Consider the following 56,603-nt stretch of genomic DNA (forward strand, 5'->3'; position numbering starts at 1 on the left):
TCGCAGTGACCAGATGGCTGGGACTGTTTATCAAAAACACAGCACTCTGCAAACACGAAAGTGGACGTATAGGGTGTGACACCTGCCCGGTGCCGGAAGGTTAATTGATGGGGTTAGCGCAAGCGAAGCTCTTGATCGAAGCCCCGGTAAACGGCGGCCGTAACTATAACGGTCCTAAGGTAGCGAAATTCCTTGTCGGGTAAGTTCCGACCTGCACGAATGGTGTAACCATGGCCATGCTGTCTCCACCCGAGACTCAGTGAAATCGAATTCGCCGTGAAGATGCGGTGTACCCGCGGCTAGACGGAAAGACCCCGTGAACCTTTACTACAGCTTGGCACTGAACATTGAACCTACATGTGTAGGATAGGTGGGAGGCTTTGAAGGCGTGACGCCAGTTGCGCTGGAGCCGTCCTTGAAATACCACCCTTGTATGTTTGATGTTCTAACGCAGGGCCCTGAATCGGGCTCGCGGACAGTGCCTGGTGGGTAGTTTGACTGGGGCGGTCTCCTCCCAAAGAGTAACGGAGGAGCACGAAGGTTGGCTAATCCTGGTCGGACATCAGGAGGTTAGTGCAATGGCATAAGCCAGCTTAACTGCGAGACGGACAGGTCGAGCAGGTACGAAAGTAGGTCATAGTGATCCGGTGGTTCTGAATGGAAGGGCCATCGCTCAACGGATAAAAGGTACTCCGGGGATAACAGGCTGATACCGCCCAAGAGTTCATATCGACGGCGGTGTTTGGCACCTCGATGTCGGCTCATCACATCCTGGGGCTGAAGTCGGTCCCAAGGGTATGGCTGTTCGCCATTTAAAGTGGTACGCGAGCTGGGTTCAGAACGTCGTGAGACAGTTCGGTCCCTATCTGCCGTGGGCGTTGGATGATTGAAGGGAGTTGCTCCTAGTACGAGAGGACCGGAGTGAACGAACCTCTGGTGTTCGGGTTGTCACGCCAGTGGCACTGCCCGGTAGCTAAGTTCGGAATCGATAACCGCTGAAAGCATCTAAGCGGGAAGCGAGCCCTGAGATGAGTCATCCCTGACCCCTTGAGGGTCCTAAAGGGCCGTTGGAGACCACAACGTTGATAGGTGGGGTGTGTAAGCGCGGCGACGTGTTGAGCTAACCCATACTAATTACCCGTGAGGCTTAACCATACAACACCCAAGAAGTGTTCTGGGCCTTGTAGCAAATACCAAGCGAACTACTAACTAATTCAGTGATAGCGACAAGCCACGAGCAACATCGTTATTCACGTCAGCTTTCTCAGATTGAAGAATTTGCCTGGCGGCCATAGCGCCGTGGAACCACCTGATCCCATGCCGAACTCAGAAGTGAAACGCGGTAGCGCCGATGGTAGTGTGGCATTCGCCATGCGAGAGTAGGACACTGCCAGGCACCAATTAAACAACGCTGTGAGACATCACGACGTTGGCCGAGAGGATGACACCTCGTTGAAGCGGCAGACAATTTAGCGAAAAGCTAACCAGACAGCGGAGCGGTAGTTCAGTCGGTTAGAATACCGGCCTGTCACGCCGGGGGTCGCGGGTTCGAGTCCCGTCCGCTCCGCCACTAATTTGAAAGGCCTTCCCGACTGGGAAGGCCTTTTTGCTATGTGACGTTTTTAAGTCTTGTTTTTATCATCTTGGGCCAAAAAGCCCTCACTCCTTGCTATTTTGTCTCTAAATTCCGCCCTTTTCTGGTCGTTCCTCAACCATTTGCCGCTCTGCTATCGGTCAATACCGGCATCTGTCGGGGGCAGGGTGCTGGTGTGCTTCATGCTCTCCCCTCCTTCATCCGGACACCGCCCCGCTTGGATTAATGTGTGTGCCACAAACAAAGAGGCCTTCCCGTTGGGAAGGCCTCTTTTCTTTATCTATCAGTGATTGCCATCACTCGGTCGATTTATCAGGGCTTCTCTTTGTTGCCAATGCTCAGGCCAAGCTTGATGGAGAGGGCTGCCAGCAGCAGCAGCATCATGATCAGGGAGAAGAAGTTGCTGCCGAGCTCCGGGTATTGCACCTTGAGCAGCGCGGAGTGGCCGAAGGCACCGATAAAGAAGCAGAGCAGGGTGCAGACAGGGGTATTGCCCACCATGGGTTCATGGCGATAGTGCTGGAACAGCTGGTAGGCCGCCAGCCAGAGGGCAATCAGCGGGAAGAAGGAGAAAGGCACCACCGAGTTGGTCAGCACGGCCAGCGAGGCATCGCCACAGATGCCAATCAGCATCGCCATGGCGAGCGGTTTTTTCGGGATCATAAGCTGTTCAGGCATGTCGTTCTCCATCCTGTGGTCATGGGTGAGGTGCACGGCGCTTCTGGTTTTGTACCTCGGCGCCCATGGCGATCATCCGCAGTTGGCTAATGGTACGATCGGAGAGTGCCCGGCACTCTTCGCTGGTCATGTCGAGCGCATCGGCACCGGCACTGAATACGATGGTGACCATGGCTTCAGCCTGGATGTAGGCATCTTCCCGTGGCGCTTCAGTGGTGGCTTCCAGATAATCGGTCAGCTCGGCGATGAAGTGCTGGATCTCGCGCGCCACTGCCTGACGAAAGGCGGCCGAGGTGCCGGAGCGCTCCCGCAGCAGCAGCCGAAAGATATTGGGGTTGTTCTCGACGAACTCCATAAAGGTCTGCACCGAGGTGCTGATGACACTGCCGCCACCGGCAATGCGCTGACGTGCCTGGCGCATCAGTTGGCGCAGGGTAAGACCCCCTTCGTCAACCAGGGTCAGGCCTAGCTCTTCCATGTCGCGAAAGTGGCGATAGAAAGAGGTGGGGGCGATACCCGCTTCACGAGCGACTTCCCGCAGGCTGAGATTGGAGAAACTCCGGTTGGCACACAGTTGGCTGAATGCAGCATCGATCAATGTACGCCGGGTTTTTTCTTTTTGTTGAGCGCGAATACCCACAGAATCAGTCACCTTCAGCTTATCGAGGCCAAATGATAACCCGAAGGCGCCTCAGGATCAGGTTTGTATCCTACTTTTTTACCATTGACCCTGAGGAAATCGCCATGGAAAATGGTGAACAGCTGTTCGCTGAAAGGATGCAATGAGATGGCCAGACCCCCGATTATTTTGACCAATACCCTGCTGTTCTCCCTCTCCGGGATAGTGGCGCTGATTGTCGTGCCCTGGTACGGCATGAGCCACGGTTACGATCTCTGGCAGTGGGCCAGTTTCCTGTTGTTGTTCTGCCTGAGTGGTCTCTCCATCACCGCAGGCTATCACCGACTCTGGTCGCACAAGGCCTATAAGGCGCACCCCGCTTTGCAGTGGTTGTTTGCCATCGGCGGCGCGTTGGCGCTACAGAATTCGGCCCTGCACTGGTCGGCCGATCACCGCCGTCACCATCGCCATGTGGATGACAATGAAAAAGACCCCTACAGTGCGGGGCGCGGTTTCTGGTACTCCCACATCGGCTGGATGTTGCGGGAGCATCAGGGAGATCGCTATGGCGATTACAGCAATGTGCGGGATCTGCAGAACAACCCTGTGATCGCGTTTCAGCATCGTCACTATCTGGTGCTGGTGCTGGCGACCAATCTGGGTCTGCCGCTGCTGTTTGGTCTGTGGCACGGGGATCTGTTCGGCATGTTGCTGCTGGCGGGCGTGCTGCGGATGGTGATGACGCACCACACCACATTCTTCATCAACTCGCTGGCCCATATCTGGGGCAGTCAGCCCTATACCGACCGCAATACCGCCCGCGATAACGGCATCCTGGCCTTTTTCACCTTTGGCGAGGGGTACCACAACTTTCACCACCTGTTCGAGAATGACTACCGCAACGGCATTCACTGGTGGCAGTTCGACCCGACCAAGTGGTTGATCCGGCTTGCCTCCTGGTGTGGTCTGGCGGGGGATCTCAGATCCTCGCCGGAGGAGCGTATTGAGCAGGCTCGGCTGCAGATGCAGCTGAAGCGGGCGCAAGCCAGATTGCGCAAACAGGAGGATCGCGAACTGTGGCAGGCGCTGCTGCAGGAGGAGTACGACAAGCTGAGCCAGCAGCTGCAACACTACTACGCCAGTCGCAAACGGCTGCTGGAGCTGCGCAAGCGCAAGGCGTTGGCGCGCTATGACCGCCTCAAGCTGCAACTGGAGTACCGTGCCCTGCGGGATGGCTTCATCGCAGGCAAACGCAACTGGAGCCGCCTGCTGGCAGGCATTGCATGATGCCTTGCCGGTGTCAAACAGACTAAAAGAGAAGACCGCCAGCTGGCGGTCTTCTCTTTGGTATGCATGTTTGAACGGGCTAGTTGGTTTGGCTCTGCTGTTGCTGCAACTGATCCAGTGCCTGTTGCTCCTGCTGGCTGAGACCCAGCTGTTCGCAGGCCTGCTCAACGCTGATCCCCGGATGGCACATCATGATATCCAATAACGTGAGGGCTAGTTGGCTTGGCTCTGCTGTTGTTGCAATTGATCCAGTGCCTGTTGCTCCTGCTGGCTGAGACCCAGCTGTTCGCAGGCCTGCTCAAAGCTGATCCCCAGATGGCACATCATGATGTCGATGGCGGGCAGATAGTTTTTCATAGCTTCTTCCATGGTGATCCTCCAGACCCGTCACTTATGCCCTGAACCACTCGGGGCGGCAATTAGACTTTAGGCTTAGTCTGTCCATTTGATAAGCACCCCTGCCACTGAGGGAGGGAATTTGTTACCCTGCACCATGATAAAAACGGTTGCCGTATGACTGCGAGCAACAGGTGAGGAGCAGGGCATGTTATTGAGTTTCTTGATCATCGCTTCAGGTTGGTGGCACATCCGTGCTGCCTACGGTTCAGACAGCCGCCAGTTCTATATCAGCAAGCCGCTGACCATGCTGCTTATCATCGCGTTGGCGTTCGGCTATCAGAGTTATGACCACGACGGTTCTCACGCCTGGATCCTGCTCGGCCTCTGCCTCTCGCTGGCGGGCGATGTGCTGCTGATGCTGCCAAGCGATCGCTTCATTCAGGGGTTGGCGGCATTTCTTGTCGCGCATCTCTGCTATATCGTCGGCTTTGCCCAGGGGCCGCTGGTGCTCAATCTGTTGGATGGTTTGCTGCTGTTGCTGATCGCCGGCATGGTCTTTGGTCTGCTGTGGGGCAAGCTGGGGGAGATGCGGATCCCGGTCTTCTGCTACATGCTGGTGATCATCGGCATGGCCTGGGTGGCCGCCGGTGCCTGGCATGCTTCGCTCACCGCCGGTTCTGCCGCCGCTCTGGTGGGGGCGCTGATGTTCCTCTTCTCCGACAGCATGCTGGCGCTCGATCGCTTCCGCCGCCCCTTTCCCCACGCCCGCGCCTGGGTCATGAGCAGCTACTTCGCCGCGCAATTCCTGATTGCGGGATCGCTGGCGGGATAACGCCATCTGGTTGAGTGCGGGTAACAGATAACGAAAAACGGGCATTGGCCCGTTTTTCGTTTTATGCCCGGCGGTTTTTCACGCCTCTAACGGTTCGGCATCCGCTGCCCGCGGGGCGGGGGATTTGAGCAGCAGCATCAGGGCGCTGGCGATCAGCAGGAAGATCCCCATGATGTAGAACACCTGGTTGTAGGCCATGATGGCCGCTTCCCGGTTGATGGTATTGGCCAGCATGGCCCGCGCTTGCTGCTGGGCAATCTCGGGGCCTGAGCCCTGCGCCATCATGCTCTGGGCCAGCTGCAGTAGATAGCTCTGCCCCTCGATACTGCTGGCAGCCAGAGTGCTGCCAATTTGCAGCACATGGGTGCGGGTATTGTTGTCGAGCAGGGTCGCGATGATGGCGATACCGAATGCACCGCCGAGGTTGCGCAGCACGTTGAGCAGGGTCGAGGAGGAGGGGATCTCGTCGTGGCTCAGACTGGCGGTGGCGACCAGCGACAGCGGCACCATGATGAAGGGTTGTCCCAGCGCCCGAACGATGAGCGACTGGATCAGCTGCGGCCCGGCGTAGTCGGCACTCATGTTGACGTTCATAAAGCAGCTGACGGCGAAGATCAGGAAGCCGAAGCTCACCAGATAGCGCGGGTCTATCTTGTGGGTCAGTTTGGGCACCAGCGGCAGCACCAGCAGTTGCGGCAGTCCCATCCACATCAGTACCTCGCCGATTTCCAGCGCGTTGTAGTTGTGGATCTGGGTCATATAGAGCGGCAGCACATAGATAGAGCCCATCAGTGCCATGCCGAGGATCAGATAGGCGAAGCAGGCCAGTGCGAAGCGCGGGTTGTGCAGCAGCCGCAGATTGACCAGCGGGTGACGGCGGATCAGCTGGCTGATGACGAAGAACACTAGCGCTACCGCCGAAATGACCGCTAGTCGCACGATGAAGCTTGAGCCGAACCAGTCCTCCCGGTTGCCCTCCTCCAGTACCACCTCTAGCAAGCCGAGCCCGAGCGCCATGGTGACAATCCCGATGAGATCCACCCGCTTGATCACGGCCCAGTCCACCGGTTTTTTATCCAGCCCGTGGGCCAGCATGGCCATCACCAGCAAGCCTGGCGGCACGTTGAGATAGAAGATGTAGTGCCACGACATCTGCTCGGTGAGCCAACCGCCGAGGGTCGGGCCGATGGCGGGGGCGAAGGTGGCGCAGAGGCCAAACAGCGCCATGCCGGTGGCCCGCTTCTGTAGCGGCAACAGGGTAACGATGAGGGAGAAGGCCATCGGGATCAGCGCCCCGCCGGTGAAACCCTGCAGCGCCCGGAAGACGATCATGCTGGTGAGGTTCCAGCTGAACGAGCAGAGCACGGAGGCGACGATGAAGGCGCCGGTGGTCCACAGCAGGTAGCGGCGCACGCTCAGCCCCCGGCTCAACCAGCCGCTCAGGGGGATGGCGATCATCTCCGCCACCAGATAGGAGGTGGAGATCCAGGAGCTTTCGCTCAGAGTGGCCGATAGCGCCCCCTGAATATCCTTCAGGGAGGCATTGGTGATCTGGATATCGAGGATGGCCATGAAGGCGCCGATAAGCCCCCCCATGACCGCAATCCAGTTGCGACGTGGAATGGGTTCCATCAGTTGGCGGCAACCACGGGATCAGGCGTGCGGGTATCCACGATCACTTCGGTAGAGAGACCCGGCAACAGCTTGCCTGCCAGCAGGCCCGGCTCGGGGATGCGGATCTTGACCGGCACCCGCTGCACGATTTTGGTGAAGTTGCCGGTGGCATTCTCCGGCGGCAGCAGGGCGAACTTGGCACCGGTCGCCGGGGCCAGGCTGTCGATGATCCCCTCGACCGGTTGATCCGGATAGGCATCCAGCACCACTTCGACCTTCTGGCCCGGCTGCATATGGGCGAGCTGGGTCTCCTTGAAGTTGGCCTCGACCCACACCTGTTGCAGCGGCACCAGACTGGCGACCTGCATGCCGGACTGGACGTAGAGTCCTTCCCGCAGGCTGCGCTTGCCGATGATGCCGTCGGCAGGTGCCCGCAGTTCGGTGTAACCGAGCTCCAGCTTGGCCTGCTCCAGCTGTGCTTCGCTCAATGCCAGCTTGGCCAGGTTCTGCTTGCGCTCGGCATCCAGTACCAGCAGTCGTTCACGGGCCGCCTGCAGGGCGGCTTTGGCCTCCTGGGCTTGCGCCTGATTGACCTGCAGGCCGGCACGCACCTCGTCCAGACTGTCTTGCGAGCTGTAGTGACGCTGGTTGAGCTGGCTGATGCGGTTGACCTGCTGGCTGGCGCGCAGCTGCTCGGCATTGGCGGAGGCGACCTTGGCCTCGGCTTGCTGGATCAGGCTCAGCTGTTGGGTGCGGGTAGCTGCGAGATTTTCGGCCGTCGCCTGATTGAGATGCAGGTCGGCCTCAGCCTCGGCCACTTTGGTCTTGTATTCACGGTCATCGAGCCGGGCGATCAGCTGTCCCGCTTTGACCGGCTGGTTGTCGGTGACCAGCACTTCGCGGATATAGCCGGGCAGCTTGGAGCTGATCCCGGTCACTTCACTCTGCAGGTAGGCGTTGTCGGTGCTTTCAAAATAGCGGCCGTGAAGATACCAGTAACCGGCGAACAGCAGACCGAGCAGCGCCAATATCATGGCTGCCAGCAGGGGAATTTTTTTGTGTTGACTCATTTTTGTGATTCCTGAACTTAAGGGGCGCAGGCTAACACTGGTCAACTGTTTCGATTAGTATTGGTTCACGAGATATACAGTTTCACTGGTGCAACAATGGATCTCAATGCCGCGTTAATTCTGGTGCGAATCGTCGACAAAGGCTCGTTTACGGGAGCCGCTCGCGAGCTGGGGATGACCAAGGCGATGGTCAGCCGCCGCATCGCCGAGCTGGAACAGCGGCTCGGGGTGCGCCTGCTCTATCGCTCCACCCGTCAGCTCACCCTGACTGAGGAGGGGGAGAAGTACTACCTGCACTGCAGCAAGGCGGTCGATGCCCTGACCGAAGCCGAGCTGATGCTGAGCGCCAGCCAGCAGGAGGTGACCGGCATCCTCAAACTGGCGGTGCCCATCGAGACAGGGCAACTGGTGGTCGGGCGCTTGGTCGCCAAGTTTTTGCAGGCCTATCCTGCCCTGCAGGTGGAGCTGGAGCTGACCAACCGGGTGGTGGACCCCATCAGCGAAGGGCTGGATGCGGTGGTGCGGATTGGCGACATGAGCGACTCCAATCTGGCGGCGCGCCGGCTCTGGAGCACCGGACGGCTGCTCTGTGCCAGCCCGGACTATCTGGCGCGCAGTCCGGCCATCGCGCGGCCGGAGGATCTGGTCAATCACGAGCGGGTGACGGTGAGCAGCGGTTTTCTCGCCTCTCACTGGTGCTTCGAGCTGGATGGCAGAGAGGTGCTGGTTGACCCCCCATCCCGTTTTCGGGTCAATAATATTACCTGTGCCCGGGAGGCGGCAAAGGCGGGGCTGGGGTTGGCCTCGTTACCCGCTATGCTCTGTCAGGATGAGCTGGCCAGCGGCGAGCTGGTGATCCTGCTGCCAGAGTGGCAGCAGCCCAGGGTGCCCATCTACCTGCTGTTTCCGGAACGGCGGCTGATGCCACGCAAGTTGCGGGCATTCATCGATTTCATGATTGAGAACGGCGCCGAGTTTGGCATCGACAAGTTGTTGTAAGGGGGAGCTATGGATAACTGGATCAATCTCTATCGCGCCTCTCATACCCTGGAGGCACACGCCCTGAAAGGGGCGCTGGAGGCAGAAGGGGTGCTGGTGCGGCTCAATGGCGAGGGGCTGTCCGGCGCCCTTGGCGAACTGCCGGTCGACATGCTGCAGGTGACCCTGATGGTGCGGGCCGAGGATCGCAGCAAGGCAGGAAGAGTCATCGAGCGTTACCAGCAGCGTCAGGGTAACGGTTGGCTGTGCGGTCAGTGCGGGGAGGAGAACGGCGCCAACTTTGAGGTCTGCTGGCGCTGTCATCACGATCCCCACGACAGCTGAGTTTTCTTCCGCTAGCGCGGCGGGAACTCGATATCTTCCCCCGCGCTGGCATCGTGATAGATCGCCAGATCCAGCTCGTTTTCGCTGCGGGCGATCAGCACCGATACCAGAATATCCCCCGATACATTGACCGTGGTGCGCGCCATGTCGAGGATCCGGTCAATGCCAGCAATCAGTGCCACCCCTTCCAGCGGCAAGCCCACCGCAGTCAGTGTCAGGGTCAGCAGCATGAGCCCGGTGCCCGGGGTACCTGCGGTGCCGATACTGGCCAGGGTGGCGATGCTGATGATGGTCAGGTAATCGACCATGTGCAGGTCCACCCCGAATGCCTGAGCCACAAACAGCGCGGTGACTCCCTGATAGAGGGCCGTGCCATCCATGTTGATAGTGGCGCCGATGGGCAGCACCTTGGCGGTGATGGCGGGTGAGACCCCCAGCCGCTTCTCGGCGCAGGCCAGACTGATGGGCAGGGTAGAGCTGCTGGAGCTGCTGGTGAAAGCCACCGCCTGGGCATCGACGATGCTCTTGAAGTAGTGCAGTGGATTGAGCCGTGCCAGCAGGAGCAGCAGGGTGCTGTAGATCCCGAGTACATGCAGCAGGCAGCCTAGGTAGACGGCGCCGATCACCTTCAGCAGTGGCAGCAGCAGGTCTAGGCCGTACTTGCCGGTCATCCAGGCCATCAGGGCGCAGACACCGTAAGGGGCGAGCGCCATCACCATCTGGGTCAGCTTGAACATCCCCTCGGCCAGCGAGGTGAAGAAGAGGATGGCGGGGCGACCACGGCGGCCGCTGGCGTTGAGGGCCACCGCCAGCGCTACCGCAAAGACGATCACTTGCAGGATCTTGCCATCCACCATCGCCTGTACCGGGTTGCTCGGCACCAGATGGCTCAGCACGCTGGCCATGGTGGGTGGTTCCGACATGCCGATGCGCTCATAGGGGCCCATGTCGGCACCCATGCCGGGCTCCAGCAGCCAGCCCATCATCAGGCCGATGCAGATAGCGATGGCTGTCGAGCAGAAGTAGAGGCAGATCGCCTTGCTGCCAATGCGATCGAGGGCCTTGCCCTTGAGCAGCGAGGTGAGACCGGCGATGACCGAGCAGAAGATAAGGGGCACCATCAGCATCTGGATGGTGTTGACGAACAAGACGCCAAGGGGCTTGAGCAGCAGGGCCTGCTGTTCAAAACCGACGCCCAGACCAATCCCTGTCAGCATGCCGATCAGTGTCTTGAGCCAGAGGGGGCGGCGGGTCCAGATCTGCCAGGGCTTGAGAGCCTCTCCATGGAACAGCATGACGCCAATATCCTTATACATTGTCTGCGATGGCCAAAAAGGGGCGCCAGTGTAGCGATCCCTGACGCGGGTTGCCACATTATCGACAAAGCGGCGGCGGTGACCACTCCCCTGGCCAGGTAATGCGCAATTTATTGGCCTATATCAAGATCCCTCCGGGCGGGGCGATATTTAATTGGCATTAAATATGTTCATTATTGAGGTGAGAGATGTCGCAATCGGTTCATGGTCACGAAGTGATGGAGATGATGCTGGCGCAAGGGGGGCAATTTACCCGTGCCAGCCTGAAACAGGCGATGGCGGAGCGGTTCGGTGCCGAAGCCCGTTTTCATACCTGCAGTGCCAGCGAGATGGATGCAGAAGCGCTGATCGACTTCCTGGCCGCTCGTGGCAAATTTATCGACTCGGCAGAGGGCTTCCAGACCCATGCCGACAAGATCTGCAACCACGGTTAACCCCGCAGCGAGCGCATCTGGCGCTCGCTCAATTCTTCGCCCTTTGCTATATTTCGCCCCCTCTCTTTTCCCTATTCAGGGCGTAGCCCGGGCGTTGTATGGATACTTTTTCTGCCGCAGTCATGCTGTTTCTGATCATGGACCCGCTGGGCAACCTGCCGGTCTTCCTCTCTATCCTGCGTCATATCGATCCCAAGCGACGCCGCAAGGTGATGATCCGCGAGCTGCTCTTCTCGCTGGCCATCATGATGCTGTTCCTGTTTGTCGGTCAGCAGATCCTCGGCTTCCTCAATCTGCGGCAGGAAGCGGTCAGTATTGCGGGGGGCATCATCCTGTTCCTGATCGCCATCAAAATGATCTTCCCGAGTGAAGGAGGGGTGACCGGACTGGCGGCGGGCGAGGAGCCCTTCCTGGTGCCGATGGCGATCCCGATGATCGCCGGTCCTTCGATCCTTGCCTCTTTGATGCTGCTGGCCAATCAGGAGCCAGCCCGGATGGTGGACTGGTCGCTGGCGCTCTTTATGGCCTGGGCCGCCAGCGCGGTGATCCTGATGTTCTACGAGGTATTCAACAAGCTGCTGGGTGAGCGGGGACTCACTGCGGTGGAGCGGCTGATGGGCATGCTGCTGGTGATGATCTCGGTGCAGATGCTGCTTGATGGCGTACATCACTATCTGGCGGTGACCGGTCAGGGCTGACCGGTTTACATGCCGGAATGAATGAAACGGGGCTATGCAGAGCCCCGTTTTTTGTGCCGCCAAGAAGGTATGCCGTCACCCGAGTGTGGTCGCTGCGGGTTCCAGTTTGCTCATGATGAGGGAGAGCAGCAATTCCCGCAGCCAGCGGTGGCCCGGATCCTCGCTGTGACGCTGATGCCAGATCAGCAGATGGGAGATGCTGTCCAACCCGATGGGCAGCGGCAGTTGCAACAGCGGATAGACCTGGGTGGCGTGGCGGGCGTAGAGCTTGGAGAGCGTCACTATCATGTCGGAGTGCATCCCCATCCGCAGCGCCGCCTCGAAGGAGGGCACGGTCGCCTCGATACGTCGATAGAGATCCTGCTCCGCCAGCTTGTGATCCAGCATCCAGCGATCCCGCCCCTCGCAGTAAGTCTGCACATGGGGGTAGCTGAGGTAGTGATCCAGATTCCAGTTGGGCTCCCGCAGCGCGGGGTGGTGCTGCTGCACCAGACAAGTGAGATCATCGACCGCCAGCACCCGCTGGCAGATGCTGTCGGGCAGGGTGTCGAGCCGGTAATCGGAGCTGATGCAGTTCTCCCGCACCGCGAAGGCGATATCCACCTGTCCCTGACTCATCTCGGTCAGACTGTTTTCGGTCCACTCCTCATAGCGCAGGCGGATCCGTGGTGCCTGCCGCTTCAGCTCGCTCAGGTAGAGCGGCGCAAACAGGGTGAAGGCGCTGTCCATGCTGGCGATGACGAACTCCCGCTCGGAGCTGGCGGGGTCGAACTCGGGCGGCTGGATCAGGTTGTCCAGCGACAGCAGGATGGGTTGCAACTGCTGTTGCAGCGCAAGGGCGCGGCCGGTGGGTTCCAGCCCGTAGGCGGAGCGGATGAAGAGGGGATCGTTGAAGGTATCGCGCAGGCGGCCGAGGGCCTTGCTGACCGCAGACTGGCTCAGATGAAGGCGGCGTGCGGCCTTGCTGCCGTTGCGCTCTTCCAGCAGCACCTGCAGGATAATCAGCAAATTGAGGTCGATGCGACCCAGTTGTTCCAGCAGCATGATATGAATCCTCTTCAATTCTAAGATGAATTTATACCATTTGTTTTCATATCTTGGCGATCTTATCCTCGAATGGTCTCAGGTTCGCATGAACCACTGGTACAGGATGTAGCGGTTGAGGGGACATGTAGCACAATCAATATGGCGACCTCAGGGTCGCCCTATTTTTTGGCTATGATTTATTTGCTCACTTGCACCTGCCTTGATTTTGCCCAACAATCCCTGCGCTCTATTTTGATACAAGTAACAGATATCTCTTTGTGAGGGAGTATCCCTATGGGACTCGGTGGAATTCATATCTGGCATATGTTGATCCTCTTGCTGGTCGTTGTGCTGGTCTTCGGCAGCAAGCGTCTTGCCAGTGCAGGTGAGGATCTGGGGACCGCCATTAAAGATTTTCGCAAGGCGATGCGTGACGACGCAAATCATCCGAAATAAGCAGTAGGAGTAGAAAATGTCTGTAGACGAGAAAGTTGAACTGAACGAAACCTGTGACAGCTGCGGCTGTTTTGCCGAGATCGGCACCATCATCGGCGAAGGCGACGATGTGATGGATCTGGTGATTGAAGCCGCGGCCGAGGCGGATGCCCGCGCCAAGCTGGCTGCCTATGAAGCACTGGCCAAGCAGGTCACTGCCGAAGCTCAAGTGAGCAGCGAACTGACCCAGGGCGCCAACGGCGTAATCCTGAAAGCCCGCCTGCAATTCACCTGCACCGCCGAAAAACTGATTTTCGAAATGCGGGCCCGCTCTATCTGAGTGGTCTGATAACGCGGCAGGTTTGCCTGCCGTGTTGACCCTTCTGCTGTGGGTCGGCGTTCTATAGTTACTCTATCCCACAGACGTTTTTGCCCGGCGCGAGTCGGCCAACAGAAGGCGCAAACATCATGACGCAGCGATGGATCTCTGCCCCCAATCCCACCTTCTATCGTGATCCGTGCTGCCAACCCGCAGCAGGCGTGACGTTAGCGCAGGGGCAGCCATCGTGATGCGACGCTGGATCTGGGCTCTGCTGGCTCTTTGCTGTTTTCCCCTGCTGGCGGCTGAACTCAAGCCACTGCGTCTGCCCCAACCCGGGGACCTCGAAAGCATTCTGCAAAAACGCGAACTCAGGGCTCTGGTGGTCTATGAGCGCGGCTTCTATTTTCTCGATCGCGGCTCCCAGTACGGCATTCTGGTCAACCAGTTGCAAGGGTTCGAGCGCTGGCTGAACAAGACCTATCTCGCCAAGGAGAAGGTCAAGCTCAAGGTGGTCTACATCCCGGTGCGCCAGGACAAGCTGCTGGACTATCTGGCCGAGGGGCGCGGCGATCTGGTGGCGGCGACCATGACGGTGACCCCGACCCGGCGTGAACAGGTGGCCTTTTCCCGGCCGCTCATCTCCTCCATCGAGGAGTGGGTGGTGAGCCAGAACAGCCTGCCCGCCTTCAGCCGCATTACCCAGCTCTCCGGCAGACGGGTCTGGGTGCGTGCCAGCTCCAGCTACTACGAGAGTCTGCGCCAGCTCAACTGGCTGTTTCGCGAGCTGGGGCTGCCCCCCGTTTATATCGAAACGGTGCCCGAGTACCTGCAGGATGGCGATCTGCTGGAGATGGTGGCCGCCGGCATTATTCCCCTGACGGTGACCGACAGCTACAAGGGGCGGATCTGGCTGGGGGGGATGATCTCCGGCCTCAAGGCCCATAAGCTGATCCCCCTGCGCAGCAACGGCACCAGTGCCTGGGCGCTACGCAAGAACAGCCCCGAGCTGCTCAAGGCGGTCAACGGTTATCTGGCGAGCGTCAGCCGCAACAGCCTCTACAGCGACATGACCCTGCGCCGGTTGCTGGTTCACAGCGATCAGATGAGCAATATCCTGGCGCCGGACCCCATGGGGCGACTGGCGACCATTCGCAAGGTGCTGGAGAAGTACGCCAATCAATACGATCTCGACTGGCTGATGCTGGCGGCGCTCGGCTACAAGGAGTCCGGCCTCAATCCCAAGGTGCGTTCGCACAAGGGGGCTGTGGGCATCATGCAACTGCTGCCCAGTACGGGACGGGAGGTCGGCATCAACGGCGCCAGACTGACCACCCTTGAGGGCAATGTGGAAGCAGCCTGCCGCTACATGCGGTTGATCCTCGATACCTACTTCAATGATCCCGAGCTGGATCGGCTCAACCGCCACCTGTTTGCCCTCGCTGCCTACAACGCGGGGCCTAACCGGGTGCAGGCGCTGCGGGGCAAGGCAGAGAAGCTGGGGCTCGATCCCAACGTCTGGTTCGGCAACGTGGATCAGCTGGTGGCCAACGAGGTCGGACAGGGGCCGATCAACTATGTCGGCACCATCTACAAGTACTACGTGGCCTATCGTTTCAGCCTGCCCCAGATCGAGGGCAAGGCTGCCGCTATCGAAGCGGCTCAGCCCTGAGCCGGTTGACCGGCAGGGTTGCCTGCACGGTCGGCAATTGCCAGCCACCGTCCCTGTGTTGCAGGAACCAGTGGGCGGGGCCGGTAGCCGGGATGAGATCTGGCTGGCTGAGCTGGCCCAGATAGCGCAACATCGGGGTATCATGCAGTTCCATCAGCAACTCCTTTTGAATATGTGAAGAGGCTCGCCAGCGTTATGACACCCGGCCATGACAGCAGGATGACACCATGATCCCCGGATCCTTTGCCCTGATCGACGATCCCCGGCTGGCACTCAAGGTGCGCTGTCACTGGATCCGCCATGCCCGCGAACGGATCCAGGCGCAGTACTACAGCTGGGAGGAGGACAGCAGCGGCAAGCTGCTGCTGAGCGAGCTGCTCCACGCCGCCCGGCGTGGCGTCAAGGTGCAACTGCTGGTGGATGATCTCTATGCCGGTGACAACCGCTTTCTGGAGGTGGTGGCTCACTATCCGGGGATAGAGGTGCGGCTGTTCAACCCCTTCTGGCTGCGGGGCTGGCGCCCGCTGGCACTGTTGCTGGAGGGGTTGCTCAGCTTTCGCCGCATCAACCACCGGATGCACAACAAGCTGCTGCTGGTGGATGGCAAGCTGGCGCTGATCGGCGGGCGCAACATCGGCGATCGCTACTTCGGGCTGGATCTGCAGGCCCCCTTCGTGGATCTCGATCTCGCCTGTCAGGGGGGGCTGTGCCAGCAGATGGCGCAGGGGTTCGAGCAGTTCTGGCACAGCCGCTGGAGCCACCCCATCCGCCATCTGCTGCGCCGCGAGCTGCTGCCCGCCGAAATAGAAGTGGTCAACGACTTCCTGTTCACCATGGCGGATCCGGCGGTGGCCACGGTCTACGATCTGCCTGTAGCGCTGTTTGACGAGAGCGATGTGCCGCTGCAGTGGCATGAGGGGCGGGCCAAGGTGTGGTTCGACCGTCCCGGCAAGGGGCTGATCTCCCGCCCCTCCACCGCCCGTCAGCTGTGGCGCCAGCTGGCTGACAATCCTGGCTCGCTGGGGTTGGTGACCCCTTACCTCATCCTTACCCGCGGGTTTCGGCACCGTCTGGCGCGGCTGCGCCAGCAGGGGGTCGCCATCGACATTCTCACCAACTCGCTGGCCAGTACCGATGTGCCGCTGGTCTATGGCGCCTATCAGCGCTATCTCGGCTGGTTGCAGCGCCGCGGGATCCGGGTTGCCGAGTTTGACCACGGCCACGGCAGTCTGCATGCCAAGCTGATCTTGCTGGGGCAGGATCGTGCGCTGTTTGGCAGCCTCAACCTCGATCCCCGCTCGCTGTTTCTCAATACCGAGCTGATGCTGCATCTGCACTGCCCGCCGCTCTGCGAGGCGCTGCGAACGTGGCTGGCTCGCTGGCAGGAGCAGGCCGATGGATCGCCGCGTAAACCCGAGGGGTGGTCAAGGCGGCTGATCTCCCGCCTGAGCGACTGGTTGCCGCTGCGCCGCTGGCTGTGAGGCGGCCATTTTTTGTGCGAGATCTCGCAAAGCCTTGTAAGCCATTGCTGATGCCCTTTGCGGGTGAATAACCATGCATGAATCTATCTTGCTGTTTTATAACAATTTAGCGGTGATGATAAGGCTGTTTTTTGTACTTGAATGTGAATGGAATGGGCATAAAAACGTTTTTTATTTTGTTTTTATGCGTAATATTTCAGTTGCAAGGACAAACACGGTGGCTTGTCTGCCGTGTGGACGAAGGTTGTAACGGGTAGCTGGCCAGTTGCATCGCTGCAATTGGCGCGCACTTAAGATGGGTCGCGAACTATCGGAAAGTGAAACAGAGACCTGGCGTGGCCGGACTCCAATATGGAACATGCTATTTGCGAGGGGGTGACATGGACATGTCACCCCACTTTTTTTGGCCGCTCGCCACCGTTTACCTGTTTCCATGACTGTTGCTCATCGCAAGAGCCGCAGAGGGCAAGGCAATAAAAAGAGGGCCGCAATAAGCGGCCCTCTGTCTCATCTGCCCGGTGGATTAACCGGCCTTGACGCTGCGGCGACGCTGCAGCCAGACGATCACCCCGAACAGCAGGAAGCCCGGGATCCACATCCACTCCTTGGTCCAGCGCTCGGTTGGCGCCTTGACGGTGAGGATCTCCTGATCGAACTCCAGTCCCATGGTGGCGGCCGGGCTGCCAAAAGCGACGCTGTCGATCAGCGTCTTGCCATCCTGCTCATAGAGGCTCAGCCCCAGATTGGCCAGCCGCTCTTCGCCATTTGCCCCATCCGGTACGGCGACCAGCAGGGTGAACTTGCGTGGCTTGCCCACCGCATCTTCACCGAGGATCCGCAGCCGCAGGGTGCTCTCCGCTTCCACTTCACCCATGGTTTGGGCCAGCTGGGCAGGCGGGGTCTCGCGATAGGGGTCGTGCACCATGTCCATCCAGAAACCCGGGCGGAACAGGGTAAAGGCGACCAGCAGCAGCAGCACGCTCTCGTACCAGCGGCTCTTCACCAGGAACCAGCCTTGGGTGGCGGCGGCGAAGATCAGCATGGCGATGGTCGCCACGATGAAGATCAGCACGCCGTGGGCAAAGTCCACGTCGATCAGCAGCAGATCGGTGTTGAAGATAAACAGGAACGGCAGCGCCGCGGTACGCAGGCTGTAGTAGAAGGCGGTTATCCCGGTCTTGATGGGATCGCCCTTGGAGACGGCGGCTGCCGCGAAGGAGGCCAGTCCCACCGGCGGTGTCACGTCGGCCATGATGCCGAAGTAGAAGACGAACAGGTGCACCGCGATCAGCGGCACGATCAGCCCGTTTTGCTGCCCCAGCGTCACTACCACCGGTGCCAGCAGGCTGGACACCACTATGTAGTTGGCGGTGGTGGGCAGCCCCATGCCGAGGATCAGGCTCAGCAGGGCGGTCAGCAGCAGCATCAGCAGCAGATTGCCCATGGAGAGGAACTCCACCAGATCCGCCAGCACCAGACCGACCCCGGTCTGGGAGACCGCACCCACGATAATCCCCGCGGTGGCGGTGGCAATGCCGATACCGATCATGTTGCGGGCCCCGGCGACCAGCCCTTCCCGTAGATCCACCACGCCGTCCACGACAGTGCCGTAGTCGTGCTTACCGTCCTTTCGTAGCCAGTTGAGCAGCGGGCGCTGGGTCAGCAGGATGATCACCAGCATCACGGTACCCCAGAAGGCCGACAGCCCCGGCGAGAGGCGTTCCACCATCAGGCACCACACCAGTACCACCACCGGCAGCAGGAAGTGCAGGCCGGAGAGCAGCACGGCGCGGGTATCGGGCAACTCGGTGAGCGGCTTGTCGGGATCTTCGGCGGGCAACGGTTCATTGCTGGCGGCGATCTTCAACAGGGCCACATAGGTGGCAGCCAGCAGTACCGAGATCCCCGGCAGGGCATAGTCACCCAGTGCAGGTTTGAGCCAGCCGAGGCCATAGTAGACCGCCAGTGACAGGCCGCTGATGAGGGCCGCGCCAAAGGCGAAGCCGGTCAGGCGGCGCAGCCAGGGTTTGGGTTGATGGTTGCCGATGGGCTGCATGCCCAGTTTCAGCGCCTCCAGATGGACGATGTAGAGCAGCGCGATATAGGAGATGGCGGCAGGCAGGAAGGCGTGCTTGATGATCTCCACATAGGGGATGCCCACATACTCCACCATCAGGAAGGCGGCGGCCCCCATCACAGGTGGCATGATCTGGCCGTTGACCGAGGAGGCCACTTCGACCGCCCCCGCCTTCTCTGAGCTGAAGCCCACCTTCTTCATCATCGGGATGGTGAAGGTGCCGGTGGTCACCACGTTGGCAATCGACGAGCCGGAGATCAGACCGGTCAGGCCGGAGGCAACCACTGCCGCTTTGGCCGGGCCACCGCGCAGGTGACCGAGCAGGCTGAAGGCGAGCTGGATAAAGTAGTGACCGGCACCGGCCCGCTCCAGCAAGGCGCCGAACAGCACGAACAGGAACACGAAGCTGGTGGAGACGCCAAGGGCGATGCCGAACACCCCTTCGGTGGTGATCCACTGGTGGTTGGCCAGTGCGCTGAAGCTGACCCCGCGGTGCGCCAGCAGCCCCGGCATCCAGGGGCCCGCCAGACTGTAGACCAGAAAGACGATGGCGATGACCGCCAGTGCTGGCCCCAGCGCGCGGCGCGCCGCTTCCAGCAGCAGCGGAATGCCGATGCAGGCGGTCACCAGATCGGCGGTAGTGAGGGTGCCGGGACGCAGCGCCAGCGCTTCATACATCACGAACAGGTAAGAAGCGGCGCCAGCAGCAATCAGGCCGAGGGCGATATCGCCGAGGGGGACCCGATCTCGCGGCGAGGAGCGAAATGCCGGGAACACCAGAAACGCCAGCAATAGGGCAAAGGTGAGGTGAATTGAGCGGGTTTCGGTGTCATTGAGTACGCCAAACCCCACCATGAAGGGGAGTGGCGAGGCGATCCAGAGCTGGAACAGCGACCAGGCCAGCGCCAGGGCGGTGATGATCCAGCCCAGCGGGCCCAGCGGCAGGCGAGCGCCCACGTCCTGGGCGATCAGTTCCTCGGTAGAGAGTTGTTTATCTTGCATAGGGTTAACTTGTGCCAACGAGTACAACAAGAGCGACACCCGCCCCCGCAATCAGGCGGCAGACGGGTGTCGAAGAGAGTGACAAAGGCCCCGGGGCCTTCAATCAGAGCCAGCCGCGCTCTTTGTAGTAGCGGGCAGCCCCTTCATGCAGCGGTGCAGAGAGACCCACCTTGATCATGTCGGCCTCTTTCAGGTCGGCAAAGGCAGGGTGCAGGCGCTTGAAGCGATCCAGGTTGTCGAACACCGACTTGACCAGCTGATAGACCACTTCCGGATCGGTTTTGGCGCTGGTGGAGAGCACCGCTTTGCCACCGATGGAGGGAGTCGGCTTGTCGCTGCCCTTGTAGATGCCGCCCGGGATTTCGGCCTTGCTGTAGTAGCTCTTCTCGGCCAGCAGCTTGTCGATGTCGGCGCCGGTCACAGGTACCAGTACCGCATCAGTGGTGGTGGAGGCTTCCTGAATGGCGCCGTTCGGGTGACCCACAAAGTAGCTCATGGCGTCGATGTTGTTGTCACCCAGCGCAGAGGCCTGTTCGGCCGGTTTCAGCTCGGAGACCAGACCGAAGTCGCCCTTCTTCCAGCCTTTGACCGCCATGATCTCTTCCATGGTGTCACGCTGGCCGGAGCCCGGGTTGCCGATGTTGACGCGCTTGCCTTTCAGATCGTCGAAGCTGGCGATCTTGGCATCGCGGCGAGCCAGGATGGTGAACACCTCGCTCTGCAGGGAGAAGACGGCGCGAATGTCATCCATGGCACCTTCGGCCTGGAACGGCGGCAGCCCTTTCATCGCCTTGAACTGGTGGTCGGATTGCATGATGCCGAAGTTGAATTCGCCGCTGCGGATGCCGTTGACGTTGGCAACACCGCCGCCACTGGCCGGGGCGTTGCACTTGATCTGGTGATCGGCGGCGCCGCGATTGAGGAAGCGGCAGATGGACTGGCCAGCGACATAGTAAACGCCGGTCTGACCGCCGGTGCCGATGGTCACGAAGCGCTCCTGCGCTTGTACCGGGCCACCGAATGAGACACCGACCAGAGCCGCCGACAGGGCGCACGCCAAAGTTAATCCTTTCATTTTTTCTCCCTTTTCTTTGATTTTGTTTATCCGTTCCCCGGATAAATTGATGGCAACCCCGTTCTGCGCCGGGCTTGCCCACTCTTCTCGTTGCACGAAAGCGGGGAAGTTGATCACCCCTTTCCGGCAGTCACCCTCATCCTGTGGTGAGGCTACCGACCTCCTGTCGGTCGAAGATAAATTGGCCCCTGAGGGGCCAAATAAAAAGTTGCAAGCACTCCGATTAAGCACATTCACCCAACATAAATCAAACGAAATGGCAAAATCACGGAGTTAAATCTTGAGAAACATGACCTCGATCATTCATTTTCTAGCCGCAGATTAATTTGATATGAAGGGAAATGGAAGAGGGAAAAACTACGAGAGGATTCTTATGCGGCCCTTGCGTGACAAGGGCCGGGGTCATGATGGATCAGTTGGTCGGGGTGGCCAGATCCAGGATAAAGGCGTATTCCAGCGCGATATCCTCGTAGGCTTTGAAGCGGCCCGACTTGCCGCCGTGGCCGGCGTCCATGTCGGTGTTCAGTAACAACTTGTTATCATCCGTCTTCAGTTCGCGCAGCTTGGCGACCCACTTGGCGGGCTCCCAATACTGCACTTGCGAGTCGTGCAGCCCGGTGGTGACCAGCAGGTTGGGGTAAGCTTGCGCCTTCACCTGATCGTAGGGGCTATAGCTCTTCATGTAGTCGTAGTAGCGCTTCTGGTTCGGGTTGCCCCACTCGTCATACTCCCCGGTGGTGAGGGGAATCGACTCGTCCAGCATGGTGGTGACCACATCGACGAACGGCACCTGCGCCACCACGCCGCGATAGAGTTCGGGCGCCTGATTGATGACTGCCCCCATCAGCAGGCCACCGGCGCTGCCGCCCATGGCGTAGACCTGATCCTTGGCACCGTAGCCTTGCTCAACCAGCACCTTGGTGACATCGATGAAGTCATTGAAGGTGTTCTGTTTTTTCAGCAGCTTGCCATCTTCGTACCAGTGACGGCCCAGCTCTTCACCACCCCGGATATGGGCGATAGCGTAGACGAAGCCGCGATCCAGCAGGCTCAGGCGCGAGCTGCTGAAGTCGGGATCCATGCTGGCACCGTAGGAGCCGTAGCCATAGACCAGCAGCGGATTCTTGGGCGCATCGGCCAGCTCTTTCTTGAACTTGTCCTTGCGATAGACCAGCGACACCGGCACCGATACGCCGTCGCGGGCGGTCACCCAGAGTCGCTCGCTGGCGTACTGGTCGGCCTTGAAGCCGGCCACCGGCTGCTGCTTGAGCAAGGTGCGCTTGCCGCTCGCCATGTCCAGCTCATAGGTGGAGGCGGGGGTGGTCATGGAGGAGTAGCCATAGCGCAGGGCGCTGGTATCCGGCTCCGGGTTGTAGGCGAGCCAGGTGACATAGGCGGGATCGTCGAAGGCGATCTCCTTCTCGTCACCGCTCTGCCAATTGATCTGGCGCAGTCGGGTCAGCCCCTTGTTGCGCTCTTCCAGTACCAGCCAATCCTTGAACAGGGCGTAGCTCTCCAGCAGCACGTCCGGATTGGGGGCGATTACCGCCTTCCAGCGATCGACCGGGCTCTCCTTGGTCTCGTAGAGGCCGAAGTTCTTGCCGTCCTTGTTGGAGCGCACATAGAAGCGGCCGCGGTAGTGATCCAGGCTGTATTCGTGATCCACCTGACGGGGCAGGAACAGGCGGGGGGCGTGCTCCGGCTGGTTGGCATCGATTAGCCGCGCTTCGCCGGTGGTGGTGCTGGAGAGAGCGATGACGATGAAATCTTCCGAAGTGGTGGCGTAGAGGCTGACGTAGAAAGAGTCATCCTTCTCCTCGTAGACCAGCTTGTCCGTGGCCGGATCCGTCCCGAGCGTGTGGCGATAGACCTGATAGGGCAGCAGGGTCTGCGGGTGCTTGCGCACATAGAAGACGGTCTTGTTGTCGTTGGCCCACACCAGATTGCCGGAGGTATTTTCCAGTTTGTCGGTGGCCCACTGGCCGCTCTCCAGATCGAGGAACTGGATCTGGTACTGACGGCGGGAGAGGAAATCTTCCGCCACCGCCAGCCAGCGGTTGTTGCGGCTCACCTCAAGGGCGCCGAGGGCATAGAACTCGTGCCCTTCAGCCCGCTGGTTGCTGTCGAGCAGCAGGCTCGCCTGCTCTTCGCCGAGCTTGGTGCGCGAATAGATCCCGTACTCCTTGCCCGGCTCATAGCGGGTCTGGTAGCGGTAGCCATTCTTCACATAGGGCACCGACTCATCCTGTTGGGGGATGCGGGCCACCATCTCCTTGTAGAGCTGTTCGCGCAGGGGCTGGGTCGGCTTGAGCATGGCCTCGGTGTAGGCGTTCTCGGCCTCGAGGTATTGCAATACTTCCGGCGCCTGACGCTGGTCGTCGCGCAGCCAGTAGTAGTTATCGATGCGGGTATCCCCGTGTTTTTTCAGGGTGCGGGGATGTTTGGCGGCCACGGGCGGCTGGATTGGATGTTCGCTTGTCAGCATGGCGGGCTCTTCATTGGCATAAGTGGGGGGGAGAACTGTCAGAAAGGCTAGCAGCAGAACTCCTCGGGAAAAGGTAAACATGTCGCATCCTTGGCGCTGGAAAGGGTTGGTAGACCTGAGCATCGGCTCCATGAATTGGCATTAAATCTGCCCCTTGTTGCCGGTGGTTGCAAGCAATCCCTTGTTATTGCAGGAAATGTAATCAAAAAAAGCCGCTATCTCGCGATAGCGGCCCTCTTTCTGGCCATGAGCGGCAAGAGTCCGCTCAGGTGTGCCTCACATGATATGGGAGTGTCCTCTCATGACCAGTCTTCGTCAGCCGGGGTAGCTCGACCAGCGGGTGGTCGCGCCCTCGTTGCTGATACTCAGTACCTCATAGGGATGGCCCGGAATATCCATGCCCGGCGCACTCTGGGGCATGCCCGGAATGGTCAGGCCACGAATTGCCGGTTTTTCCCTGAGCAGCTTCTGCACATCGGCGGCCGGTACATGCCCCTCGATCACATAGCCATTTACGATACCGGTATGGCAAGAGGCCAGTTCCGGCGCGATACCGTATTGCTGCTTCACTGCGCCGAGCTGCTCGGTTTCGATGACGTCCAGTTCGAAGCCATTCTGCTCCATGTGCTCGTTCCAGCTTTGGCAGCAGCCACAATATTTGGATTTGTAGACGGTCATCTTCTCGGCCGCGAGGGCCGAAAAGCTGACGGTACCGGCCAGCATGGCCAGTAACAGGGGTTTGTACATTACTCACCTCAGATTCAAGAAAAGTTGCCCGATACGGGATGAATTTCAGATCTGGGTGCGTGGGGGGCGTTCAAGCCGCTCGCACGGGGCGTCCGGCATAAAGAGAGAGGGGGAGGCGAAGTCGGGAGTATCCGGTTCCAGCATGGCGACCGTCAGGCTGTCGCTGCCCACCAGCGTCATCGAGAGGGCGGTGGTAAAGCTGCCGCAGGGCATCGCTTTTTCCAGGGTGCGCTCGCTCTGGCTGCAGTGGGTGGTCAGGGTACAGAGGTCGGTTGCGGCCCGGCTGCCAAACGACATCAACACCAGCACCAGACTCCACAAGGGGAGCCAGCGACGGGCGTGAGCGAGTTGGCGACGGGTGAGAACCATGGAATGACTCGAAAATAACAAGGGGCACATGGTAACCCTGTGCCCCGGGGGAGGGTCAAGCCCTCCCCATGGTGTCAGTCAGCTGGATTCAAGGTTGCTGACGGGTCGCCGCCAGCACGATCTCGCGCACGCAGACGTTGGCAGGCTGGTTCCAGGCGTAGAGCACGGCATCGGCGATCACTTCCGGCGCAATGACGCCGCCCATCTGATCTTTCCAGTCGTGATAACCGGCCTTGATGCTCTCGTCAGTGGTGTGGCTGAGCAGTTCGGTTTCGACCGCACCCGGGGCAATGGTCACCATCCGCACACCGACATCGGCCACCTCTTCCCGGATGTTCTCGGTCAGGGCGTGCACGGCGAACTTGGTGGCGCAGTAGGCGGCATGGTTCGGGAAGGTCTTGCGACCGGCGATGGAGCTGATGTTGATGATGGTACCGCTGCGGCGCTCCTTCATGCCTGCCAGCACTGCGTGGACGCCGTTCAGCACCCCCATCACGTTGATGTTGAGCATCTGCTGCCACTCGGCGGGATCCTGCACATCGGCCTGACCCAGCAGCATGACGCCGGCGTTGTTGACCATACACCCCACCGGGCCAAATTTGGCTTCTGCCTGCTGGACGGCGGCTTTCATGGCGGCGGTGTCGGTCACATCGACCCCGATGCAGAGGGTATCGGGCAGATTCAGTGCCTGCATCGGCTCGACCCGGCGGGCCAGCAGCAACAGCGGATGACCGGCAGCAGAGAAGGCTCGGGCGATGGCGGCACCGATCCCGGCGGAGGCGCCGGTGATCACGACGAGAGATTTGGACATGGGTCTTTCCTTCTGATTCAAGAGTCGGTTTGAGCAAACGGGTGGCTGGCCAGCACGGAACCCAATCACTATAGTCACTGCATCTATAAGTGATAAATATTGTTTTCCGCTGGTTATCATCTGAAAAAACTATGGTTGGGCGTATGCTGGACTTGAGATTGCTGCGTTTCTTCATCGCCATCTATGAAGAGAAGAACATCACGGCGGCGGCCGAGCGCTGCCACGTCAGCCAGCCCTCCCTCTCGGCGGGACTGCGCCAGCTGGAAGAGGCGCTCGGTGACAGCCTGTTTGTCCGGGGCAAGAAGGGGGTGGTGGCGAAAGATCCGGCCCACTATCTCTATCCTCACGCGGTCAAGCTGGTGGAGGAGGCGCGCCGTCTGCCGGAGCTGTTTCGCCAGAAAGCGACGCGTGCGAGGCTCAATATCGCCATCATGCCGGACTTGAGTCGCCGCCGTGTGGCCGGGCTGCTGCAGCAAGTACAGCGCGTGTTGCCGCAGCTGGATCTCACCCTCTCCGACTACGCTACGCCCGCTGACTGCCGCTTGACGCTGGATGCTCTGCGCCGGGAGGACGAGATCTTTCTGCCGCTGTGGGAGGAGGATTACGTGCTCTGCGTGCCGGTCGATCATCCCCTGGCCAGTCGCGAAAGGATCGAGCTGGCCGAGCTGCAACATTATGATTTTATTGAGTGCCCGCCCTGCGAGGCGCACCAGCAGACTATCGGCCTACTGGCCTGTGACCGGCTTACCCTCAATCTGGTGGCCAAGGCCGAGAGCAAGGGGCTGGTGATGGCGCTGGTGCTGGCGGGGGTCGGCATCAGTTTTCTGCCGGACGGGCTGGTGGAGGATGAGGCAGGGCTCTGTACCTTGCCGGTGAGCGGGCCGCGGATGTTTCGCCGGATTGGCCTCTGCTATCCCGCCCACCAGACCCTCAATCCGGCGCTGCGGGAGCTGATCCCCGAGTTGGCAGGTTATGGCGCTTCCTGATAAGGTCGCTTTCCTGTGCACCTTTACGATGCAGCTCCCCAGACTCCCCTTTTCTGTTTACCGCGCCTTGCACCGCAAGGCTTTGTTCGGGTGATGTGGTCATGAAACGCATTCTGGTAATTTTTTCCCATCCCGCTCTGCAGAGCTCGCGGGCCAACAAGCAGCTGTTGCAGGCGATTGAGGGGCTGGAAGGGGTCACGGTTCACGACCTCTATCAGCACTATCCCGACATGTTCATCGATGTGAAGCGGGAGCAGGCGTTGCTCTGTGAGCACGACATCATCGTCTTTCAGCACCCGTTTTACTGGTACTCCTGCCCGGCCATCATGAAGGAGTGGATGGATCTGGTGCTGGAGTATGGCTACGCCTATGGCCCCGAAGCCCATGCCCTCAAGGGCAAGCAGTGGCTGAGCGCCATCACCACAGGCGGGGCGCCGGAGTCCTACTGTAGCGAGGGGTACAACAGCCGACCGCTGCTCGATTTTTTGCTGCCATTTCAACAAGCTGCCACCTTGTGCGGCATGAACTGGCTGCCCCCCTTCGTGCTGCACTCCTTTCACAAGATCAAGGATCCCGCCGCCCTGCGCCGCTGCGGTCAGGATTATCGCCAGCTGCTCTGCGCCCTGCGTGACGATCAGCTGACCCCGGAGCAACTGGCCGGGCGTCCTTATCTGCGCGACTTGCTGGAGGTGCTCTGATGAAACACGGGCAGCTTTTGGGCCGAGCTTATAAGCCGGATCAGACGTTCACACGGAGGGCTGACTGATGGGCCACGGGATCCTGTTTGATGCCTTTATCTACCTCTCTGCCGCCGTCATCGCGGTGCCGCTCGCCAAACGCTGGGGGCTGGGCTCGGTGCTCGGCTATCTGTTGGCGGGGATCATCATAGGCCCCTTTCTGCTGGGGCTGGTGGGTGAGCAGAAGGATGTGATGCACTTCGCCGAGTTTGGCGTGGTGCTGATGCTGTTTCTGGTCGGGCTGGAATTGCGTCCGGCCCTCTTGTGGCAGCTGAAGGGGCCTATTCTTGGCACAGGCGGCCTGCAGGTGCTGCTCACCACGGCGGCATTGACCGGTGTGGCGCACCTGATCGGTTTGCCGCTGCAACAGGGGCTGGCCATCGGCCTGATCCTGGCGCTCTCCTCCACCGCCATCGTGTTGCAGAGCCTGCAGGAGCGTAAATTGATGCAGAGCGAGAGCGGTCGCTCCGCTTTTGCCGTGTTGCTGTTTCAGGATATTGCGGTCATTCCGATCTTGGCGTTGCTGCCGCTGCTGGCCATTGCGCCGGTCGCCAGCAATGGTGGCTCCGAGCTGGCGGGTTGGCAGCATGGTCTGCTGGTGGTCGCGGCCATTTCTGGCATCGTGCTGGGTGGCCATTACCTGATGCGGCCGGTGTTTCGTGCCATCGCCCAGTCCCACATGCGGGAGATCTTCGTCGCCGCCGCATTGCTGCTGGTGATCGCCATCGCGGTGCTGATGGAGTCGGTGGGCCTCTCGCCCGCTCTTGGCTCCTTCCTCGCCGGTGTGGTGCTGGCCGACAGCGAATATCGCCATGAGCTGGAGGCAGACATAGATCCGTTCAAGGGCTTGCTGCTCGGCCTGTTCTTTATGTCGGTGGGGGCGGGGATCGATTTTGGCCTGTTTGCCGAGCACCCCTTCCTCATCCCGACGCTGGTGGTTGGTCTGATGGCGCTCAAATGGCTGGTGCTGATGGCGCTCGGCTTTGCCATCCGCATCTCGCCGAGTCAACGCTGGACCTTTGCGCTGGCGCTGGCGCAGGGGGGCGAGTTTGCGTTCGTGCTCTTCTCGTTTGCCGCCCAGAATCGGGTGCTGCCCGGTGAAACCATCTCGCTGCTGACGCTGGTGGTGGCGCTCTCCATGGCGTTGACCCCGCTGCTGCTGATCCTCAACGATCGGGTGATCCAGCCCTGGTTCGATTACCGTAACCAGAGCGACACACCGCAGCATGAGCAACCTGAGCTGGTGGAGCATCCGGTGATCATCGCGGGCTTCGGCCGTTTTGGTCAGATCGTGGGGCGTCTGCTGCATGGTCACGGCATCGGCACCACCATCCTCGAGCAGGATGCCAGCCAGATAGAGACCCTGCGCAAGTATGGCTATCAGGTCTTCTATGGCGATGCCAGCCGGATCGACCTGCTCCATGCCGCAGGGGCGCACAAGGCGAAGCTGCTGGTGCTCTCCATCAACGATCCGGCTACCTCGCTGGCGGTGATCGAGATGGTGCAGAAGCACTTCCCGCACCTGAAGATCCTGGCGCGAGCGCTGGATCGACCCCATGCCCACGAGATCCTGCGCCACGGGGTCGAGAGCGTGCACCGGGAAACCCTGGGCTCGGCGGTCGATCTGGGGGTGGAAGCCCTGACTCAACTCGGTTTTCGGGCCAACCAGGCCTGGCGGGCGGGCCAGACTTTCAAGCAGCACGATAACTGGTTGTTGCGCGAGCAGGTCAACTATCTGGACGACGAACACACTTATATCAACAAGAGCCTGCAATACCGGGAGATCCTCTCCGATCTGTTGCAAGACGACGAGGAGGGGCAGGAGCGTATCCATGCCCACAACTGGAACAGCGGGCTACCCGACGACGACAAGGAAGCAAAATGATTGCCTATTACCCCATGTTCAAACACCTGCATATGACGCTGGCGCTGGTCAGTCTGCTGCTCTTTATCTATCGCTGGAGTCTGGCGCTGGCCGGCAGCGATCGGTTGCAGCAGAAGTGGCTGAAGATCCTGCCCCATATCAACGACACCTTCCTGCTGCTGTTTGGCGTGCTGCTGGCGGTGACCTTGCAGCTGAGTCCCGGCCAACAACCCTGGCTGATGGCCAAGCTGATGGCACTGGTGCTCTATATCGGTCTGGGTGTCATGGCGCTCAAGCGCCCGGCCCGCGGTCAGAAGCTGGTGGCCGGTGTGGCAGCGCTGGCGGTGTTTGGATACATGGTCGGTGCGGCCATCACCAAGTCAGCATGGTCGTGGCTGCTGTAAATGAGTCGGGGGAGGTACGCCTCCCCCTATCGAGATATTATTCTGTTTAATTATTTTATTTTGGATTGTTTACCTGTCGCAAGTTCATCCCCTAGAACTTTAATTTGATGCTTTTGTTGCTGATTTTATCCCTCGCTGCTCCTGATTTTTTCATCTTTTCTCTTATATATCAAAACCATGGCTGTGTTTGTATGAAAATGGCGACAGTTGTCGCAGCAAAACTTGCGACATAGACTGTCGCAAGTCACGACTAGCATACAGTCAACGCTAAACCAGTGAAGGCAAGCACCATGAGCAAGAAGCTGTTACGACAACTGACCTTGGCGCGTTGCATCCCGCACCGCCCTTACAAGCTGACCGCCAGCCAACTCCAGGTAAAACTGGAAGAGGAAGGCATCCACGTCAGTCTGCGTACCGTGCAACGGGACCTGGAGGAGATGTCCGGCATGGGATTGTTCGACCTCACCTCGGACGAGCGCAGCAAACCCCATGGCTGGTGCTTCGAGCGCCACGGCCTCAACGACTTTGCCAATATCATGCCGCTCTCGCTGGCGGTGGCCCTGAAAACCTGGAGTGATCAGGCGAGCCAACTGTTGCCGGCGAGTGTACTGACCGAATTGAACCCGCTGGTCGACAAGGCGAGCCAGGTGATCCGCGATAGCCAGAGTGAACTGGCTGAACGCTGGCTGGAGAGTGTCCACCAGTCACCGCGTCCGTTTGCCGGCAACCCGGAGATCCGCCGCAGCACCCTGATCCGCGATGCGCTCTGGCGTGGTCGCAAGTTCAGTGCCGAGATCCAGCGCGTGATCAAAGAGCGCACCGTGTGGCTCTGCTACGACCGTATCAACCCGCTCGGCATTCTCAATCAGCCGGACGGTCCGATCCTGCTCTGCACCCTGTCCGAGCTGGACCCCAAGGTCTACGGCATCCCGTTTGACCATATCAAGAACGTGGAGCTGACCAACTTCAGCGCCACCCAGCCGAAGGATTTCAATATCCAGAAGCTGATCCGCGATCAGGGCTATCAGGATGTGAGCGGCCCGATCCGCTTCGTCGGCCGGATCGATGCCAACAGCCAGTCGCTGGTGGATAACCAGATCCCCGGCAACAATCCGCGCATGACCCGCTATGACAAGCGCAGCGTGGTGGTGGAGACCGAAGTGCAGGACACCCCGGAGTTTCGCAGCTGGCTGAACAACATCAGCGGTGAACTGGAGGTGCTGGCACCGGAATCGCTGCGCAAGGCCTATCTCAATCCGGCCAACCGCTTGAGCTGATTAAGAAATTGCATGTGAAGAGTCGAGCCTGGTCTCGGCTCTTTTTTTTGCTGTTTTTTTAAGCATATTTATTCAACTAATTTTTAAGTCTTAACGACAGGATTGAACCGTTTTCCTGCCCCGTTTTTGGGGGCGAAACCCGTGTAAGAGATCTGCCATAGCCACTGTAAGAGGCTGGCGCTTTGAACCGTACGCGAAGCCATGCCAGAATGATCGAGCTTTCCTGTGAAACTAATTAACCATCTGATATTAAAGGGTTAGTTTTTAAGTTTGTTTTTTGAAATGGGAGCGACATCAGATCTTTATCATCGGATGGCCCTTGTTCGGGGTGCGCATTTCCTTACTATGGGTCTCACAAGGACGGAGCTGGTCCGGCAGGATGCAGGGCAGCGCATAAAGATGGAATAGTCCGCAGGATGTGGACAAGGGACACCTCAGGATGAGCTCGATAATCAGGATGATTATCGTCACGGATGAATAAAGGAACACCGCGGGACGCGGCAGGACACTCTCGGGATGAGAGCAGAACGAACGGAACCTCGTTCTTCAGGATGAACAGGACCTCGCCGGATGCGAGAGGAATACTTCAGGATGAAGTGAGATAACCCGGATGGTTATCGGTCAGGAAGACGCAAGGACCCCCACAGGACGTGGTAATGGACACCTCCAGGATGGAGACAGTGAAGCAGTTCAGGATGAATTGCCAGGCCAGGAACGCCGCAGGACACGCCAAGGGATTGGAAAGGGGATATTCCAAAGGATTAGGATAACGTCAGGGATTGCAGGGAGCATTGTAGTTCTACGGACAGGACGACACGACTCTAGGGGACGGCTACCGCCGTCCCCTTTTCTTTTATGGTTTGCCGGAGAGATTGCCGCGCTGGGCGGCGTTGACGATCTCTTGCAGGCGCTGACGAATGTCTACCATGCCAAACACACCAAATATCAGCACAGTGACAAACTCGGTCTTGGTGACCGCGAAGTAGCGTTTGCAAGCCGCCTTGATCATGCTGGCCTGCAGCCAGTGCAACAGCGCGACAATCACGCCGCAGACCGGCAGAAAGCCGTTGAGTTTGCCGGGCAGCGGGGCAATCAGGCTCATCAGCACGCCAAACCAGAAGAACAATATCAGCCCCATCGCCAACAGATTAAAGACTCGCTTCATTGTTTACCTCCCTTAGATAGAGTTGGTAGCAGACCTGACCTGCTTGTTTGTCCTTGAGCAACTGCCAGCTGGCAGGTAGCGTCAGATCGGCCATCTCTTTTTCCCGCTCCAGATAGATCAGGGCATCCGCTGCCAGCCAGCCGCGCTGCTCCAGCAGCTCGCAAACTTGCGGCAGCAGCTCGCGGCGAAACGGCGGATCGAGGAACACCAGATCGAAAGGAGTGGCAGGGCCTTGCAGCCAGCTCACCGCATCAGACTGGATCACCTGACCCTGACTGCTGCCGAGGGCGGCCAGGTTCTTCTTGATCTGGTCGGCGGCCCCCTTGTCCATTTCGATCAGGGTCACCTGCTCGGCATAGCGCGACAGCGCCTCCAGCCCCAGGCCGCCGCTGCCGGCAAACAGGTCGAGGCAGCGGGTGCCGCGGATGTGGGGAGCCAGCCAGTTGAAGATGGTCTCCTTGACGCGATCCGTGGTGGGTCTGAGCCCTTCCACATCCTTGACCGGCAATTTGCGGCCTCGCCACTGGCCGCTGATGATTCTTACAAAGCCCGATTTTCCTTGCGGGGCGGGACTCTTGCTCGGGTTGCTACGGCTGGATTTCACTCTGGGCATCGCGTTTCATCGTCAGAAAATAAAGTGGTAGTATAAGGCGGTTCATTTTTATGCCGACCCGCCAAGGGACGGCTATCTTAGCAGTCAGCCTTTGATGTGAGTATTTTTAGATGGCAAAAGGTTTGTTTTCCTGGCTGGGTTTCGGCCGCAAGAAAGAAGAGGCTGAGGCTGTCCAACCACAGACACCCCAAGCCACCCCCGTTACCGTTGAGCCCGAGGTCACTGCTACCCCCGCTCCCGTTTCCGATACAACTGTTTCCGATAGTACGCCGGCTGTTGCCCCCGAAGTGCCTGCCAGCGCACACAATACCGTTTTGCAAGATGATTGCTGCCTGCCGACCGAGCTGGACGACCGCGGCCCGCTGGTGGTGGAGGAGTGCGCCTCCGATCTGGAGCCGGTGATCGTCAACGAAGCGCTGCTCGCCGAAGAGGAGCGTGCAGCCGCAGAGGCGCACGCTGCCGAAGCCGCTCGTATCGCGGCAGAAGCGCAAGCTGCCGAAACTGCTCGTATTGCCGCAGAAGCTAAGGCTGTGGAAGAGGCTCGTATTGCTGCCGAAGCTCGTGCAGCGGAAGATGCTCGTATTGCCGCTGAAGCTCGTGCTGCAGAAGAGGCTCATAATGCTGCCGAAGCCCGCGCTGCGGAAGAGGCTCGTATTGCTGCCGAGGCTCGCGCCGCGGAAGAGGCTCGCATTGCTGCCGAAGCCCGCGCGGTGGAAGAGTCTCGTATTGCTGCCGAAGCCCGCGCCGCGGAAGAGGCCCGCATCGCTGCCGAAGCCCGCGCCGCGGAAGAGGCTCGTATTGCTGCCGAAGCCCGTGCCGCGCAAGAGGCTCGCATTGCTGCCGAAGCTCGCGCTGCGGAAGAGGCGCGTATTGCCGCTGAAGCCCAAGCTGCGGAAGAAGCGCGTATCGCCAAAGAGGCCCAGCGAGCGGAAGATCTGCGGCTGGTCGCCGCGATGGAGGCTGAGGCCGCCGCACTGGCTGCCCTGCCACTGGCCGCCAAGGTGGATGACGACACCCAGGACAAACCGCAGCGGGAAGGCTTCTTTGCTCGCCTCAAGCGCAGTCTGGTGCGCACCAGGGAGAATATCGGCTCCGGCTTCTTCGGTCTGTTCCGTGGCAAGAAGATTGACGATGAGCTGTTCGAAGAGCTGGAGACCCAGCTGCTGACCGCCGATCTGGGCGTGGATACCACCACTCGCATCATCGAAGGCCTGGTGCAGCATGCGGATCGCAAGCAACTCAAGGATGCCGAAGCGCTCTACGGCCTGCTCAAACAGGACATGGGCGAGATGCTGGCTAAGGTCGAGCAGCCGCTGGTGATCGACACCAACAAGAAGCCTTACGTGATCCTGATGGTCGGCGTGAACGGCGTCGGCAAGACCACCACCATCGGCAAGATGGCCAAGCAGTTCCAGGCCGAAGGCAAGAGCGTGATGCTGGCGGCGGGTGACACCTTCCGTGCCGCTGCGGTCGAGCAGTTGCAGGTTTGGGGTCAGCGCAACAATATTCCGGTGATCGCCCAGCATACCGGTGCCGACTCCGCTTCCGTGATTTATGACGCCATCGAGGCTGCCCGCTCCCGCGGCGCCGATGTGTTGATCGCCGACACCGCTGGTCGCCTGCAGAACAAGAGCAACCTGATGGAAGAGCTCAAGAAAGTGGTGCGGGTGATGAAGAAGCTGGACGAAGAGGCCCCTCACGAGGTCATGCTGACCCTGGATGCAGGCACAGGCCAGAATGCGTTGAGCCAAGCCAAGCTGTTCAGCGAGGCGGTGGGCCTGACCGGTATCACCCTGACCAAGCTGGATGGCACGGCCAAGGGCGGCGTCATCTTCGCTGTGGCCGACAAGTTCCAGATCCCGATCCGCTACATCGGGGTGGGCGAGGGGATCGACGATCTGCGTCCCTTCGTTGCCAACGACTTCATCGAGGCGCTGTTTAGCCGCGATGAATAAGTCCGGCCGCGATGAGTCAGCTCAGCCGTGATGAGTAAGTGTTCCATACCCCGACTCCGGTCGGGGTTTGTCAATTTCAGGGAACCGTTATGATTCGTTTTGACAAGGTCAGCAAGGTATACAGCGGCGGCCATCAGGCGCTGCAAAAGGTCAGCTTTCACCTGCGCAAGGGGGAGATGGCCTTTCTGACCGGGCACTCGGGGGCTGGCAAGAGTACCCTCCTCAAACTGATCAGCGTGATGGAGCGTCCGACCGATGGTCGCGTCTTCTTTCATGGCGATGATGTCAGCCATATCCAGCGCAGCCAGATCCCCTATGTCCGCCGCCAGATCGGGATGATCTTTCAGGATCACCGGCTGTTGATGGACCGCACCGTGTTCGACAACGTGGCATTGCCGCTGGTGATCGATGGCTACAGCCACGCCGATATCAACAAGCGGGTGGCGGCGGCGCTGGACAAGGTGGGGTTGCTCGGCAAGGAGCGTTATCAGCCGCGCCAGCTCTCCGGTGGTGAACAGCAGCGGGTCGGCATCGCCCGTGCCATCGTCAACAAGCCGCCGCTGCTGCTGGCGGATGAACCGACCGGTAACCTGGATCCCCAGCTCTCCATGGACATCATGCGGCTATTTCAGGAGTTCAACAATTTTGGGGTCTCGGTGTTGATTGCCACTCACGATCTGGGGCTGATCGCCCGCATGCGCTATCGCACCCTGACCCTCAAGGCGGGCCGCATGTATTCGGCCGGGGAGGAGCTCTGATGGCTATCGTTCGTCATAAACAACCGCCACTGCGCCGTCTGATGATGTACGGGGTTGACCATGTGCGGCAGGCGTTTGCCAGTCTCGGGGAGCTGTGGCGCAATCCGCTCGCCTCGCTGATGACGCTGGCGGTGCTCGGGGTCAGTCTGGCGCTGCCCTCCTGCTTCCACGTGCTGCTGAAAAACGCCGAGGTGGTGGAGGGGAGCTGGCAGACCAGTTCCCAGATTTCCCTTTACCTGCGCAAGGATCTGCCGGAGCAGAGCATTCTCGATCTGCAGCACCGGATCCTGCTCTATCCGGAGGTGGATTCGGTCACCTACCTGAGCCGTGACGATGCCCTGCGGGAGTTTCGCGAGATCTCCGGCTTCGGCGATGCCCTCGATTATCTCGACAGCAACCCGCTGCCGCCAGTGCTGAGCGTCATCCCGGATCCGCGCTGGCAGAACCCGGAAGGGGCCGCCGAGCTGCTCGGCAAGCTCAATAACGAGGATGGGGTCGAACAGGGCAAGCTGGATCTGCAGTGGCTGACCCGACTGCAGGGGATCATGAACCTGCTGCGCCACACCATTACCGGTATCGCGGTGCTGCTGCTCTCTGCCGTGCTACTGATCGTCGGCAATACCCTGCGTCTGAACATCCTCAATCAGCGTTCCGAGATCGAAGTGCTCAAGCTGGTGGGGGCGACCGACTCCTTTATTCATCGTCCTTTCCTCTATACCGGCATCTGGTTCGGGGTGATCGGCGGCATGCTGGCCTGGTGGCTGACCGAAGTGATGGTGATCTGGAGCGAAGGGGTGGTGAAGGAGCTGGCGGGCTTGTATAACAGTAACTTCCGGCTGGTCGGCATGGGGGCGGTAGACGGGATCAATCTGATCTTGCTGGGTGCCCTGCTGGGGCTGATCGCCTCCTGGTTCTCGGTGCATCGCCACATTCGCGATATCGAACCATCCTGATTACTTTATCATCAGGGTAAATCGCTGGATTTTGCGAGGTGGATCAAGTAAAAAAGGGGCCGTTTCTGGCTTGGCCCCCATAGTCAGAGTATTCTGAATAACAATGATCTTCCGGATCTTTGCTGGATCCGTGGAACCTTCTGATTTATAAGCAGTCTATTAAGCTGAAGCATTTATACGAGTGTGGCCCCTCTGCCTTGCTCGTCAGACTTGGCAAGCATGTGAAGGTTGCGAGCTCCGCAACAATGGACTTAGCATGCTACTTTTCGGGGGTCCTTCATTGTGACCCCCTTTTTTTGACTGTTCATTCATGATTCATCCTGCAGGCTTAAGATAAGCCGGTCTAAAACTGGGCATGTTCTTTGATACACGCCGCAGAACGGCATCCGGTCAGTAGACAGACCCTCTCAGGGTGTTAGACTGATTCGATTGAAAAGTAAGAGGTAACAGATGGGAACTTCATTGCAGCGCACTATGGCTCTGATTCCGCAAGGTAGTCTGGAAGGCTATATCCAGGCAGTAAACTCTATTCCGGTGCTGAGCGCAGAGGAAGAGCGTGAACTGGCTGAGCGTTTGCAGCAGGATGGTGATCTCGAGGCTGCTCGTCAGCTGGTTATGTCGCACCTGCGCTTTGTCGTTCATGTCGCCAAGAGTTATGCCGGTTACGGCCTGCCTCAGGCCGATCTGGTTCAGGAAGGCAACATCGGCCTGATGAAGGCGGTCAAGCGCTTCGACCCGACGGTCGGCGTGCGTCTGGTCTCCTTTGCCGTGCACTGGATCAAGGCCGAAATCCACGAATATGTATTGCGCAACTGGCGCATGGTCAAGGTGGCCACCACCAAGGCCCAGCGCAAGCTCTTCTTCAATCTGCGTAAATCCAAAAAGCGTCTGGGCTGGCTGAACCACGAAGAGGTTCAGGCCGTGGCGGCCGATCTCGGCGTCTCCGCAAGCGATGTGACCGAGATGGAAGCGCGGATGGCCAACTACGATCAGGCGTTCGATCTGGTTGGTGACGATGAGGAAGAGGGCGGCTTCGCACCGGTTCACTATCTGGAGGACAAATCCTCCGATCTGGCCGCGACCATCGAGAATGATAACTGGGACGATCACGCGACCCGCCGCCTCAGCTCGGCCCTCGCCACTTTGGATGAACGCAGCCAGCACATCATCCGCGCTCGCTGGCTCGATGATGACAGCAAGACCACGCTGCAGGAGCTGGCCGATACCTACGGCGTCTCTGCCGAGCGTGTGCGTCAGCTTGAGAAAAACGCACTCAAGAAGCTGAAAGATGCCATGGAAGCCTGATGCTTCCTCTCATAAAAACAGGGCCTGATGGCCTAATGCCGATCAGTTAAGGATCCATTGACCGATCCTGCTGATGTGTAAAAATCCGAAACCTGTTGATTGGTTTCGGATTTTTTATGCGTATCGTACAGGCTCTCGACTTCCTCCACGCCAGCAATCCCGCTCAGTTTGAGTCACTCTCCGACCTCATTTCCCCCGAGCTCATCACAACTCTGCTCGCCGAAGAGGATGTCGTGACCCTGCGCCGTCGCCGCATGCCCATGGAGCGCCTGGTCTGGGCCATCATCGGCATGGCCATGTTCCGCCATGTCCCCATGACCCAGCTGGTCAATCAGCTCGATATCCTGTTGCCCGGTGACCGTCCCTTTGTTGCCCCCAGCGCCTTCCTGCAAGCCCGCCAAAAGCTCGGGGACAAGAGCATCGAGCGGTTGTTTCACGAGACAGCCTCGCTTTGGCACCCGCAGGCCAATCACCCCGGCTGGGCCGGGCTGCAACTACTCGCCGTTGATGGCGTGATGTGGCGCACGCCTGATACCCCGGACAATACCGCCGCCTTTGCCAAGCCCGGTACCCAGCATGGCGAGACGGCCTATCCGCAGGTATGCATGCTCTGCCAGATGGAGCTGACCAGTCACCTGCTTGTTCAGGCTGTCATGGAGAGCTGCGCCGTCAACGAGATGGTGCTGGCCGAACAGCTTGTCGCGCGCACGCCGGACCACTCGCTGACCCTGTTCGACAAGGGGTTTTACTCCCTCGGTCTGCTACATGCCTGGCAAACTGCGGGTAGCGAGCGGCACTGGCTGCTGCCGCTCAAAAAGGGCACGCAATACGAGGTGGTACGCAAGCTGGGGCGCCAGGATGTGCTGGTGCGCCTGACGACCAGTCCACAGGCACGCAAGAAGTGGCCACAACTGCCGGATACGGTGGAAGCCCGCTTGCTGACTCGCAACATCAACGGCAAGGAGCGCCAAGTGTTAACCTCGATGGTCGACCCGATGCGCTTCCCGGGGACTGACATCGCTGAACTCTACAGCCATCGCTGGGAAATCGAGTTGGGCTATCGGGAGATGAAGCACAGCCTGCAACAACATCGACTGACCCTGCGTAGCAAGAAGGCGACGGGGATACGGCAAGAGCTGTGGGGCGTGCTGCTGGCGTACAACCTGCTGCGCAGCCAGATGGTGAAGATGACGGCGAGCCTGAAGGGATACACGGCGAGCCAGCTGAGTTTTCACATGGCGTCGATCTATCTTATCCATGAACTGAGCTGCATGCCCTACCTGTCAGCGGGGACTATCCCGAAGCGGGTAGCTGACCTGGAGAAACAGGCGGGGCAGTTTGTGCTGCCGGCACGAAGGGAGCGAAGTTACCCCCGCTGCGTGAAGCCAAGGCCACAGAGGTATAGTGTGAAAAAAGCCAATAAAAACAATGCCAGTCAGGCTTAACTGACTGGCATTAGGCCTGATGGCCCTGTTTTTGTTTCGCAAGGATCTGGTCGGCCTTGCTTTGGTTACCCTTGAGTGTGTTATGTTGCCGCCACTGCCACATGAGGGAGAGCAGAAGTGAAACTGTTGAACGACCTGTTTACCAACAACCGTGAGTGGGCCGAACGGATCAAGGCCGAAGATCCCGAGTTCTTTGCCACCCTTTCTGCCCAGCAGGCCCCCGAATACCTCTGGATCGGTTGTTCCGACAGCCGGGTGCCCGCCAACCAGCTGATGGGCTTGCTGCCGGGGGATGTCTTCGTCCACCGCAACGTCGCCAATCTGGTGGTGCATACCGATTTCAACTGCCTCTCCGTGCTGCAATACGCGGTAGAAGTGCTCAAGGTGAAGCACATCATCGTCTGCGGTCACTACGGTTGCGGTGGCGTCAAGGCCGCGATGCAGAACCAGGAGCTGGGTCTCATCGACAACTGGCTGCGCAACATCAAGGATGTCTACTTCAAATACGGTGAAGAGCTCGAGGCCATCGAGGATGAGCACGAGCGCTTCGACTACCTGTGCGAGCTGAACGTGGCCGAGCAGGTCGCCAACGTCTGTCACACCACCATCATCCAGAACGCCTGGCGCAAGGGGCAGGAGCTGGCCGTCCACGGCTGGATCTACGGGATCAAGGATGGCTTGCTGCATGATCTCGATCTCTGCATCAGCGGCCCGGATCAGATCCCCGACGTCTATCGCGCCTGGCCGGACATGCGTCCGCCCCACCGTCGGCGCTAGGGAGCTTCATGGTGGCGCCAGCCCTCTATCTGCAGATCAAACAGCATATTCTGGACGGGATCCGCGAACGCCACTATCAGGCGGGGGACAGGATCCCGACCGAAGCGGCCCTGTGCGAGCAGTTCACCGTGAGCCGGATGACGGTCAACCGGGCGTTGCGGGAACTGGTGGCGGAAGGGTGGCTGGTGCGTACCGCCGGTTCCGGCAGCTTCGTGGCGGACCGGCGCACCGAGTCGCCGCTGCTGGCCATTCGCAATATCGCCGACGAGATTGCCGAGCGGGGCAGCGAGTACAGTGCCCGGGTGATCCGGTTGCAGCGACTGGCCGCCGACGAGAAGGTGGCGGTGCAGCTGGGACTGCGGGTCGGTGCCCCCATCTTTCACAGCCTGATCGTCCATCAGGCCGATGGGGAGCCGTTGCAGCTGGAGGAGCGCTTCGTCGATGCCGGGCGCCTGCCGGGCTATGGCGAGCAGGATTTCACGCAGCAAACGCCCAACCGCTATCTGATGGATGTCTGCCCCCTCTCCGAGATGGAGCACGTGGTGGAAGCCGTGTTGCCGAGTGCCGGTGAGGCGGGATTGTTGCAGATCCGCGTAGATTCCCCCTGCCTGTTGTTGCACCGGCGTACCTGGTCGGAGGGGCATCTGGTCTCCTATGCCCGTTTACTCTCCCCCGGTTCCCGCTACAAGCTGAGCTCCAAGACTCAGTTAGAGTAAATGTCTATACAGATCTATTTTGCAAAGCCCACCTCCTAGTGGGCTTTTTTGTGCTTAAACTCTAAGTTTGATGCTGTTATCAGGATGTGAACTTCGCTCTTTCTTTCATCATAGAGATCGACTATAAGGATATGTATATACATTTGAGGTCGCTATGAACAAGGAACTGTTGAACTGCGAGCGGGTCTGGCTCAACGTGACGCCCGCCACTCTGGATGCCGGTTTGGCCGACTACGGCCTGTTGCCGCTCCACGCCATCGGCGTGAAGGGGGGCAAGATCTACGCGCTGGTGCCGATGACCGAGCTGAAGGGCCCCTATCCCGCCCACTGGCAGGATATGCAGGGCAAGCTGGTTACCCCCGGCCTTATCGATTGTCACACCCATCTCATCTTCGCTGGCAGTCGCGCCGAGGAGTTCGAGCAGCGTCAGCAGGGGGTGCCCTATGCCGAGATCGCCCGTCGGGGCGGCGGTATCATCAGCACGGTGCGTGCCACCCGTGAGGCCAGCGAGGAGCAGCTCTTTGAGCTGGCTTTGCCGAGGGTGAAATCCCTGATCCGCGAAGGGGCCACCACGGTGGAGATCAAGTCCGGCTACGGCCTCACTCTGGCTGATGAACTCAAGATGCTGCGGGTGGCCCGCAGGCTGGGAGAGGCGCTGCCGATCCGGGTCAAGACCACATTGCTGGCGGCCCATGCGGTGCCACCGGAGTATCGCGATGACCCCGACAGCTGGGTCGAGACCATCTGTCAGGAGATCATCCCGGCTGCCGCCAAAGCGGGGCTGGCCGATGCGGTAGATGTTTTCTGCGAGCATATTGGCTTCTCGCTGGCCCAGACCGAGCTGGTCTATCTGGCGGCGGATCAGTACGGCCTGCCGGTGAAGGGGCATATGGATCAGCTCTCCAATCTGGGGGGCAGCACGCTGGCCGCCAACTTTGGCGCCCTCTCGGTGGATCATCTGGAGTATCTGGATCCGGAAGGGATCCTGGCGCTGGCCCATCGCGGTGTGGTCGCAACCCTGCTGCCCACTGCCTTCTACTTCCTCAAAGAGACCAAGCTGCCGCCGGTTGCCGCCCTGCGCAAGGCGGGGGTGGCGATGGCTGTATCCTCCGACATCAACCCGGGTACGGCCCCCATCGTCTCGCTGCGGATGGCGATGAACATGGCCTGCACCCTGTTTGGCCTGACGCCGGTGGAAGCGATGGTCGGGGTCACCCGCCACGCCGCCCGCGCGCTTGGCGAGCAGGATCGTATTGGCCAGCTCAAGGTCGGAATGGCGGCGGACTTCTTGGTCTGGAATTGCGCCCATCCGGCCGAAATCAGCTATCTGGTCGGTGTCGATCAGCTGGCAAGCCGCATTTTCAACGGCGAGGAGAGCCTGCATGCGTGAGTTGAACCCTGTGGATATGAGTCTCTGGCAGGGACGGCAGGATCCGGAAGATGGCGAACTGGCCCTGCGCTGGCATGACAAAGTTCTGCCTTGGCAAGAGGTGCAGCCCTGGGCCGCCGGGGCAAAAGAGGTAGCTGGTGTAGTGCTGCTAGGTTTTGCCTGCGATGAAGGGGTGCGCCGCAACAAGGGGCGCATTGGTGCTGCCGGTGCGCCGCAAGCGGTGCGCAAGCTGCTCGCCAACACCGCCTGGCACCTGAATCGGCCCGTTTACGATGGCGGGGACGTGAGTTGCCCCGATGGGGATCTCGACGCTGCCCACGGCCGACTGGCCGAACGGGTCGCCGCCGCGCTCGATCTGGGCCATTTCCCGCTGGTGCTGGGGGGCGGTCACGAGGTGGCGTTCGGCAGCTGGAGCGGCCTTAACCGTCATTTGGGTGGGAGTGGCAAGGTCGGCATTATCAATTTCGATGCCCACTTTGACCTGCGGATGAAACAGGAGCTGGTAAGCTCCGGCACCCCCTTCTTCCAGATCGCCGAGCAGTGTGCCGCCGAGGGCACGCCGTTTCACTACGCCTGCCTCGGGGTGGCCGAGACCGCCAATACCCAAGCCCTGTTTGCCCGAGCCAAGGCGCTGGGCGTGTGGCATGTGCTGGATGAGGCGATGACTCAGACCGAGCTGCCAGCCTTGCTAGGCGGGCTGGATGCCTTTATTGCCGATTGCGATCACCTCTATCTGACCATCGATCTTGATGTGCTGCCCGGAGCCGTGATGCCGGGAGTGAGTGCTCCCGCTGCCCGCGGCGTGGAGCTGGCGGTGATCGAACCGCTGATCGCCCATATCCGGGCCAGCGGCAAGCTCAGGCTCGCCGATCTGGCCGAGTACAACCCGACGCTGGATCAGGACAACCGCAGTGCCCGTGTGGCCGCGCGGCTGGTTCATCTGTTGACCCGTTAACCCTTTGGCCGCTGGTCGCCGAAGGCACCGTATTGATACAACAAGGAGTGTGTATGTCTGTGCAACACCAGGATCCCCGTGCTGATTCCAGAACTGACCCTAACCGCGTGATCCGTGCCCCGCGCGGCACTGAACTGACCGCCAAGAGCTGGCTCACCGAGGCGCCGCTGCGGATGCTGATGAACAACCTGGATCCCGAGGTGGCCGAGCATCCCCAGTCGCTGGTGGTCTATGGCGGCATTGGCCGCGCTGCCCGCAACTGGGCCTGCTTTGACAAGATTGTTGAGGTGCTGACCCGGCTCGAGGAAGACGAGACCCTGCTGGTGCAGTCCGGCAAGCCGGTCGGGGTGTTCCAGACCCACAAGGATGCACCGCGAGTGCTGATCGCCAACTCCAATCTGGTGCCCCACTGGGCCAACTGGGTGCACTTCAACGAGCTCGATAAGAAGGGCTTGATGATGTACGGCCAGATGACCGCGGGTTCGTGGATCTACATCGGCACTCAGGGGATCGTGCAGGGTACCTACGAAACCTTCTTCGCGGTGGCCAACCAGCACTTCAACGGCGAGCCCGCGGGGCGCTGGATCCTCACCGGTGGTCTCGGTGGTATGGGTGGTGCCCAGCCGCTGGCCGCCACCATGGCCGGTTTCTCGATGATCGCCGTCGAATGCGATGAGACCCGCATCGATTTTCGCCTCAAGACCCGCTACGTGGACAAGAAGGCCCACAGCCTGGATGAGGCGCTGGCCATGGTCGAGGAAGCCAAGCAGAGCGGCAGCGCCGTCTCCGTCGGCCTGCTCGGCAACGCCGCCGACGTATTTGCCGAACTGGTGGCCCGTGGCATCACGCCGGATGTGGTGACCGACCAGACCTCTGCCCACGACCCGATCCACGGCTACCTGCCGCAGGGTTGGAGCGTTGCCAAGTGGCGCGAGCTGCAACAGAGTGCCCCGCAGGAGGTGAATCTGGCCGCCCGTCGCTCCATGGCCCGTCAGGTGGAGGCGATGCTGACCCTGCAAGCCCGTGGCGCGGCGACTCTGGATTACGGCAACAACATCCGTCAGATGGCGCTGGAGGAAGGAGTGGCGAACGCCTTCGACTTCCCCGGCTTCGTCCCCGCCTATATCCGCCCGCTGTTCTGCGAGGGGATCGGCCCGTTCCGCTGGGTGGCCCTCTCCGGCGATCCGGAGGATATCTACAAGACCGATCAGAAGGTGAAAGAGCTGATCCCCGATGATCCTCACCTGCACAACTGGCTCGACATGGCCCGCGAGCGCATCGCGTTTCAGGGGCTGCCGGCGCGGATCTGCTGGGTCGGGGTCAAGGATCGGGTGCGCCTCGGTCTGGCCTTCAACGAGATGGTGAAAAATGGCGAGTTGAAGGCGCCTATCGTCATCGGCCGTGACCATCTGGATTCCGGCTCGGTGGCGAGCCCGAACCGCGAGACCGAGTCGATGATGGATGGCTCCGATGCCGTCTCCGACTGGCCGCTGCTCAACGCCCTGCTCAACACCGCCGGTGGCGCGACCTGGGTGTCGCTGCATCACGGCGGCGGGGTCGGCATGGGCTTCTCCCAGCACTCCGGCGTGGTGATCGTCTGTGACGGCACCGACGATGCGGCCCGCCGCGTCGGTCGGGTACTTCGCAACGATCCGGCCACTGGCGTGATGCGTCATGCGGATGCGGGCTACGAGATTGCCATCAACTGTGCCCACGAGGCGAAACTGGATCTGCCGATGATTGACGGCGCCAACGGTGTCAAAGGAAAGGTGTAACACCATGTTTGAATTGACTATTACCCCGGGCGAGCTGGCTCTTGCCACCCTGCGCCGCGTCAGCCGCGAGCCGGTACATGTTTCACTGGATCCGGCCGCGCTGCCGGGGATCTACGCCTCAGCTGCCGTGGTTACCAAGGTGATCGAGCAGAATCGGGTGGTGTATGGCATCAACACCGGCTTTGGTTTGCTGGCCAACACCCGCATTCCGGTGGAGCAGCTCGATGAATTACAGCGTTCCATCGTGCTCTCTCATGCTGCGGGCATCGGCACCTATATGGATGACGCCACCGTGCGGCTGATGATGGTGCTCAAGCTCAACTCGCTGGCACGCGGCTTCTCCGGCATCCGCTTGACTGTGCTGGAGGCGCTGATGCGCCTCATCAACGCCGAAGTATATCCGGTGGTGCCGAAGAAGGGCTCCGTCGGCGCCTCCGGCGATCTGGCACCGCTGGCCCATATGAGCTGCCTGTTGATCGGTGAAGGCAAGGCCCGCCACAACGGCGAGCTGATCGACGCCGCCACGGCGCTGAAAATTGCCGGGCTCGAGCCCATCGCGCTGGCGCCAAAAGAGGGGCTGGCACTGCTCAACGGCACCCAGGCGAGCACCGCCTTTGCGCTGGAGGGGCTGTTCCACGCCGAGGATCTGTTCGCCGGTGCCATCACCATCGGTGCCATGAGCGTGGAGGCCGCCCTTGGCAGCCGCCGTCCATTCGATGCCCGCATCCACGCGGTGCGCGGTCAGCGCGGCCAGATCGACGCGGCCGCCTGCTACCGCCACCTGCTGGGGGATCTCAGCGAGATCGGCATGTCCCATCACAACTGTGAGAAGGTGCAGGATCCCTACTCATTGCGCTGCCAGCCGCAGGTGATGGGGGCTTGTCTGGCCCAGATCCGCCACGCCGCCGAGGTGCTGGTGTGCGAAGCCAACGCGGTCTCCGACAACCCGCTGGTGTTTGCCGATGACGAGGAGATCCTTTCCGGTGGCAACTTCCATGCAGAACCCGTCGCCTTCGCTGCCGACAATCTGGCGCTGGCCATCGCCGAGATAGGTTCCCTCTCCGAGCGGCGGATGGCGCTGCTGATCGACTCGCGCATGTCCGGTCTGCCCGCGTTTCTGGTCAACAACGGCGGGGTGAATTCGGGCTTTATGATCGCTCAGGTCACTTCGGCGGCGCTCGCCTCCGAGAACAAGACGCTGGCTCATCCCGCCTCGGTGGACAGCCTGCCCACTTCGGCCAATCAGGAGGATCACGTATCCATGGCCACCTTCGCCGGTCGTCGATTGGCGGATATGGCGGAGAATACCCGTGGCATTCTGGCGGTGGAGCTGCTGGCGGCGGCCCAGGGGCTGGATTTCCGCGCGCCGCTACGCAGTACCGAGCTGATCGAGCTGGCCAAGGGGCGACTGCGGGCAGAGGTGCGCTTCTACGACAAGGACAGGTACTTTGCACCGGATATCGAGGCGGCCGCCGCCCTGTTGGGCCGTGCCAGCTATAACGATCTGATCCCGGCCGGGGTGCTGCCCAGCCTGTAAGCCTTGGTCCCCCTTCTTCCCTGGCGGGAGAAGGGTCAGGGATGAGGGGGACGCCGCTTCACTGGCACCCGCGAGATCCGGGAGTAGATGATAAAAGACCGCCCAATCGGGCGGTCTTTGCGTTTCTGGCGCTGGTTGAATGCGGTTATTCGTGCTCGAACATCAGGAACAGATAGACGACGAACAACACCAGATGGGTCGCGCCATGGAGCACATTGGTGCGGCCGCTGCTGAAGGTCACTTTACAGACCATGAGAGTGGTGACCAGCAGCACCATGTCGGCGGCGGAGAGGCCCAGGCGCACCTCCTGACCCAGCATGGCGCCGATAAAGAGCACGGCGGGCACGGTGAGGGCAATGGTGGCCAGCACCGAGCCGAAGTAGAGGTTCATCGCCCGCTGCAACTGGTTGTTGAAGGCGGCCTTGATGGCACCGACCGCTTCGGGCGCCAGTACGATACAGGCGACGATAAAGCCCCCCAGCGCAGGAGGCGCCGCCATGATCTTCACGCCGAAGTTGATCGGCACGGCGAGGGTCTTGGCCAGCAGGATCACCACCAGCAGATAGGCGAGCAGCAGCAGGGTATGGTAGATGTTGCTCTGCAGCGGGCCGTGGTGCTCCTCGTAATCCTCGTGATCGCTGTCGACGAAGAAGTGGCTGTGGCTGCGGGTCTGGATCAGCAGAAAGACGCCGTAGAGCAGGATCGAGATGATGATCAGCATCCAGGACATGGCGCTCGACATGCTGCCGACCGTGCCGCCCCGGGTGAAGTTGGGCAACACCAGACAGAGCAGCGCCAGCGGGATGATGGCCACCAGATAGGATTTGACCCCGTCCAGATTGAAGCTCTGGGTGTGGTAGCGCCAGCCGCCAAACAGCAGGGTGAAGCCCACCAGACCGGTACTCACCAGCATCACCACCGCAAACATGGTATCGCGGGCCATGGTGGGGTTGGGCTCGCCGGTCAGCATCACCGAGGAGATCATCACCACTTCCAGCGAAATGACCGAGAGGGTAAGGATCAGGGTGCCGAAGGGCTCGCCCAGCTTGATGGCGAGGGCATCGGAGTGGCGCACCACCGAGAAGATGGCCCAGGTGACGATGGCCAGCAGCCCCGCCGATACCGGAAGATAGATCCCGAGCGGAGTTGTCTCTGTCAGCAGGTCGCTGCCCAGGGTCTTGAAAAAGAGCAGGGTCAGCAGGCCGACGGGCAGGGCAATCTCTTGCCGGATAACTGTCTTCATAGGCAATGGTTCTCATCTCTGGGCGGTCTAAACCGACGGGGTATGGAGAAAGTGGGGCCGAGTCATCGGGGTGACGGCCCCGCCAATGATAAAGGCGATTGCCTGCTCAAGGAAAAATCATTTTGTTACAAGAGATGAGAAGGCCGGGTTTTGCCACCCGACTTCCGATTGGTCAAGGCTTGCCTGTGCGGCGGGGAGTACTTATGCCGCCTTCGAGTGATGTTGCTGCCAGGCCAGCAACCAGAGCGTCAACTTGTTCAGCGGCATCGGCGCTGCATAGACATAACCCTGGATCAGATGAACGCCGTGTCGCTGCAGATAGTCCACCTGCTCCTGACGTTCTGCTCCCTCAGCGATCATCTCCATGCCCGATTCCCGGCCAAAGGCGATGGTGGCATCCAGCACGCTGCGTTTGAGGTCGTCGGTGCCTATGGTATCGACGAACATCTTGTCGATCTTGATCTGGCGGATCCCCAGGCTTTGCAAGTAGGCAAAGCCGCCGTAGCCGGTCCCGAAGTCATCCAACTTGAAGTGATAACCCTTTGCCTGCAGGGCGGAGATCTGGTTGCACGCTGCCCCGATGTCGATAATGGGCTTGCGCTCGGTCAGTTCGAAGGTGAGCCGGGCAGGAGAGGGCCATTGATGGCGCTGCAGCAAGTCGTGCAGGTGTGATTGTTCGAGATGGGCGGCCACTATATTGACGCTGACCCACTGACTGGGTGCGAGTCGGGGCAGATCCGCGATCACTTTTTCCAGCAGTTGGCTGGTCATCGGCAGGATCAGATCCTGCTCTTCCGCATAGTCGATAAAGGCGCCGGGCGGGATCAGTTCGTTGCCCCGTTGCCAGCGCAGCAGCGCCTCGAATCCAACAACCTGGCCACTTTGGCTGTCCACCACGGGCTGGTAGAAGGGGATGAACTGTTGTCGTGCCAGCCCCGCCTGCAGTAGCCCCTTGAGAGAGCGTCGGTAGTTGCGCAATAACCAATAACCTATTGTCAGCACCACGCCCAGAAGGGTACCAGCCCAGAGACCGTAAAGTCTGACTTGCTGCAGAGCATATTGATTGAGCGCCTTGCCTGCCCAGACCGTCTGTCTGGTCAGCACGGCCGGATCGGTGAAGCTCAGGCTGCGGCGTCCCTCTTCGCTCTTGATGGTCTTGTCGCCGCGGGGGAAGTAGGTGGTGGTCACCTCGGGATCCTGCTCACTGAATTCCAGATAGAAGCAGTTGGCACAGGGGTGCTGCAGCAGTTGGTGGCTCCAGCTGTTATCCAGCACTCAGTAGGCGATATTTTCGCCAGATTGGTAGTAGGCCACCAGCTCCTGTTCGGTATTGAATTTGGCCGGTGTCGCGGTTAAGCCGAAGTTGCCGAGCCGGATATCATCTTGATGACTCGTGATGACAATGGGAAGCCCCGGCCCCAGGCTCGAGCAGCTGGCACCGGATGCCAGAGTGAGCCCCTGCAGGCGGATGTGGGCGCTGTAGTAGCGGGGGTCGCGCAGCAGTGCCATATCCGTTGGGCCACAGTCAAAGTCAAATTGCGCCAACTGCTCCGTTAGCGCAGTATCGAGCTCCTTGTGACGCTCTTCCAGCGCCTGCTTTATCTCGGCCACTTTCTGTTCCAGCAGGTAGTCGGCCAACGGTTTGGCAAGCCATAACCCCAGGGACTGGCTGGCCACGATGGGCAGGGTAAACAGCAGCAGAGAGATCCAGACCGATGAGATGCGCAACAAGGGGTACCTGCCTGTTTCATGAGACACAAATGGGATGGGTCATCATAGTGCATTAGTGCAATCAATTTGAGTCAGACGTGTCTCACTTGTTGATTGATTTTTTAACTACATGATTTTAAATGTTTTTATTATTAACTTTGGCAAGATTCAATCGCTGACCTGTCATAAATGACAATTGCCCAGCTTATCCGAACTGCATTAGAGTAGCCCTGCGGTTTGACTCACCGTGTGTTCAATACTCCTGTATCTGTTTTTTGTCAGTAGCACAGAGTGTTAGTTTTGATATGAGTGTTCCTTTTGGTCCCCTTTGAGGGACCATTTTTCTGCCCGTCACTTTGTCCTCTCCCGCTTTCGCAGCCCGTCATCCTTGGTATTCTCCCTCAGCTTTGAGTTATGCTTGCCCGCTTAAATTGCAGAAGCGGGATCCCCGTCCATAGTGATGGTGACTCTGCCGCTGCTACCATGAGCTCCAATGGATGATGCCGGGCATACGGAAAGGCGCATGAAACTCACAACACAGCTTGTCTCATTTATCACCCTGTGCGTGATCGCGGCCATGGCGACCGTGCTGATTGGCGGGGTGTTCAGCTTTCGCGAGCTGGGCATGGAGTTGCAGCAAAAGAAGGTCGATGCGCTGGTCGAAGTGATCGACAAGCAGCTCGATGTCGCTCACGACATGGAGGACATGAGTCGCTGGCTGCCCACCCTGTTGCGGGCCGCTCATGTGGTGGAGCTGGAGGTGCGCCAGAACGACCAGCGGGTCTACTGGTTCCGCGATGTGCGCAATCCGGTCGACGAACAGTTGCTGCAACCATACAGCCACCCGCTGCCCCATCAGACCGGCATGCAGGCCAACTTCAAGCTGGAGCGTCCCTTCAAGGAGGCGGAATACTCCATCAGGGCGATGTCCGGTATCTCGTTCGGCGTCTTTATCGTGGTGTTCGGCCTCTGGTACTCCATTCGCTGGCTGCGCCAGCAGTTGCGCGGTGCCGAACTGCTGGGCATTCGCGCCCAGCTGATCCTCGATGACAAACTCTCCAAGCTGAGCCACGACCCCGCCGAAGAGTGGCCGGTAGCCGCCAGTCAGGCCCTCGACCATCTGCTGGCGGAGCTGGCGGATGCCCGCAAGGAGCGCAGCCGCTTCGACAACTTCATTCGCAGTAACGCCTTCGTCGACAAGATGACCGGCATCGGCAACCGGTTGTTTTTCGACAACCGGCTGGAGAGCGCCATCATGGAGGCGAGCGTGATGAGCGGCGGCGTGCTGCTGATCGATCTCGCCTGTCTGGAGGATCTGGAGGCCGAACAGTTCGAGCTGTTGGGGCACGACCTGCTGCTGGAGGCGAGCGCCACCATCGGCGCCTTCGTGCGCAAGCATAACGGCGCCCTGCAGGCCCGCTACGCCGGTCAGGTCTTTGCGGTGCTGCTGCCCAATATGTCAGAGAGCGAGATGGTGGATAGTGCCAGCCAACTGCTCAAGAGCCTGCAACGGCTGCACTGGCCGCAGGAGATCAATCCCGACACGGCGGTCTATCTCGGCGCCGTCTGCTATCAGGCCGAAGACAGCCTGCTCAAGGTGCAGGAGGAGGCGGAGCTGGCCCTCAAGAGTGCCCGTCTGCAGGGGCACAACGGCTGGTTCCTCTACGAGAAGCAGCTGGATGAGGAGCAGAGCAGCAAGGGCACGGTGCGCTGGCGTACCCTGATCAGCCGTCGCCTCGAAGAGCACGGCATCGAATTCTACACCCAGCCTGTCCAGCAGGATCGGGGGCAGGTGGTGTTGCAGCTGGAGCTGCTCACCTATCTGCACGACGAACAGGGGCGGGCCCTGCAGGCGGGGATCTTCATGCCGATGGCGGAGAAAGTCGGGCTGTTGTTGCAACTGGATCGGTTGGTGGCGGAACAGACCCTCGCCCTGCTGCGCCAGCGCTCCGAGCAGAGCTGCCCCATCAGCCTGACCCTCAGTGCCCAGAGCCTGCTCAACCGCGAGTTCCAGCGCTGGCTCTTCTTCGCCCTGTTCCAGCTGCCGCGCAGCACCAACGAGCGGCTGATCCTGCAACTCTCCGAATCCCAGGTGACCCGCCACTTCGAGGCGCTCAAGCGGCCGTTGCGCTCCTTGCGGATGTTGGGCTGCCAGCTGGCCATTGATCATGCCGGTCAGGATGTGGTGAGCACCCAGTACATCAAGGAGTTCGAGATCAACTTCCTCAAGCTGCACCCCAGTCTGGTGCGGGAGATACACGCCCGTCAGGTCAACCAGATGGCGGTGCGCAGTCTGGTGGGGGGCTGCGCCAATACCCGCACCCGGGTGCTGGCGGTGGGGGTGGAGAGTGGCGACGAGTGGAAGATGTTGCGCCACCTCGGGGTGCATGCCGGGCAGGGGCCCTGGTTTGCCGAACCCCAGCGGCTGGTGCCGGAACCGGCTGGCGCGTGAGATAAATGAGAGAGGGTCGTCTTGGGGCGACCCTCTGTTGTTTGCGGTTGCCGTCAGGTGGGGCTCACAGCCGCCCCTGCTCCCGCAGCCCGGCCAGCCCCTGCATGCCGCCGGTGTGGATAAAGACGATCTTGCTGCCGCGGGCGATGCGGCCCGCCGCCAGCTCGCGAAACAGCCCCCACATCGCCTTGCCGCTGTAGATTGGTTCGAGCGGCAGGCCGGTATTGGCGCTGAAATCCTCTACCCACTGCCAGAGTGCCGGGCTGAATTTGGCGTAGCCACCGTCGTGATGATCGAGCGCGATCCGCCAGCCGGAGATGCTGGCGGCCGCGGGGTGGAGGCGGCACACCTCGTCGGCGATAAAGCCGCCCCCTTTCAGCACCGCAATGGCGAGGATCTGCTCCCGATCCCGCTTGCCTGCGACCAGGCCCGCCAGGGTGCCGCCGCTGGCACAGGGCAGTACCCAGAGATCCGGCGAGAAGGGCACCTCGCCGACCAGTTCGGCCACGCCGGGAATGGCCAGCGGGCTGCTGCCTCCTTCCGGCACGATCAGGGTATCGGGTGCATCGAATTGGGCCAGCAAGTCGGGCTCCTGTCGTCGCCGGTAACTCTGGCGATCGACGAAAACGAGATCCATGCCCCAGCGTCTGGCATCCCTCAGGGTGGTATTGCTGACGGCATCGGCTTCGCCCCGTATGATACCGGTAGTGCGAAGGCCGGTCTGGTATCCGGCGGCAGCCAGGGCGTGGATATGGTTGGAGTAGGCACCGCCGAACGAGAGCAGATGCTGTTTGCCGTGCTCTCTGGCATGCAGCAGGTGGTACTTGAGCTTGCGCCACTTGTTGCCGGAGATGGCCGGATGGATCAGGTCATCCCGCTTGCACCAGAGCTCGACGCCATAGCGGGTCAGCAACGGGTGGTGGAGGCGTTGCAGGGGGGAAGGCAGGGTGGCATGGCCATCCGGCTCGCTTGAAAGGCTGGCTTGCAATGGTGAGTCCGTCTTTTATCTGGAGGCTAATCTGCTGTTTATGTTAATATTTCAATCATTTAACCAATTATGATGGGCGGGCTTACATGAAACAACTGTTCAGACGGTCGACGCCAAGCCGCCAGGTCGGGCTATTGCTGGCCAATGACAGGATCATGCTGGCCGCGGTGGGCAATCCCCCCGTCTTCGCAACGCGCACCATCAACGGCCCGCAGGAGTGGGCGGTGGCCATCAACGAGCTGTTCAGCCGTCATGGTCTGGCCAAGTCCAGAGTGCGGGTGGCCCTCGCCGCCAGCCTTTATCAGCAGATCCAGATCGACAAGCCTGCCGTGCCTGACGCCGAGATGGCGGGGGCGCTCCCCTGGGCGGTCAAGGATTATGTCAGCGAACCAGTGCTGCAACTGGCGATGGACTATGTGGATTTGCCCACCCCGCCGGCCGGTCGCCCGCGCATCAATGTGATCTGCCTGCCCAAGAGCCGGGTGCAACAGCTGGCCGATGCTATCAACGGCATCGCCACCCTGCAATCCATCATCAGCGACGAGCTGGCGCTCACCTCTCTCTATGAGGCCGATGATGTGGTGCGCATGCTGCTGTGGCAGCCCAAGGGGCTGGATCTGCAGTTGCTGGTCTTCCATCAGGGGGGGCTCTGTTTTTCTCGCCAGCTGCGCGGTTTTTCCAGCCTGACCGGTGAGCATGAGCCGGACAGCATGCAACTCGATTCACTGGCGCTGGAGATCCAGCGCTCCCTCGACTATCTGGCGGGCCAGCTGAAATTGCCCGAGCTGGGGCAGATGCAGTTTGCCGTCGCCTCGCCCTTTATCGGTACTCTGGTGCGCCATATGGAGCAGACTTTCGGCTTTGCCGTCTCCGCCATGGCCAACAAAGCGGTCCTGGCCGGCGTCGAATACCTTTCGGCCTATGCCGCCGCCATCGGGGAGGATGAGTGATGAAACGTCAGATAAACCTCTATGGCGCCGAGTTTCGCCCCAAACGGCAGTGGGCCAGCCTCAACCAGATGGCGCTGGTATGGGGCTTTGCGTTGCTGCTGATGCTGTCGGTGGGCGTCGGTTACGGCTGGCAACAGCAACAGGTCAGCCGGGCACTGGCACAGCGTCATGCCGAGCTGGAGCTCAAGCGCAGCGAGGCGCAACGGCTCGATGCCGAGTTGGCGCGCCATCAGGCAGATCCCCGATTGCAACAGCAACTGGTCAACAAGCAGGATGAACTGACTGCCAAGCAGGGGCTGATGCGCCAACTGGGCAGCCTGACTCTGCAAAAATCCCAGGGCTACGCCAGCGTGATGGCGGATCTCTCCCGCATTCGCAACAGCAACCTCTCGTTGCAGCGCATCGAGATCAACGAAGGGCGGATCAACCTCTCCGGCTTTGCTGGCCGCAGTCAGGATGTACCGGCCTGGGTCAACCGCTTCAAGCAGACCCCGAGTCTGGTAGGCAAGGAGTTTGGTGAACTGACCCTCGGCCGTGACAAGGAGGGCCGTCTGACCTTCCAGTTGAGCGGCATTGCGCGGGAGAAACCCTGATGAACCTGAAAGCACAATGGCAGGCATGGGGCCAGCGTATCGCCGTGTTGAGCCAGCGGGAGCGGGTGTTGATCCTGCTGACTGGTCTGGTGCTGCTGGGCGCGGCCGGACTCTACGGCTGGCTCGATGGCGCCGATACCCGCCTGCAGCAGGATCGCATGGCCCTGAGTGCCGCCGAGCGTGACCTCGAGATCATGGAGCTGGAAAACCTCGGCAAACAGGCACGGCTCAAGCGGGATCCCAATCAGGGCGTTCGCGACCAGCTGGCGCAGGTCGAAGCGGATCTGGCCCGGATCGACGATGAGCTGAAGGCCCAGACCGTCGATCTGATCCCGGCGCACGAGATGCCGCTGGTGCTGGAGGCGCTGCTCTCCCGCTCCGCCAACCTTCACATGCTGGCGCTCAGTTCGCTGGAGCCGACCCCGCTGATGGCGGGAGAGCAGAAGGTCAATCTCTACAAGCATGGTATCCGGCTTCAGCTTGAAGGCGGCTATTTCGATGTGTATCAATACCTTAAAGCGCTGGAAGCCTTGCCGCGCCACTTCTACTGGAAGCAGTTCGACTATCAGGTCAAAGCCTATCCCGGCGCGGTGGTGGAGATGGAGATCTACACCCTGAGTACCAGCAAGGAGTTTATCCGTGGCTAGAGTGTTTGCGTTGTGCTGTTGCCTGTTCAGCTTGCTGGCACAGGCGGAGCAGGTCGAGGTATTGCAGGATCCCACCGCGCCACTGGCGGATGTGGCGGTTGGCGCCCGTGCGACCGGCGAGAGCAGTGCCGGTTTGCCGAAGCTGCAGAGTGTGGTGCTGGGCAATGGCCCGGCACTGGCGGTACTCAATGGCAAGAGTTATCGGGTCGGACAACAGGTGGACGGCTATACGCTGGTGGCCATCAATGCCGATGCCGTGGTGCTGGAAAAGGCGGGAAAACGCCATGCGGTAACACTGTTTGCCAGCAAGATCCGGGTTTGAGTCGTGCTTGCCTCTCGAGAGGTGAATCGGCTTTATCGAGTTTAATTGCAAGTCAGGGTGCCCTAATTACATGAAAAAACACCGTCTCTGTCTGATCTCCGTGGCCATGATGGCTGCAGGCTGTACCACGTATCAGCACCCCGAGCCGACCCAGGCGAAGGATGCCCTCAAACAGGCCATGAACGAACAGCAGAAACAGGCTGCCCCTCTGACCGCGTTGCCCAAATCGGTGCAAAGTGAATTGCTGCAGCTGAACCGGCCGCAGATACCGGTCGGCATGCCGGAGAAGCGGCTGCGTATCGCGGCTCACGATGTGGAGGCGGTGGAGTTTTTCGGTTCCCTGTTCAAGGGCTCCCGCTACAGCGTGGCGGTGCACCCCGGGGTGGCCGGGCTGGTCTCCGTCGAGCTCAAGGATGTGACTCTGCCGGAGGTGCTGGCGGTGGTGGGCGACATGTACGGCTTCGACGTGCAGCGCAAGGGCAATGTCTTCCATATCTATCCGGCGGGTCTGCGTACCGAAACCATCCCGGTCAACTATCTGATGATGTCCCGTCGTGGCCTCTCCCGCACCTCGGTCAGCACAGGCGGGGTAACGGCCAATGACAGCAATAACAGCAGCGACAGCAGTTTTGACAGTGCATCGAACAACAACAGCGGCAGCAACAGCTCAACCAGCAGCAACTCGAGCGGTGACAACAACAACGGCACCCGTATCGAAACCGACACCAACAGCGACTACTGGACCGATCTGCGCGACTCCCTGCAGACCCTGATTGGCACGGGTGACGGTCGCGCCGTGATCACCAGCCCGCAGGCGGGTCTGGTCACCATTCGCGCCTACCCGAAAGAGCTCAAGGCGGTGCGTGAATTCCTGACCCAGTCCGAGAGTCACCTCAAGCGGCAGGTGGTGCTGGAGGCGCGGATCATCGAAGTTGCCCTCAACGAAGGGTATGAACAGGGGGTCGACTGGAGCGGTCTCTCCGCCAGCTGGGATGGCAACAAGGGGATTACCGGTGGCCAGTCGCTTGCCAATACTCAGCTGCCCAGCACCCCCAACCAGATCTTCAGTGCGCTGGGCGGCGGCGCCGGTTTCAAGATCTCTGATGGCAACTTCAATGTGGCGGTCAACCTGCTCAAGACCCAGGGCGATGTGAATACCCTATCCAGTCCCCGTGTCACCGCGACCAACAACCAGAAGGCGGTGATCAAGGTGGGGACGGACGAGTATTACGTCACCAATGCGTCCACCACCATTACCACTACCTCGACGGGCACAGACAAGACACCTAACGTGGAGCTGACCCCCTTCTTCTCCGGAATTGCGCTGGACGTAACGCCGCAGATCGATGAAGAGGGCAAGGTGCTGCTGCACATCCATCCCTCGGTTATCGATACCGAAGAGCAAAACAAGGTGATCGACATGGGTACCTCGGGCGGCAAGTTGCAACTGCCGCTCGCCAAGAGCTCGATCCGCGAGTCGGATACCGTGGTGCAGGCCAATAACGGTGACATCATCGTTATCGGCGGCCTGATGAAGACCGACAAGCAGGAGATCGTCAGCAAGGTGCCGCTGCTGGGGGATATTCCCTGGGTGGGTGAAGCCTTTACCAACCGCCGCGAGAGCACCAAGAAGGTGGAGCTGGTGATCATGCTCAAACCGACCGTGGTGGAGAAAGATACCTGGCAAAACGAGCTGCAACGCTCCTCCGAGCTGCTCGACAAGTGGTATCCGGCCAAGGGCTGACCCATGACACCAGATGCGGTCACCCTTATCCCGAACGGC

At 60.2% G+C, this 56,603-nt stretch carries 50 protein-coding genes, 1 tRNA gene, 2 rRNA genes and 1 pseudogene (1 of these 54 cut by a window edge); 35 read left to right on the forward strand and 19 right to left on the reverse strand.

Going from position 1 to position 56,603, the window contains the following annotated elements; translation table 11 throughout:
- The 3 genes from I6G90_RS17485 to I6G90_RS17495 form a co-directional block, all read left to right on the forward strand.
- A 23S ribosomal RNA gene (locus I6G90_RS17485) occupies positions 1-1,155 on the forward strand (it extends 1,734 nt beyond the left edge of the window).
- A 126-nt stretch (positions 1,156-1,281) separates the two neighbouring features.
- Positions 1,282-1,396, forward strand: a 5S ribosomal RNA gene (rrf, locus tag I6G90_RS17490).
- Between the two features lie 97 nt (positions 1,397-1,493).
- Positions 1,494-1,570: transfer RNA gene (locus I6G90_RS17495), tRNA-Asp, on the forward strand.
- Positions 1,571-1,906: 336 nt separating this feature from the next.
- Here I6G90_RS17495 and I6G90_RS17500 read toward each other — a convergent pair.
- A complete protein-coding gene (locus tag I6G90_RS17500) occupies positions 1,907-2,272 on the reverse strand; it encodes a YijD family membrane protein (RefSeq protein WP_075111781.1) in 366 nt (121 codons plus the stop codon).
- Between the two features lie 19 nt (positions 2,273-2,291).
- Complete coding sequence (fabR, locus tag I6G90_RS17505) at positions 2,292-2,912, reverse strand: HTH-type transcriptional repressor FabR (protein ID WP_058054236.1); 621 nt, start codon at positions 2,910-2,912, stop codon at positions 2,292-2,294.
- A 147-nt stretch (positions 2,913-3,059) separates the two neighbouring features.
- Between fabR and I6G90_RS17510 the strand changes: the two genes are divergently transcribed.
- Positions 3,060-4,178: a fatty acid desaturase gene (locus I6G90_RS17510; RefSeq protein ID WP_197928493.1), complete on the forward strand. Its 1,119-nt coding sequence runs from the start codon at positions 3,060-3,062 to the stop codon at positions 4,176-4,178.
- A gap of 213 nt (positions 4,179-4,391) precedes the next feature.
- Here the strand turns inward: I6G90_RS17510 and I6G90_RS17515 are convergent, their stop codons facing one another.
- Positions 4,392-4,535, reverse strand: coding sequence for a hypothetical protein (locus I6G90_RS17515; protein WP_162182404.1), 144 nt, complete (start codon positions 4,533-4,535; stop codon positions 4,392-4,394).
- Between the two features lie 187 nt (positions 4,536-4,722).
- Between I6G90_RS17515 and I6G90_RS17520 the strand changes: the two genes are divergently transcribed.
- Positions 4,723-5,349, forward strand: coding sequence for a lysoplasmalogenase (locus I6G90_RS17520; RefSeq protein WP_197928494.1), 627 nt, complete (start codon positions 4,723-4,725; stop codon positions 5,347-5,349).
- Between the two features lie 78 nt (positions 5,350-5,427).
- On the opposite strand, the gene I6G90_RS17525 is transcribed toward I6G90_RS17520, so the two are convergent.
- Both I6G90_RS17525 and I6G90_RS17530 read right to left on the reverse strand, forming a co-directional pair.
- Positions 5,428-6,981, reverse strand: coding sequence for a DHA2 family efflux MFS transporter permease subunit (locus tag I6G90_RS17525; protein WP_197928495.1), 1,554 nt, complete (start codon positions 6,979-6,981; stop codon positions 5,428-5,430).
- Complete coding sequence (locus tag I6G90_RS17530; protein ID WP_111806266.1) at positions 6,981-8,033, reverse strand: HlyD family secretion protein; 1,053 nt, start codon at positions 8,031-8,033, stop codon at positions 6,981-6,983. Before I6G90_RS17530 ends, I6G90_RS17525 begins: the two co-directional genes overlap by 1 nt.
- Before the next feature lie 96 nt (positions 8,034-8,129).
- Here I6G90_RS17530 and I6G90_RS17535 point away from each other — a divergent pair, with 96 nt between their 5' ends.
- The gene (locus I6G90_RS17535) at positions 8,130-9,032 is read left to right on the forward strand and encodes a LysR family transcriptional regulator (RefSeq protein ID WP_197928496.1); all 903 of its coding nucleotides are present in this window, start codon (positions 8,130-8,132) and stop codon (positions 9,030-9,032) included.
- Between the two features lie 9 nt (positions 9,033-9,041).
- Positions 9,042-9,356, forward strand: coding sequence for a putative signal transducing protein (locus tag I6G90_RS17540; protein WP_058054231.1), 315 nt, complete (start codon positions 9,042-9,044; stop codon positions 9,354-9,356).
- A gap of 11 nt (positions 9,357-9,367) precedes the next feature.
- Here the strand turns inward: I6G90_RS17540 and I6G90_RS17545 are convergent, their stop codons facing one another.
- On the reverse strand, positions 9,368-10,651 hold the full coding sequence (locus I6G90_RS17545) for a dicarboxylate/amino acid:cation symporter (RefSeq protein ID WP_197928497.1): 1,284 nt from the start codon (positions 10,649-10,651) through the stop codon (positions 9,368-9,370).
- Between the two features lie 209 nt (positions 10,652-10,860).
- Here I6G90_RS17545 and I6G90_RS17550 point away from each other — a divergent pair, with 209 nt between their 5' ends.
- Together I6G90_RS17550 and I6G90_RS17555 are read left to right on the forward strand one after the other, a co-directional pair.
- Positions 10,861-11,106 (forward strand): YecH family metal-binding protein, encoded by a 246-nt coding sequence (locus tag I6G90_RS17550; protein WP_042057059.1) that lies wholly within the window; start codon positions 10,861-10,863, stop codon positions 11,104-11,106.
- A gap of 98 nt (positions 11,107-11,204) precedes the next feature.
- Positions 11,205-11,804, forward strand: a complete 600-nt coding sequence (locus I6G90_RS17555; protein WP_042057060.1) for a YhgN family NAAT transporter — start codon at positions 11,205-11,207, stop codon at positions 11,802-11,804.
- Positions 11,805-11,879: 75 nt separating this feature from the next.
- Here I6G90_RS17555 and I6G90_RS17560 read toward each other — a convergent pair whose 3' ends face one another.
- The gene (locus tag I6G90_RS17560) at positions 11,880-12,848 is read right to left on the reverse strand and encodes a LysR family transcriptional regulator (RefSeq protein ID WP_111806270.1); all 969 of its coding nucleotides are present in this window, start codon (positions 12,846-12,848) and stop codon (positions 11,880-11,882) included.
- A 276-nt stretch (positions 12,849-13,124) separates the two neighbouring features.
- Between I6G90_RS17560 and tatA the strand changes: the two genes are divergently transcribed.
- The 3 genes from tatA to I6G90_RS17575 all read left to right on the forward strand — a co-directional run bounded on the left by tatA (position 13,125) and on the right by I6G90_RS17575 (position 15,256).
- Positions 13,125-13,286, forward strand: a complete 162-nt coding sequence (gene tatA, locus I6G90_RS17565) for a twin-arginine translocase TatA/TatE family subunit (protein WP_005339944.1) — start codon at positions 13,125-13,127, stop codon at positions 13,284-13,286.
- A 16-nt stretch (positions 13,287-13,302) separates the two neighbouring features.
- Positions 13,303-13,605 (forward strand): YfcZ/YiiS family protein, encoded by a 303-nt coding sequence (locus I6G90_RS17570; protein ID WP_005339945.1) that lies wholly within the window; start codon positions 13,303-13,305, stop codon positions 13,603-13,605.
- A 229-nt stretch (positions 13,606-13,834) separates the two neighbouring features.
- Entirely contained in the window at positions 13,835-15,256 is a 1,422-nt protein-coding gene (locus tag I6G90_RS17575) for an MltF family protein (protein WP_197928498.1), read from the forward strand.
- On the opposite strand, the gene I6G90_RS17580 is transcribed toward I6G90_RS17575, so the two are convergent.
- Positions 15,234-15,410, reverse strand: coding sequence for a hypothetical protein (locus tag I6G90_RS17580; RefSeq protein ID WP_005339947.1), 177 nt, complete (start codon positions 15,408-15,410; stop codon positions 15,234-15,236). The two genes, I6G90_RS17575 and I6G90_RS17580, sit on opposite strands and share 23 nt — an antisense overlap.
- A gap of 73 nt (positions 15,411-15,483) precedes the next feature.
- Between I6G90_RS17580 and I6G90_RS17585 the strand changes: the two genes are divergently transcribed.
- Positions 15,484-16,737, forward strand: coding sequence for a phospholipase D-like domain-containing protein (locus I6G90_RS17585; protein ID WP_197928499.1), 1,254 nt, complete (start codon positions 15,484-15,486; stop codon positions 16,735-16,737).
- 523 nt (positions 16,738-17,260) lie between these two features.
- On the opposite strand, the gene I6G90_RS17590 is transcribed toward I6G90_RS17585, so the two are convergent.
- From I6G90_RS17590 to I6G90_RS17615, 6 genes are all read right to left on the reverse strand, one after another.
- Complete coding sequence (locus I6G90_RS17590; RefSeq protein ID WP_197928500.1) at positions 17,261-19,816, reverse strand: TRAP transporter permease; 2,556 nt, start codon at positions 19,814-19,816, stop codon at positions 17,261-17,263.
- Positions 19,817-19,919: 103 nt separating this feature from the next.
- Entirely contained in the window at positions 19,920-20,891 is a 972-nt protein-coding gene (locus I6G90_RS17595; protein ID WP_042057072.1) for a TAXI family TRAP transporter solute-binding subunit, read from the reverse strand.
- 412 nt (positions 20,892-21,303) lie between these two features.
- A complete protein-coding gene (locus tag I6G90_RS17600; protein WP_197928501.1) occupies positions 21,304-23,457 on the reverse strand; it encodes a S9 family peptidase in 2,154 nt (717 codons plus the stop codon).
- 234 nt (positions 23,458-23,691) lie between these two features.
- On the reverse strand, positions 23,692-24,123 hold the full coding sequence (locus tag I6G90_RS17605; protein WP_197928503.1) for a DUF411 domain-containing protein: 432 nt from the start codon (positions 24,121-24,123) through the stop codon (positions 23,692-23,694).
- Positions 24,124-24,168: 45 nt separating this feature from the next.
- On the reverse strand, positions 24,169-24,492 hold the full coding sequence (locus I6G90_RS17610) for a hypothetical protein (RefSeq protein ID WP_197928505.1): 324 nt from the start codon (positions 24,490-24,492) through the stop codon (positions 24,169-24,171).
- Positions 24,493-24,580: 88 nt separating this feature from the next.
- On the reverse strand, positions 24,581-25,303 hold the full coding sequence (locus I6G90_RS17615; RefSeq protein ID WP_005348556.1) for an SDR family oxidoreductase: 723 nt from the start codon (positions 25,301-25,303) through the stop codon (positions 24,581-24,583).
- A gap of 143 nt (positions 25,304-25,446) precedes the next feature.
- Here I6G90_RS17615 and I6G90_RS17620 point away from each other — a divergent pair, with 143 nt between their 5' ends.
- The 5 genes from I6G90_RS17620 (at position 25,447) to I6G90_RS17640 (ending at position 30,571) form a co-directional block, all read left to right on the forward strand.
- The gene (locus I6G90_RS17620) at positions 25,447-26,289 is read left to right on the forward strand and encodes a LysR family transcriptional regulator (RefSeq protein WP_042081422.1); all 843 of its coding nucleotides are present in this window, start codon (positions 25,447-25,449) and stop codon (positions 26,287-26,289) included.
- A 101-nt stretch (positions 26,290-26,390) separates the two neighbouring features.
- Positions 26,391-26,987, forward strand: coding sequence for a glutathione-regulated potassium-efflux system oxidoreductase KefF (gene kefF / locus I6G90_RS17625; RefSeq protein ID WP_005339958.1), 597 nt, complete (start codon positions 26,391-26,393; stop codon positions 26,985-26,987).
- A 67-nt stretch (positions 26,988-27,054) separates the two neighbouring features.
- Positions 27,055-28,911 carry a monovalent cation:proton antiporter-2 (CPA2) family protein gene (locus I6G90_RS17630; protein WP_197928507.1) on the forward strand — a complete coding sequence of 619 codons (1,857 nt, stop codon included), beginning with the start codon at positions 27,055-27,057 and terminating at the stop codon, positions 28,909-28,911.
- On the forward strand, positions 28,908-29,294 hold the full coding sequence (locus I6G90_RS17635; protein WP_182938826.1) for a SirB2 family protein: 387 nt from the start codon (positions 28,908-28,910) through the stop codon (positions 29,292-29,294). Before I6G90_RS17630 ends, I6G90_RS17635 begins: the two co-directional genes overlap by 4 nt.
- A 290-nt stretch (positions 29,295-29,584) precedes the next feature.
- On the forward strand, positions 29,585-30,571 hold the full coding sequence (locus I6G90_RS17640) for a helix-turn-helix transcriptional regulator (RefSeq protein ID WP_042057084.1): 987 nt from the start codon (positions 29,585-29,587) through the stop codon (positions 30,569-30,571).
- An 853-nt stretch (positions 30,572-31,424) separates the two neighbouring features.
- On the opposite strand, the gene I6G90_RS17645 is transcribed toward I6G90_RS17640, so the two are convergent.
- Complete coding sequence (locus I6G90_RS17645; RefSeq protein WP_139409348.1) at positions 31,425-31,736, reverse strand: DUF1145 domain-containing protein; 312 nt, start codon at positions 31,734-31,736, stop codon at positions 31,425-31,427.
- A complete protein-coding gene (gene rsmD / locus I6G90_RS17650; protein WP_182933335.1) occupies positions 31,720-32,349 on the reverse strand; it encodes a 16S rRNA (guanine(966)-N(2))-methyltransferase RsmD in 630 nt (209 codons plus the stop codon). Before rsmD ends, I6G90_RS17645 begins: the two co-directional genes overlap by 17 nt.
- 110 nt (positions 32,350-32,459) lie before the next feature.
- Here rsmD and ftsY point away from each other — a divergent pair, with 110 nt between their 5' ends.
- The 11 genes from ftsY to hutH all read left to right on the forward strand — a co-directional run bounded on the left by ftsY (position 32,460) and on the right by hutH (position 45,915).
- Positions 32,460-34,304, forward strand: coding sequence for a signal recognition particle-docking protein FtsY (gene ftsY / locus I6G90_RS17655; protein WP_197928509.1), 1,845 nt, complete (start codon positions 32,460-32,462; stop codon positions 34,302-34,304).
- Positions 34,305-34,393: 89 nt separating this feature from the next.
- Positions 34,394-35,062: a cell division ATP-binding protein FtsE gene (gene ftsE, locus I6G90_RS17660; RefSeq protein WP_042057091.1), complete on the forward strand. Its 669-nt coding sequence runs from the start codon at positions 34,394-34,396 to the stop codon at positions 35,060-35,062.
- The gene (gene ftsX / locus I6G90_RS17665; RefSeq protein WP_033137698.1) at positions 35,062-36,015 is read left to right on the forward strand and encodes a permease-like cell division protein FtsX; all 954 of its coding nucleotides are present in this window, start codon (positions 35,062-35,064) and stop codon (positions 36,013-36,015) included. The genes ftsE and ftsX overlap by 1 nt, the downstream gene beginning before the upstream one ends.
- Before the next feature lie 450 nt (positions 36,016-36,465).
- Positions 36,466-37,320 carry an RNA polymerase sigma factor RpoH gene (gene rpoH, locus I6G90_RS17670; RefSeq protein WP_033137699.1) on the forward strand — a complete coding sequence of 285 codons (855 nt, stop codon included), beginning with the start codon at positions 36,466-36,468 and terminating at the stop codon, positions 37,318-37,320.
- 116 nt (positions 37,321-37,436) lie between these two features.
- Positions 37,437-38,765 (forward strand): IS4 family transposase, encoded by a 1,329-nt coding sequence (locus I6G90_RS17675; protein ID WP_197928112.1) that lies wholly within the window; start codon positions 37,437-37,439, stop codon positions 38,763-38,765.
- Positions 38,766-38,882: 117 nt separating this feature from the next.
- Positions 38,883-39,542 carry a carbonate dehydratase gene (gene can, locus I6G90_RS17680; RefSeq protein ID WP_041206790.1) on the forward strand — a complete coding sequence of 220 codons (660 nt, stop codon included), beginning with the start codon at positions 38,883-38,885 and terminating at the stop codon, positions 39,540-39,542.
- Between the two features lie 11 nt (positions 39,543-39,553).
- Positions 39,554-40,258 carry a histidine utilization repressor gene (gene hutC / locus I6G90_RS17685; RefSeq protein ID WP_026035093.1) on the forward strand — a complete coding sequence of 235 codons (705 nt, stop codon included), beginning with the start codon at positions 39,554-39,556 and terminating at the stop codon, positions 40,256-40,258.
- A gap of 154 nt (positions 40,259-40,412) precedes the next feature.
- Entirely contained in the window at positions 40,413-41,648 is a 1,236-nt protein-coding gene (gene hutI / locus I6G90_RS17690) for an imidazolonepropionase (RefSeq protein ID WP_197928511.1), read from the forward strand.
- Positions 41,641-42,603, forward strand: a complete 963-nt coding sequence (gene hutG, locus I6G90_RS17695) for a formimidoylglutamase (RefSeq protein ID WP_197928513.1) — start codon at positions 41,641-41,643, stop codon at positions 42,601-42,603. The genes hutI and hutG overlap by 8 nt, the downstream gene beginning before the upstream one ends.
- A 53-nt stretch (positions 42,604-42,656) precedes the next feature.
- Positions 42,657-44,378 carry a urocanate hydratase gene (hutU, locus tag I6G90_RS17700; protein WP_197928515.1) on the forward strand — a complete coding sequence of 574 codons (1,722 nt, stop codon included), beginning with the start codon at positions 42,657-42,659 and terminating at the stop codon, positions 44,376-44,378.
- Positions 44,379-44,382: 4 nt separating this feature from the next.
- Positions 44,383-45,915 carry a histidine ammonia-lyase gene (gene hutH / locus I6G90_RS17705; protein WP_197928517.1) on the forward strand — a complete coding sequence of 511 codons (1,533 nt, stop codon included), beginning with the start codon at positions 44,383-44,385 and terminating at the stop codon, positions 45,913-45,915.
- Positions 45,916-46,060: 145 nt separating this feature from the next.
- On the opposite strand, the gene I6G90_RS17710 is transcribed toward hutH, so the two are convergent.
- Positions 46,061-47,158, reverse strand: a complete 1,098-nt coding sequence (locus I6G90_RS17710) for a calcium:proton antiporter (protein WP_058054216.1) — start codon at positions 47,156-47,158, stop codon at positions 46,061-46,063.
- A gap of 201 nt (positions 47,159-47,359) precedes the next feature.
- A pseudogene (locus I6G90_RS17715) lies at positions 47,360-48,886 on the reverse strand (EAL domain-containing protein).
- A 505-nt stretch (positions 48,887-49,391) separates the two neighbouring features.
- On the opposite strand from I6G90_RS17715, the gene I6G90_RS17720 reads away from it, so the two are divergent.
- Positions 49,392-51,320, forward strand: a complete 1,929-nt coding sequence (locus I6G90_RS17720) for an EAL domain-containing protein (RefSeq protein WP_042057110.1) — start codon at positions 49,392-49,394, stop codon at positions 51,318-51,320.
- Between the two features lie 64 nt (positions 51,321-51,384).
- Here the strand turns inward: I6G90_RS17720 and I6G90_RS17725 are convergent, their stop codons facing one another.
- The gene (locus tag I6G90_RS17725; protein ID WP_197928519.1) at positions 51,385-52,308 is read right to left on the reverse strand and encodes a 1-aminocyclopropane-1-carboxylate deaminase/D-cysteine desulfhydrase; all 924 of its coding nucleotides are present in this window, start codon (positions 52,306-52,308) and stop codon (positions 51,385-51,387) included.
- Positions 52,309-52,394: 86 nt separating this feature from the next.
- Between I6G90_RS17725 and I6G90_RS17730 the strand changes: the two genes are divergently transcribed.
- The 5 genes from I6G90_RS17730 (at position 52,395) to mshL (ending at position 56,564) form a co-directional block, all read left to right on the forward strand.
- Entirely contained in the window at positions 52,395-53,258 is an 864-nt protein-coding gene (locus I6G90_RS17730; RefSeq protein ID WP_197928520.1) for an MSHA biogenesis protein MshI, read from the forward strand.
- Positions 53,258-53,851, forward strand: coding sequence for a PilN domain-containing protein (locus tag I6G90_RS17735; RefSeq protein ID WP_197928521.1), 594 nt, complete (start codon positions 53,258-53,260; stop codon positions 53,849-53,851). The genes I6G90_RS17730 and I6G90_RS17735 overlap by 1 nt, the downstream gene beginning before the upstream one ends.
- Positions 53,851-54,498, forward strand: a complete 648-nt coding sequence (locus I6G90_RS17740; RefSeq protein WP_005340017.1) for a hypothetical protein — start codon at positions 53,851-53,853, stop codon at positions 54,496-54,498. Before I6G90_RS17735 ends, I6G90_RS17740 begins: the two co-directional genes overlap by 1 nt.
- Positions 54,491-54,820, forward strand: a complete 330-nt coding sequence (locus I6G90_RS17745; RefSeq protein ID WP_019446481.1) for a SctD/MshK family protein — start codon at positions 54,491-54,493, stop codon at positions 54,818-54,820. The genes I6G90_RS17740 and I6G90_RS17745 overlap by 8 nt, the downstream gene beginning before the upstream one ends.
- Positions 54,821-54,890: 70 nt before the next feature.
- Positions 54,891-56,564, forward strand: a complete 1,674-nt coding sequence (gene mshL / locus I6G90_RS17750) for a pilus (MSHA type) biogenesis protein MshL (protein ID WP_197928522.1) — start codon at positions 54,891-54,893, stop codon at positions 56,562-56,564.
- Positions 56,565-56,603: the final 39 nt, after the last annotated feature.

The organism is Aeromonas allosaccharophila, from assembly GCF_016026615.1.
GTDB lineage: Bacteria > Pseudomonadota > Gammaproteobacteria > Enterobacterales > Aeromonadaceae > Aeromonas > Aeromonas allosaccharophila.

What these genes read in the sequence shown, in the direction of transcription:
- I6G90_RS17580 (WP_005339947.1), bottom strand. Translation starts at nt 15,410, where the DNA reads ATGGAACTGCATGATACCCCGATGTTGCGCTATCTGGGCCAGCTCAGC.
- I6G90_RS17635 (WP_182938826.1), top strand. Translation starts at nt 28,908, where the DNA reads ATGATTGCCTATTACCCCATGTTCAAACACCTGCATATGACGCTGGCG.
- I6G90_RS17605 (WP_197928503.1), bottom strand. Translation starts at nt 24,123, where the DNA reads ATGTACAAACCCCTGTTACTGGCCATGCTGGCCGGTACCGTCAGCTTT.
- I6G90_RS17630 (WP_197928507.1), top strand. Translation starts at nt 27,055, where the DNA reads ATGGGCCACGGGATCCTGTTTGATGCCTTTATCTACCTCTCTGCCGCC.
- I6G90_RS17525 (WP_197928495.1), bottom strand. Translation starts at nt 6,981, where the DNA reads ATGGAACCCATTCCACGTCGCAACTGGATTGCGGTCATGGGGGGGCTT.
- I6G90_RS17640 (WP_042057084.1), top strand. Translation starts at nt 29,585, where the DNA reads ATGAGCAAGAAGCTGTTACGACAACTGACCTTGGCGCGTTGCATCCCG.
- I6G90_RS17710 (WP_058054216.1), bottom strand. Translation starts at nt 47,158, where the DNA reads ATGAAGACAGTTATCCGGCAAGAGATTGCCCTGCCCGTCGGCCTGCTG.
- I6G90_RS17545 (WP_197928497.1), bottom strand. Translation starts at nt 10,651, where the DNA reads ATGCTGTTCCATGGAGAGGCTCTCAAGCCCTGGCAGATCTGGACCCGC.
- rpoH (WP_033137699.1), top strand. Translation starts at nt 36,466, where the DNA reads ATGGGAACTTCATTGCAGCGCACTATGGCTCTGATTCCGCAAGGTAGT.
- hutI (WP_197928511.1), top strand. Translation starts at nt 40,413, where the DNA reads ATGAACAAGGAACTGTTGAACTGCGAGCGGGTCTGGCTCAACGTGACG.
- I6G90_RS17620 (WP_042081422.1), top strand. Translation starts at nt 25,447, where the DNA reads ATGCTGGACTTGAGATTGCTGCGTTTCTTCATCGCCATCTATGAAGAG.
- I6G90_RS17560 (WP_111806270.1), bottom strand. Translation starts at nt 12,848, where the DNA reads ATGCTGCTGGAACAACTGGGTCGCATCGACCTCAATTTGCTGATTATC.
- I6G90_RS17575 (WP_197928498.1), top strand. Translation starts at nt 13,835, where the DNA reads ATGCGACGCTGGATCTGGGCTCTGCTGGCTCTTTGCTGTTTTCCCCTG.
- I6G90_RS17615 (WP_005348556.1), bottom strand. Translation starts at nt 25,303, where the DNA reads ATGTCCAAATCTCTCGTCGTGATCACCGGCGCCTCCGCCGGGATCGGT.
- I6G90_RS17740 (WP_005340017.1), top strand. Translation starts at nt 53,851, where the DNA reads ATGAACCTGAAAGCACAATGGCAGGCATGGGGCCAGCGTATCGCCGTG.
- kefF (WP_005339958.1), top strand. Translation starts at nt 26,391, where the DNA reads ATGAAACGCATTCTGGTAATTTTTTCCCATCCCGCTCTGCAGAGCTCG.
- I6G90_RS17550 (WP_042057059.1), top strand. Translation starts at nt 10,861, where the DNA reads ATGTCGCAATCGGTTCATGGTCACGAAGTGATGGAGATGATGCTGGCG.
- I6G90_RS17720 (WP_042057110.1), top strand. Translation starts at nt 49,392, where the DNA reads ATGAAACTCACAACACAGCTTGTCTCATTTATCACCCTGTGCGTGATC.
- I6G90_RS17600 (WP_197928501.1), bottom strand. Translation starts at nt 23,457, where the DNA reads ATGTTTACCTTTTCCCGAGGAGTTCTGCTGCTAGCCTTTCTGACAGTT.
- I6G90_RS17595 (WP_042057072.1), bottom strand. Translation starts at nt 20,891, where the DNA reads ATGAAAGGATTAACTTTGGCGTGCGCCCTGTCGGCGGCTCTGGTCGGT.
- I6G90_RS17645 (WP_139409348.1), bottom strand. Translation starts at nt 31,736, where the DNA reads ATGAAGCGAGTCTTTAATCTGTTGGCGATGGGGCTGATATTGTTCTTC.
- ftsE (WP_042057091.1), top strand. Translation starts at nt 34,394, where the DNA reads ATGATTCGTTTTGACAAGGTCAGCAAGGTATACAGCGGCGGCCATCAG.
- I6G90_RS17590 (WP_197928500.1), bottom strand. Translation starts at nt 19,816, where the DNA reads ATGCAAGATAAACAACTCTCTACCGAGGAACTGATCGCCCAGGACGTG.
- rsmD (WP_182933335.1), bottom strand. Translation starts at nt 32,349, where the DNA reads ATGCCCAGAGTGAAATCCAGCCGTAGCAACCCGAGCAAGAGTCCCGCC.
- I6G90_RS17510 (WP_197928493.1), top strand. Translation starts at nt 3,060, where the DNA reads ATGGCCAGACCCCCGATTATTTTGACCAATACCCTGCTGTTCTCCCTC.
- I6G90_RS17570 (WP_005339945.1), top strand. Translation starts at nt 13,303, where the DNA reads ATGTCTGTAGACGAGAAAGTTGAACTGAACGAAACCTGTGACAGCTGC.
- I6G90_RS17540 (WP_058054231.1), top strand. Translation starts at nt 9,042, where the DNA reads ATGGATAACTGGATCAATCTCTATCGCGCCTCTCATACCCTGGAGGCA.
- ftsX (WP_033137698.1), top strand. Translation starts at nt 35,062, where the DNA reads ATGGCTATCGTTCGTCATAAACAACCGCCACTGCGCCGTCTGATGATG.
- I6G90_RS17675 (WP_197928112.1), top strand. Translation starts at nt 37,437, where the DNA reads ATGCGTATCGTACAGGCTCTCGACTTCCTCCACGCCAGCAATCCCGCT.
- I6G90_RS17735 (WP_197928521.1), top strand. Translation starts at nt 53,258, where the DNA reads ATGAAACGTCAGATAAACCTCTATGGCGCCGAGTTTCGCCCCAAACGG.
- I6G90_RS17730 (WP_197928520.1), top strand. Translation starts at nt 52,395, where the DNA reads ATGAAACAACTGTTCAGACGGTCGACGCCAAGCCGCCAGGTCGGGCTA.
- I6G90_RS17500 (WP_075111781.1), bottom strand. Translation starts at nt 2,272, where the DNA reads ATGCCTGAACAGCTTATGATCCCGAAAAAACCGCTCGCCATGGCGATG.
- I6G90_RS17610 (WP_197928505.1), bottom strand. Translation starts at nt 24,492, where the DNA reads ATGGTTCTCACCCGTCGCCAACTCGCTCACGCCCGTCGCTGGCTCCCC.
- I6G90_RS17530 (WP_111806266.1), bottom strand. Translation starts at nt 8,033, where the DNA reads ATGAGTCAACACAAAAAAATTCCCCTGCTGGCAGCCATGATATTGGCG.
- I6G90_RS17515 (WP_162182404.1), bottom strand. Translation starts at nt 4,535, where the DNA reads ATGAAAAACTATCTGCCCGCCATCGACATCATGATGTGCCATCTGGGG.
- I6G90_RS17520 (WP_197928494.1), top strand. Translation starts at nt 4,723, where the DNA reads ATGTTATTGAGTTTCTTGATCATCGCTTCAGGTTGGTGGCACATCCGT.
- hutG (WP_197928513.1), top strand. Translation starts at nt 41,641, where the DNA reads ATGCGTGAGTTGAACCCTGTGGATATGAGTCTCTGGCAGGGACGGCAG.
- ftsY (WP_197928509.1), top strand. Translation starts at nt 32,460, where the DNA reads ATGGCAAAAGGTTTGTTTTCCTGGCTGGGTTTCGGCCGCAAGAAAGAA.
- I6G90_RS17535 (WP_197928496.1), top strand. Translation starts at nt 8,130, where the DNA reads ATGGATCTCAATGCCGCGTTAATTCTGGTGCGAATCGTCGACAAAGGC.
- hutH (WP_197928517.1), top strand. Translation starts at nt 44,383, where the DNA reads ATGTTTGAATTGACTATTACCCCGGGCGAGCTGGCTCTTGCCACCCTG.
- tatA (WP_005339944.1), top strand. Translation starts at nt 13,125, where the DNA reads ATGGGACTCGGTGGAATTCATATCTGGCATATGTTGATCCTCTTGCTG.
- I6G90_RS17555 (WP_042057060.1), top strand. Translation starts at nt 11,205, where the DNA reads ATGGATACTTTTTCTGCCGCAGTCATGCTGTTTCTGATCATGGACCCG.
- mshL (WP_197928522.1), top strand. Translation starts at nt 54,891, where the DNA reads ATGAAAAAACACCGTCTCTGTCTGATCTCCGTGGCCATGATGGCTGCA.
- hutU (WP_197928515.1), top strand. Translation starts at nt 42,657, where the DNA reads ATGTCTGTGCAACACCAGGATCCCCGTGCTGATTCCAGAACTGACCCT.
- I6G90_RS17585 (WP_197928499.1), top strand. Translation starts at nt 15,484, where the DNA reads ATGATCCCCGGATCCTTTGCCCTGATCGACGATCCCCGGCTGGCACTC.